The organism is Rhizobacter sp. (assembly GCF_032229685.1).
GTDB lineage: Bacteria > Pseudomonadota > Gammaproteobacteria > Burkholderiales > Burkholderiaceae_C > LMDS01.
This window is the reverse complement of record NZ_JAVTWP010000040.1, coordinates 329,970-385,951: the sequence shown is the minus strand read 5'-3', so window position 1 is coordinate 385,951 and position 55,982 is coordinate 329,970. Positions and strand designations below refer to the sequence as shown.

Genomic DNA, 55,982 nt, shown 5'->3' with positions numbered 1-55,982 from the left:
TCGGTGAACAGCATATCGACCTGGTCGAACGGCGCCAGCTCCACCATCGCCGGGCGGTTGAACTTGCTGTGGTCGGCGGCGACCCAGACCTCGCGCGAATGTTCGATGATGGCGCGCGCCACCTTCACCTCGCGGTAGTCGTAGTCGCGCAGCGTGCCGTCGGCCTCGATGCCCGAAATGCCGATCAGGCCGATGTCGACCTTGAACTGCTTGATGAAGTCGACGGTTACTTCGCCCACGATGCCGCGGTCGCGCGCGCGCACGATGCCACCGGCCACGATCACTTCGCAGTCGGGGTTGTCGGACAGGATCGCCGCCACGTTCAGGTTGTTGGTGATCACACGCAAGCCCTTGTGGTGCAGCAGCTCGCGCGCGATCGCTTCGGTGGTGGTGCCGATGTTGATGATCAGCGAGCAGCCCGCCGGCACGGCCGCCGCCACGGTGCGTGCGATGCGCTGCTTGGCCTGCTCGTTGAGCATCTGGCGCTGCAGGTACTCGATGTTCTCTGTCGTCGAGCTCGGCACGCGAACACCGCCATGAAAACGTGCCAGCAGGCCGGCGTCGGACAGCAGCTTCACGTCGCGGCGCACCGTCTGCAAGGTGACGGCGAACTGTTCGGCGAGCGCTTCGACCGACACCGAACCACGGCTGCGCACTTCGTCGAGCAGCAGGGCCTGGCGGGGGTTCGGGGTCATGGCGGGCGGTGGCGAACGATGCGGTGCGCGTGAGCGTAGCGGGGCGCTGCCACGCTTCCATTGCGGAAATCGTGCTTGCGCTTCGTGAAGTGTTGAGGTAACAATAGAAAGCAGAACAACACAAACGAACTGAAACGAACATTCATCCCGGCGTCATTCGACGCGGTTGCAATGTCGGGCCGTTCGACACCCAGGAGACTCGTTGAGCCCTTCGCAATCCAGCCCGCCCTCGCGGCCGGCAGGCGACCCGAACGTCGCGCCTTTGCAGGCGTGCGACGTGCTCGTGGTCGGCGGTGGCATCAACGGCGCCGGCATCGCACGCGACCTCGCTGGGCGCGGTTTGTCGGTGCTGCTGTGCGAGAAAGACGATCTGGCGGCGCACACCTCGTCGTCGAGCACCAAGCTGATCCACGGCGGCCTGCGTTACCTCGAGTACTACGAGTTCTCGCTCGTTCGCAAGGCGCTCGCCGAACGCGAGGTGCTGCTCAAGAGCGCGCCGCACATCATGTGGCCGCTGCGTTTCGTGATGCCGCACGACCCCGGCATGCGGCCCGTGTGGATGATCCGCGCCGGCCTGTTTCTGTACGACCACCTCGCCAAGCGCGAAGTGCTGCCCGGCTCGCGCACCGTCGACCTGCGTGCGCACGCCGCCGGCAAACCGCTGAAGCCCATGTTCACCAAGGGCTTCGTGTATTCCGACGGCTGGGTCAACGATGCGCGGCTGGTGGTGCTGAACGCGATGGACGCGCGCGAACACGGCGCCGAAGTGCTGACGCGCTGGCGCTGCGTTGACGCGAAGCGCGAAGCGTCGGCATGGCGCGTGCGCCTGCAAAGCGACGCCGGTGAGCAACGCGAGCTGACGGCACGCGCGCTCGTCAACGCCGCGGGCCCATGGGCCGCGCAGTTCCTGGGCGAGCACGCGCACGTGCCCCGCGCCAAGTCATTGCGGCTCGTGAAGGGCAGCCACATCGTGGTGCCCATGATGTTCGAGCACGACCACGCCTACATCTTCCAGAACCCCGACAAGCGCATCATCTTCGCGATTCCCTACGAAGATCATTTCACGCTGATCGGCACCACCGACGTGGAGCACCACGGCGCGGTGGGCGAGGCCCGCATCGACGCGAGCGAGACCGCCTATCTGTGCGAGCAGGCGAGCCGCTATTTCGCCAAAGCGGTGACACCGAAAGACGTGGTCTGGAGCTACGCCGGCGTGCGCCCGCTGCTCGACGACGAATCGGGCGATCCGTCTGCCGTGACGCGCGACTACCTGCTTGAACTCGACACGTCACGGGCGCCGCTGCTCACCGTGTGGGGCGGCAAGATCACCACCTTCCGCAAGCTCGCCGAAGAAGCTGCCGACATGCTGATGGCGCCGCTCGGCAGCGCCGCCAAACGCGGCGCGTGGACGCACGGCGCGTCGTTGCCCGGCGGCGACCTGAGCGCGTGGATCGGCAAGGCGCAGCGCCCCGACACCGACTTCACCCGCTTCGCCCAGGCGGCCGCGTTGCGTTACCCGCAACTGCCCGGCGCATTGATCCATCGCCTGGCGCGGGCTTACGGCGCGCGTATCGACACCGTGCTGGCGAACGGCCTCGGCGCCGAAGTGGTGCCCGGCCTGTTCGAAGCCGAACTCGACTATTTGCACGACCACGAATGGGCCCGCAGCGCCGACGACGTGCTGTGGCGCCGCAGCAAGCTCGGCCTGCACTTGAGCGCAGCGCAACGCGCGACCGTGGCCGCCTGGTGCGCTGCGCGCTGGCCCGGCCCCGCCACCTCGGCCCCCGCCTCACGTTCCTCGGAGCCGGCATGGAGCTGAAGCTCGAACGCATCGAACAGCGGGTGGGGGCGCAGGTTCATCTGTACCCGCTCGACCTGACGCTCGTGCCGCTGGCGGTGACCGTGCTGCTCGGCGCCACACAAGCCGGCAAGACCACGCTGATGCGCGTGATGGCGGGCCTGGACGCACCCGCCAAGGGCCGCGTGCTCGCCGACGGCGCCGACGTGACCGGCAAGCCGGTGCGCGAGCGCAACGTGGCGATGGTGTACCAGCAGTTCATCAACTACCCGTCGATGACCGTCGCCGACAACATCGCCTCGCCGCTGAAGCTGCGCAAGGAAAAGAACATCGACGCGCGGGTCAACGAGTTGGCCGCCAAGCTGCACATCGAGCCTTTCCTGAAGCGCCTGCCGGCCGAGCTCTCGGGCGGCCAGCAGCAGCGCGTGGCGCTGGCCCGCGCGCTGGCGAAGAACGCGCCGCTGATGCTGCTCGACGAACCGCTCGTGAACCTCGACTACAAACTGCGTGAAGAGCTGCGCGACGAACTCTCGCAGCTCTTCGCCAGCGGCCAGTCGACCGTGGTCTACGCCACCACCGAGCCGACCGAAGCGCTGCTGCTCGGCGGCTACACCGCGGTGATGGACGCCGGCGAGCTGCTGCAGTACGGGCCGACGGCCGAAGTCTTCCACCGCCCGAAGTCGATCCGCGTGGCGCGGGCTTTCAGCGACCCGCCGATGAACCTGGTCGCCGGCAGCGCAACCGTGAGCGGCGTGGCCTTGCCGGGCGGTGTGGCCCTGCCGATCGCCCTGCCGGCCGGCCGCTCCGAAGCGCTGACGCTCGGCGTGCGCGCCGGCGCGCTGCGCGTGCACGCACGCGACGGCGATCTGGCGCTGCCCGGCAAGGTCGAGCTCGCCGAAATCTCCGGCTCCGACACCTTCGTGCACGTGCACACGCCCATCGGCGAGCTGGTGGCGCAACTCACCGGCGTGCACGTGTTCGGCCTGGGCGAAGCGGTCACGCTCTACCTGAACCCGGCGCAGGCCTACGTGTTCGGCGCCGACGGCAACCTGCTCGTCGCGCCAGAGAAAGCCTGACCCATGGCCCGCATCGAACTCGACCTGGCGCACGCCTACAAGCCGAACCCGCAGCGCGACGAAGACTACGCGCTGCTGCCGCTGAAGATGACCTTCGACGACGGTGGCGCCTACGCGCTGCTCGGCCCGTCGGGCTGCGGCAAGACCACGCTGCTGAACATCGTCTCGGGCCTCGTGAAACCCTCGCACGGCAGCGTCAAGTTCGACGGCGTGGAAGTCACGGCCCGCACGCCGCAGCAGCGCAACATCGCGCAGGTGTTCCAGTTCCCGGTCATCTACGACACGATGACGGTGGCCGAGAACCTCGCGTTCCCGCTGCGCAACCGCGGGGTGGCGGCCGACAAGATCACCCAGCGCGTCGGCAAGATCGCCGAGATGCTCGAGATGAGCGGCCAGCTGAACACGCGCGCCGCCGGCCTCACGGCCGACGCCAAGCAGAAGATCTCGCTCGGCCGCGGCCTGGTGCGCGAAGACGTGTCGGCGGTGCTGTTCGACGAGCCGCTCACCGTGATCGACCCGCACCTCAAGTGGCAGCTGCGGCGCAAGCTCAAGCAGATCCACCACGAGCTGAAGCTCACGCTGATCTACGTCACGCACGACCAGGTCGAAGCGCTGACCTTCGCCGACCAGGTGGTGGTGATGACCCGCGGCCGCGCGGTGCAGATCGGCAGCGCTTCCGACCTGTTCGAGCGGCCGCAGCACACCTTCGTCGGCCACTTCATCGGCTCGCCGGGCATGAACTTCCTGCCCGCCAGCTCAGACGCTTCAGGCGTGAACGTGGCCGGACGGCGCGTGATGCCGGCCAGTGAGGCCCTGGCCGGAAGCGGCGACACGCTCAAGCTCGGTGTGCGGCCCGAATACGTGACGCTGGCCGCCTCGGGAACGCCGGGGGCGCTGCCCGCGGTGGTGACTCAGGCGCAAGACATCGGCACGTACTGGCTGATCAGTGCGCGCATCGGCAATGGTGCAAACGAAGCGCTGATCCGCGCACGCCTGAGCCCGGAGCAGAGCATTCCGAAAGCCGGTGACGCGGTGTGGCTCGGTGTCGTCGGCACCCACACCTGCTTCTACCGCGACGAGAAGTTGGTCACCGGGGTCCACCCATGAAACCCGTCAACCAGAAAGCCTGGCTGCTCATCCTGCCCGTGGTGCTGTGCGTGGCCTTCTCGGCCATCCTGCCGCTGATGACGGTCGTGAACTACTCGGTGCAAGACATCATCTCGCCCGAGCGCCGCATTTTCGTCGGCACCGAGTGGTTCAAGTCGGTGATGCGCGACGACGACCTGCAGGGCGCCTTGCTGCGCCAGATCTCGTTCTCGCTGGCGGTGCTGCTGGTCGAGATCCCCCTTGGCATCGCGCTCGCGCTGGCGATGCCGGCCAAGGGCTGGAAGTCGTCTGCCGTGCTGGTGCTGGTGGCGATCTCGCTGCTCATTCCGTGGAACGTGGTCGGCACCATCTGGCAGATCTACGGCCGCGCCGACATCGGCCTGATGGGCGCCGCACTCGCCGGCCTCGGCATCAACTACAGCTACACCGGCAACGCGACACACGCGTGGCTCACCGTCCTGCTGATGGACGTGTGGCACTGGACACCGCTCGTCGCGCTGCTGTGCTTCGCCGGCCTGCGCGCGATACCCGACGCCTACTACCAGGCGGCAAGCATCGACGGCGCGAGCAAGCTCGCCGTGTTCCGCTACATCCAGCTGCCCAAGCTGCGTGGCGTGTTGATGATCGCGGTGCTGCTGCGTTTCATGGACAGCTTCATGATCTACACCGAGCCTTTCGTCCTCACAGGCGGCGGGCCGGGCAACGCCACCACCTTCCTCAGCCAGTACCTGACGCAGAAAGCCGTCGGCCAGTTCGACCTGGGCCCGGCGGCGGCGTTCTCGCTGATCTACTTCCTGATCATCCTGCTGCTGTGTTTCATTCTCTACAACTGGATGCAGCGCGTCGGCACGGCCGACAAGACGGAGGCCGGCCATGGATGAGCGCCGTTTCAAGAAGCGGGTGATCTTTCTCGCGCTCTACCTCGTGTTCGCCATCCTGCCGGTGTACTGGATGGTCAACATGTCGTTCAAGACGAACGAGGAGATCCTGTCGACCTTCAGCCTGTGGCCGCAGCACTTCACCTTCGAGCACTACAAGACCATCTTCACCGATGTGTCGTGGTACTCGGGTTACATCAACTCGATGATCTACGTGGCGATCAACACCGTGATCTCGCTCGTGGTGGCGCTGCCCGCCGCCTATGCGTTCAGCCGCTACAGCTTCCTCGGCGACAAGCACGTGTTCTTCTGGTTGCTGACCAACCGCATGACGCCGCCGGCCGTGTTCCTGCTGCCCTTCTTCCAGCTCTACACCACGCTCGGGCTGATGGACACGCACATCGCGGTGGCGCTGGCCCACCTGCTGTTCAACGTGCCGCTGGCGGTGTGGATCCTCGAAGGCTTCATGAGCGGCATCCCGCGCGAGATCGACGAGACCGCGTACATCGACGGGTATTCGTTCCCGCGCTTCTTCCTCACGATCTACATTCCGCTCATCAAGGCCGGTGTGGGCGTGGCGGCGTTCTTCTGTTTCATGTTCAGCTGGGTCGAGCTGCTGATGGCGCGCACCCTCACCAGCGTGAACGCCAAGCCGATCGTCGCGGTGATGACCCGCACCGTCAGCGCCTCGGGAATGGACTGGGGCGTGCTCGCCGCCGCCGGCGTGCTGACCATCGTGCCGGGCGCGATCGTGATCTGGTTCGTGCGCCACTACATCGCGAAGGGTTTCGCGATGGGCCGCGTCTGACGCCCGAGGAGAGAACAAGATGTTCGACTGGATGGCCTGGACCTTGCCCGTGGCGGTGTTCTTCAGCTGCATCGTGCTGATGCTGGCCGGCATGACCGTGTGGGAACTGAAGTCGCCCACGGTCGAGCGCAAGGGGTTCCTGCCGATCACCACCACGCGCGGCGACCGGCTGTTCATCGGGCTGCTCACGGCGGCCTGGGTCAACCTGGCCTTCGTGGCCGTGAGTGAAAAGATGGTCGCGTGGTTCGGCCTGGCAAGCGAACCGTCGATCTGGATCAGTTTCGTGGTGTCGATGCTCTTGCTCGGGCTGATCCTGCGCAAGGGCTGACAAGCAGTCAAAGAGTTCTCTACCCACGGCAGCCGGCCAACCTTCCCAATCGGCATGCCCCATAACCAACGGGAAGTTTCTGAGGAGACACACGCAATGAAACGTTCGACATCGATGTACACATTGAGCGCTGTGGGAGCCGCCGTCGTCCTGACGCTGGCCGCCTGCGGCAAGAAGGAAGAAGCGCCGAAGGCCGCGGCACCCGCTGCAGCCCCGGCGTCGGTCGCGGCGGCACCGGCACCGAGCGGCGCCGAAGCCACCGCGAAGAAGTGGATCGACAGCGAGTTCACGCCGTCGACCTTGTCCAAGGACCAGCAGGCCGCCGAGATGAAGTGGTTCATCGACGCCGCCGCCAAGCTCAAGGCCAAGGGCGTGACCGAGATCTCGGTGGTTTCCGAGACGATCACGACGCACGAGTACGAGAGCAAGACGATGGCGAAAGCCTTCAGCGAGATCACCGGGATCACCGTCAAGCACGACCTGATCCAGGAAGGCGACGTGGTCGAGAAGCTGCAGACCTCGATGCAGTCGGGCAAGTCGATCTACGACGGCTGGATTTCCGATTCCGACCTGATCGGCACGCACTACCGCTACGGCAAGATCCTGTCGCTCACCGACTACATGGAAGGTGCCGGCAAGGAGTTCACCAACCCGGGCCTGGACATCAAGGACTTCATCGGCACGAGCTTCACGACCGCGCCCGACAAGAAGATGTACCAGCTGCCCGACCAGCAGTTCGCCAACCTGTACTGGTTCCGCGCCGACCTGTTCGCCAAGCCCGAGCTGAAAGAGCAGTTCAAGAAGAAGTACGGCTATGAACTCGGCGTGCCGCTCAACTGGAGCGCGTACGAAGACATCGCCGCGTTCTTCACGAATGACGTGAAGCAGATCGACGGCAAGCCGATCTACGGCCACATGGACTACGGCAAGAAAGACCCGTCGCTCGGCTGGCGCTTCACCGATGCGTGGCTGTCGATGGCCGGCACCGCCGACGTGGGCATCCCGAACGGCCTGCCGGTCGACGAGTGGGGCATTCGTGTGGCCGATGACAAGTGCACGCCGGTGGGCGCATCGGTCGCGCGCGGTGGCGCCACCAACTCGCCGGCGGCCGTGTACGCGCTGACGAAGTACATCGACTGGATGAAGAAGTTCTCGCCGAAAGAAGCCATCGGCATGACCTTCGGCGAAGCCGGCCCGGTGCCCGCACAAGGCCAGATCGCGCAGCAGATCTTCTGGTACACCGCCTTCACCGCCGACATGATCAAGCCGGGCCTGCCGGTCGTGAATGCCGACGGCACGCCGAAGTGGCGCATGGCCCCCGGCCCGAACGGCCCGTACTGGAAGCAGGGCATGCAGAACGGCTACCAGGACGTGGGCTCGTGGACCTTCTTCAAGGACCACGACGCCAACAAGACGGCCGCCGCCTGGCTCTACGCGCAGTTCGTCACCGCCAAGAGCACGAGCCTGAAGAAGACCATCGTCGGCCTGACGCCGATTCGTGAGTCCGACATCCAGTCGCAGGCGATGACCGACATGGCGCCGAAGCTCGGTGGCTTGGTCGAGTTCTACCGCAGCCCGGCCCGCGTGGCCTGGACGCCCACTGGTACCAACGTGCCCGACTACCCGAAGCTGGCGCAGCTCTGGTGGAAGAACGTGGCCGTGGCCGTCACGGGTGAGAAGACCCCGCAGGCCGCGATGGACAACCTGGCCAACGAGATGGACGACGTGATGGGCCGCCTGGAACGTGCCGGCATGGCCAACTGCCCGCCCAAGCTCAACCCCAAGGGTGACCCGAACAAGTACCTGAGCGACAAGGGTGCGCCGTGGAAGAAGCTGGCCAACGAAAAGCCGAAGGGTGAAACCATCGACTACGACGCGCTGCTCGGCGCCTGGAAAGCCGGCAAGGTGCGCTGAAGGCTCTGCCTGATTGAAGCGACGGCTGCGACGCAGCTGTTTCAGGCCCGCGACGCGAAAGCGCCGCGGGCCTTTTTCATGGCTGCGGCCGGGCCGGTGCTATGGTCTGGCCTGCCCACTCCCGAGGCCGGCCACGGCGGAGCGCCCCGATGCAGATCTTCATCTCGTATTCCTCGAAGTACGCCGAAATCTGCGAGCGCCTCGAACTCGCGCTCGAAGCCGACGGCCGGCACAAGGTGTTTCGCGACCGCTCCGAGCTCGTGCCGGGCCAGCCCTTCGACGAGAAGATCCGCGAGGGCGTGCTCGGCTGCGATCTGCTGTTGTTCCTGCTCAGCCCCGAGTCCGTGGCGCCGGGCAGTTATGCCCTGGCCGAACTCGACATCGCCAAGACACGCTGGGAACACCCCGGTGGCCATGTGCTGCCGGTCAAGGTGGCGCCGATGGCCAAGGGCGACATTCCGCCTTACCTGCGCGCAGTGACCATCCTCGAACCGAAGGGCGACCTGGTCGCCGAGACCGTGGCCGCGGTCGAAAACGTGAAACCGCCTTCGCGCCGCCAGCTCTGGTGGGCGCTCGCGGCCGGTGGCGTCGTTCTCGCGGCCGCACTCGGAACCGCGGGCACGCTGAGCTGGAAAAAACAACGCCACGAACAGGCCCGCGCCGCCGCCGCGGCGAGTGCGGCTGCCGCTTCGCGGGCCACCGCGCTCGCTGCCGCCATTCAGCTCTGCGACTCGGGCAACCACGCGCTCGCGTGGCAACGATTCACCGAGATCGGCAAGGAACGGCCCGAGCCGCCCGCGGTGCGCCAGGCGCACGAAGACTGCGGGATGCGCTGGCTGCGCGAGATCCGCGTGCAGGGCGACAAAGAAACCTTCACCAGCATCGTCGAACGTGTCTTGCCGGTGCTGGCCGAAGGTGCTGCTGCAGCGAGCGGGCAGCGCGCCGCCGACCTGGAAGCGCACATGGGCTGGGCCGACCACCTGCGCCAACGCGAAGGCGCGGGCGGGCTCGACCCGCAAGCGCACTACCGCAAGGCGCTCGCGCTCGACGCGAACAACGTCTACGCGCACACGATGGCCGGCCACCTCGTGATGGTGCAGCGCGGGCCGATCGACACCGCGCTGGTCCACTTCAAGGAGGCGCTCGCCGGCGGGCGCGAACACGCCTGGGTGCGCACCATGCAGTTCTCGGCGCTGCTGTACTACACACCCGGCACGGGCCAGATCGAAGCGGCACGCGCTGCGAACGACATGCGCCAGCGTGGCGAGAACGTCGACAGCGCTCCGAGCGACCGCCTCTGGACCTACGTCTACTACGACGCCCTGCTGTCGCGCGAGCGGCGCGAGGGTTTCGTCGCGGCCATTCACGACGCCGACGCCGTGGCCACCTTCCGCTGGCTGTTCCCCGAAGCCGGCGTGCGCGAAGACCGGCGCGCGCTCTGGCGCTACCTGCTCGCTTCGCTGGAAGAGGCCGCCGGCGAACGCGCCAGTGCGCGAGCGCGCTTCGAGGCCTTGCGCGACGAGCTCAAACGCGAGGGCTCGTCGGGCCGCATCGTCGACATGACCCTCGCCGCGCTCAAGCGCCTGCAGGCGCCATGACCGTCAGAACTGGACGATGCTCTTGAAGCCGCCGTAGATCAGGCGCTTGGGGTCGAACGGGCAGTTCTTGCCGCTCATCATCGACTCGAGCCGCGGGTCGGCCATCACCTTCGCGTTGATGCGGTCGCGCGCCTTGCGCGAGGTGAAGACGATCCACGAGAACACGACGGTCTCGTCGTCCTGCAGGATCACGCTCTGCGGGAACGAAGTGACCTGGCCCGGCTTCACGTCGTCGGCCACGCACTCCATGTAGCTCAGCGCACCGTGCTCCATCCACACCTTGCCGGCCTTGCGCGCGATGCGGCGGTAGGCGGCCACGTTCTTCTTCGGCACCGGGATGACGAATCCATCAACGTACTGGCTCATGCAGAGTCTCCTGTCGGTTGGGTTGTGCGGGCGCTGAAGTGCGCATGAAAACGGCGCCGATCAAGGCGGCGAGCGCGGCGAAGGCGGCACCGACCTGCAGCGCGATCTGGTAACCCGCGTTGTCGGCCGCCGCAGGCGCGAGACCTGACGCGAGCGCAGCGCCGGTGCGCGCTGCGGCCAGGCTGGCGAGCACGGCCAGGCCGAGCGCGCCGCCCATCATGAACGCGGTGTTGACCACGCCCGAGGCCAGGCCGGAATCACGCTCGCTCACGTCGCTCATCGCCGCGAGCAGCATCGGGTTCAGGGCCACGCCGGCGCCCAGGCCGAGCAAGAGCATGCCGGGCAGGATGTCGACCATGAACACGCCGTTCACCGGCGCGCGCGCGAACAGCGCCAGGCCCGCGGCGGCCAGCAGCAGGCCGAAGGCCATCGGCCCGCGCAGGCCGAAGCGCGTGACGATCTTCGCCGAGAGGCCGAGCGAAAGCAGCGCCATCACGATGTTGGCGGGCAGGAAACCCAGCCCCACCTGCAGCGGCGTGTAGCCGAGCACACGCTGCATGTAGAGCGCGCTGATGAAGAACCAGGCGAACATCGCGGCCGCCCACAGCACGCCGGCCACGTTCGCGACCGCCACGTTGCGCAGGCGGAACAGGCCGAGCGGCATCAGCGGCGCGGCGACACGCGCTTCGATCGTGATGAAGGCGATGAACAAGGCGGCGGCACTGCCGAGCAGCACCAACGTCTGCGTCGACGCCCAGCCGGCCACGTTGCCGTCGACGACCGCGTAGACCGCGAGCATCAACGAGCTCGTGATCGTGGCTGCGCCCGCCAGGTCGAGCCGGCCGCCGCCAGCGGTGCCGCGGTCGTCGGCGATCAGGGCCACGCACAGCAGGTGCACGGCCACGCCGATCGGCAGGTTGACGAGAAAGATCCAGTGCCAGCCGAGCGTGCCGGTGAGCAGCCCGCCGAGCAGCACGCCGATGCTGCCGCCGCTGGCGCAGACGAAGCCGTACACGCCCATCGCCTTGGCGCGTTCGCCGGGTTCGGAAAACAGATTCATGATCAGCGACAAGGCCACCGCCGAGACGACCGCGCCACCCAGGCCCTGCACCGCGCGCGCAGTCACCAGCAGGCCCTGCGTGTTCGCCAGGCCACAGGCGAGCGACGCGACCGTGAAGAGCGCGATGCCGGCCAGGAACAGGCGGCGCTGGCCGTACAGGTCACCGAGCCGCCCGCCCAGCAACAGGAAGCCACCGAAGGTCAGCATGTAGGCGTTGACGACCCAGACCAGCGAGGTTTCGCTGAAGCCCAGGTCGGCGCGGATCGAAGGCAAGGCGACGTTCACGATCGTCGTGTCGAGCACGATCATGAGCACACCCAGGCACAGCACCAGCAGCGCCATCCAGCGCTGCCGTGCGTCGAGCGGGCGCGGCGGCGCGGTGCCGCCCATCAGGCCGCGTTGACGCCGACCATCCAGCCGACGCCGAAGCGGTCGGTCACCATGCCGAACCACGGTGACCAGAAGGTCTTGCCGGCCGGCATCGTCACGCTGCCACCTTCGGCGAGCGCGTTGAACAGGCGGTCGACAGCGGCCGCATCGGGCGCGTCGATCGAGAGCGAAAAGCCCTTGAAGTTGGTTTCACCGACGGCCATGCCGTCGGACGCCATCATCACCGCGCCGCCGATGCGCACCGAGGCGTGCATCACCTTGTTCTCGAAGCCGGGCGCGAGCATGCCCGGGGGCATCGGGTCGGGGTTGTCCTTGAAGCGCATCATCATCTCCACCTCGGCGCCGAGCGCGTGGCGGTAGAACTCGATCGCTTCTTCGCAGCGGCCGTTGAAGAACAGGTAGGGCTGGATCTGCATGTTGAAGTCTCCGTGACGCAAAGGGTTGGAGGTGGGCCTCAACCATACGACGAACGGTGACCGGCGGGTTCGACAACCCCGCTGCAGATTCTTGTAACCGGTGGGCTCGCGGCGCTAGGCGGCCGTGGCGGCGCGCTTGCGTGCAACGCGCGCCGGCGCGGCCGGCCACGAGCGCATCGCCATCTCGACGCTGAGCAACAGGCTCTCGCGCGGTGCCCCGTCTTTTGCTTGCATCGACATGCCCTGGTACACGGTGGCATAGAAGGTGGCGAGCGCGCTGGCCGAGGTGTCGGGAGGCAGTTCGCCGTCGTCGATGCCCTGCTGGATGCGCTCGCGCATCTGGTCGACCCCGAGCGCCCGGCGCTTGGCGAGTGCGTTCTGCACGTGCTCGGCAGCGACAGAGCAGTTGGTGGTGGCCATCACCATCATGCAACCGAGCGGGTGGCAGGCTTGCGTCAGTTCCGCGGCGGCCTCTTCGAGCAGGCGCTGTACCGCGCCGCGCGCCGTGGGCTCTTCTTCGAGCGCGCGCCGGCCGAAGCCGCCCGGGCCTTTGCCGTAACGCTCGATCGCCTCGAGGAAAAGGCGCTCCTTGTCACCGAACGCGGTGTAGAGACTGGGCGGCGTGATGCCCATCGCGGCGGTCAGGTCGCTGATGGAGGCAGCCTCGTAACCGCGCTCCCAGAACACGTGCATCGCCCGGTCGAGCGCGGCGTCGCGGTCGAACGAGAGGGGTCGGCCACGGGGTTTGGCCGGCGTGCTGTTCGGCGCCACGGGCGGTGCCGTTGTCTCTTTCGTCTTTTTCATAGCGATCGCTAATAAATCTCTTGACGAGCCCTTCCGCGATGGCTACATTGTGCCACATGCCGTAGCGTTCACTACGAATTAATCGACACCGGCCCCAGGGCTCCTCACCCACCGAGTTTTCCTGCCGAAACCACCGCCGGCAGGTGTGGGCGGAGCCTTGCCAGGCCATCGAGAAACGACTGCATTCCCGAAGGAAACACCATGACGAAGCACATCACGCCCCCGACCCGCCGCCGCCTCTGGGTTGCCGGCACGGCCCTCACCGCCCTCACCGCCGTGGCGACCGCCGCGTTCACCTTGCGCACCACGAGCGCCGAAGCCTCGCCTTCCACCGAGGCGCCGGCCACGCCGGTCTCGGTGGCCACCGTCGTGCGCAGCGAAGTCGCGACCTGGGCCGAGTTCTCGGGCCGGCTCGAAGCGGTCGAGCGGGTCGACATCCGTCCGCGTGTCGCCGGCACGGTGCAGGCCGTGCACTTTCGCGAAGGTGCGCTCGTGAGCAAGGGCGACCTGCTGCTCACGATCGACCCGGCGCCCTACGCCGCCGAAGTCGAACGTGCAGAAGCCCAGGTGGCCGCGGCGCAGGCACGCGTGTCGTACGCCGGCAGTGAGTTCGAGCGCGCCCAGCGCCTGCTCGACGAGCGTGCGATCGCGCAGCGCGAGTTCGACGAGCGCAGCAACGCCCAGCGCGAAGCCGGCGCCAACCTGCGCGCCGCGCAGGCCGCGTTGCAGAGCGCGCGCCTGAGCCTGGGGTACACGCAAGTGCGCGCGCCGGTGGCCGGGCGCACTGGGCGGCTCGAGATCACGGTCGGCAACCTCGTCGCCGCCGGCCCGGGCGCGCCGGTCTTGACCACGCTGGTCTCGGTGAGCCCGATCTACGCCAGCTTCGACGCGGACGAGCAGGTCGTGAGCCGCGCGCTGCGCGACGTGCAGGGCACGGGCAGTGCGCGCGGCCAGGTCGAGCGCATCCCGGTGCAGATGGGCACGGCGGCGAATGCCGACACGCCCTTCAACGGCCACCTGCAACTCGTCGACAACCAGGTCGACGCGAAGAGCGGCACGGTGCGCGTGCGCGCCATCTTCGCCAACGCCGACGGCCGCCTGATGCCGGGCCAGTTCGCGAAGCTGCGCCTCGGCCAGGTGAAGAACGACGCCGCGCTCCTGATCACCGAGCGCGCCGTCGGCACCGACCAGAACAAGAAGTTCGTGATGGTCGTGGGCAACGACAACAAGGCCGCCTACCGCGAAGTGACGCTGGGCGCGAACGTGAACGGCTTGCGCATCGTGACCTCGGGCCTGCAACCGCAGGAACGTGTGATCGTCAACGGCCTGCAACGCGTGCGGCCGGGCGCGCTGGTAGCACCACAACCGGTGGCGATGGAATTGAAAGCCGAGACGCAGCGCGACACGGCACCGCGTTCATAAGAAGAAGAAAGCCCGCTCATGAATCTCTCGAAATTTTTCATCGACCGGCCGATCTTCGCCGGCGTGCTCTCGCTGTTGATCTTTCTCGGCGGCCTGATCGCGGTGCGTGGTTTGCCGATCTCCGAATACCCCGAGGTCGTGCCGCCTTCGATCGTGGTGCGCGCCAACTACCCCGGCGCCAACCCGAAGGTCATCGCCGAAACGGTGGCCACACCAATCGAAGAGCAGATCAACGGCGTCGAAGGCATGCTCTACATGGCCAGCCAGGCCACGACCGACGGACTGATGACGCTCACCGTCACCTTCAAGCTCGGCACCGACCCCGACAAGGCCCAACAGCTGGTGCAGAACCGCGTCGCGCGTGCCGAGGCGCGGTTGCCCGAAGAAGTTCGGCGGCTCGGCATCACGACCGTGAAGAGCAGCGTCGACCTGACGATGGTGGTTCACCTGCTCTCGCCGAACGGCCGCTACGACATGACCTACCTGCGCAACTACGCGGTGCTCAACGTGAAAGACCGGCTCGCGCGGGTCGAAGGCGTGGGCGACGTGCAGTTGTTCGGCTCGGGCGACTACTCGATGCGCGTCTGGCTCGACCCGCAGAAAGTGGCGCAGCGCGGCCTGTCGGCGAGCGACGTCGTGAACGCGATCCGCGGCCAGAACGTCCAGGCCGCGGCCGGTGTGATCGGCGCGTCGCCCGGGCTGCAGGGCATCGACGTGCAGCTTTCGGTCAACGCCCAGGGCCGGCTGCAGAACGAAGAAGAATTTGGCGACATCATCGTCAAGACAAGTACCGATGGTGCGGTCACGCGCCTGCGTGACATCGCCCGCATCGAACTGGGCGCAGCCGACTACTCGCTGCGCTCGCTGCTCGACAACAAAGACGCGGTGGCGGTGCCGATCTTCGCCGCGCCCGGCTCGAACGCGATCGCGATCAGCAACGGCGTGCGCGCGACGATGGAAGACGTGAAAAAGGCGATGCCCGAAGGCGTGGCCTACGAGATCGTCTACGACCCGACGCAGTTCGTGCGCGCGTCGATCAAATCGGTGGTGCACACGCTGCTCGAAGCCATCGCGCTGGTCGTGCTGGTGGTGATCCTGTTCCTGCAGACCTGGCGCGCCTCGATCATCCCGCTGCTGGCGGTGCCGGTCGCGGTGGTCGGCACCTTCGCGGTGATGAAGGTGTTCGGCTTCTCGATCAACGCGCTGAGCCTGTTCGGGCTGGTGCTGGCGATCGGCATCGTGGTCGACGACGCGATCGTCGTGGTCGAGAACGTCGAACGCAACATCGAAGCGGGCCTGACGCCGCGCGAAGCCACCTACCGCGCGATGCGCGAAGTCTCGGGGCCGATCATCGCGATCGCGCTGGTGCTGGTCGCCGTGTTCGTGCCGCTGGCCTTCATCAGCGGGCTGACGGGGCAGTTCTACCGCCAGTTCGCGCTCACGATCGCGATCTCGACGGTGATCTCAGCGATCAACTCGCTGACGCTGTCGCCCGCGCTCGCGGCCCTGCTGCTGAAGAGCCACGACGCGCCGAAAGACGCGCTCACGCGCGGCATGGACAAGTGGCTGGGCCCGTTCTTCCGTGGCTTCAACAGCTTGTTCCGCCGCGGCGCGGCGGCCTACAGCGGTGGCGTGAAGACCGCGATCTCGCGCAAGGCCGTGATGCTCGGCCTGTACGCGGTGCTCGCCGTCGCCACCGTCGGCATGTTCAAGCTCGTGCCGCACGGTTTCGTGCCGGCGCAGGACAAGCAGTACCTGATCGGCTTCGCACAACTGCCCGACGGCGCCACGCTCGACCGCACCGAAGACGTGGTGCGGCGCATGAATGCGATCGTGATGAAACAGCCCGGTGTGGAACACGCCATCGCGTTCCCGGGCCTGTCGATCAACGGCTTCACGAACAGCTCGAACTCGGGCATCGTGTTCGTGTCGCTGAAAGACTTCGAGCTGCGCCAAGGCAAGGCCTTGAGCGCCGGCGCGATCGCACAGCAGCTGAACGGCCAGTTCGGCCAGATCCAGGACGCGTTCATCGCGATCTTTCCGCCGCCACCGGTGCAGGGCCTGGGCACGACCGGCGGCTTCAAGCTGCAGCTCGAAGACCGGGCTTCGCTCGGCTTCGACGCGCTCGACGCGGCGCAGAAAGCCTTCATGGCCAAGGCTTATCAGACACCCGAGCTCGCCGGCCTGTTCTCGAGCTGGCAGGTCAACGTGCCGCAGCTTTACGCCGACATCGACCGCACCAAGGCGCGCCAGCTCGGCGTGCCGATCACCGACGTGTTCGACACGATGCAGATCTACCTCGGCAGCCTGTACGCGAACGACTTCAACAAGTTCGGCCGCACATACTCGGTGCGGGTGCAGGCCGACGCGGCCTACCGCGCGCGGGCCGAAGACATCGGCGCGCTGAAGGTGCGCGCTGCGAGCGGCGAGATGGTGCCGCTCTCGGCCCTGATGAAGATCACACCGACCTTCGGGCCGGAACGGGCGATGCGCTACAACGGCTTTCTCACGGCCGACATCAACGGCGGCCCCGCGCCGGGCTATTCGTCGGGGCAGGCGCAAGACGCGATCCAGCGCATCGCCGCCGAGACGCTGCCACCCGGCATCGGCTACGAGTGGACCGACCTGACGTACCAGGAGATCCTGGCCGGCAACTCGGCGGCGCTGATCTTCCCGATCGCGATCCTGCTCGTGTTCCTGGTGCTCGCCGCGCAGTACGAAAGCCTGACGCTGCCGCTGGCCATCCTGCTGATCGTGCCGATGGGCCTGCTCGCGGCGATGACCGGCGTGTGGTTGTCCGACGGCGACAACAATGTGTTCACGCAGATCGGCTTGATGGTGCTCGTGGGGCTCTCGGCGAAGAACGCGATCCTGATCGTCGAGTTCGCGCGGGAGCTCGAGTTCGCCGGCCGCACGCCGATGCAGGCCGCGATTGAAGCGAGCCGGCTGCGCCTGCGCCCGATCCTGATGACCTCGATGGCTTTCGTGATGGGCGTGCTGCCGCTGGTGCTCGCCACTGGCGCCGGCGCCGAGATGCGCCACGCGATGGGCGTGGCCGTGTTCGCCGGAATGATCGGCGTGACGGCGTTCGGCATCTTCCTCACGCCGGTGTTCTACGTGCTGCTGCGCCAGCTCACCGGCAACCGGCCGCTCAAGCTTCACGGCGACGTGCCGCACGTCGCGCCTGTGGGTGGCGGTGGCGGCGGTGCTTCGCACACGCTGTCGCCTCGACCGGCCGCGCCGTTGCGCATGCCCGAATGAGCGCCACGACCCACAGACTCAAGGACTTCACATGAACAAGTTCCGTTTTACTTCGGGTACACGCTGGGCGCTGGCCCCGCTGCTCGCCGCGCTCGTGCTCGCCGGCTGCGCGACGACACCGGCTTTCGAGCCGCTGCCGGCGCCCACCGCGCCGAGCAGGTACAAGGAGCTCGACGGCCGCTGGCTCGCCAGCGCGCCGGCCGAAGCGCAAGCCCGCGGCGCGTGGTGGAAGGCGTTCGCCGACCCCGAGCTCGACGCGATGATCCATCGCGCCGACCAATACAACACCAGCATCCAGCTTGCTGGCGCGCGCCTGGCGCAAGCGCGAGCCTTGCTGCGTTCGACCGACGCCGACCGGCTGCCGCAGTTCGGCCTGGGCGCCGGTGCCACGCGCCAGACCGCCAACCCGGCCTCTGGCACCACAGCGCCCGGCACGCTGCTGAATGCAGGCGCGAGCGTCTCCTGGGAGCCCGACCTGTTCGGCCGGCTCGCGAAAGCGAGCGATGCCGCGGCACTCGACGCCGCATCGCGCGAAGCGCTGTTGCAGAGCACCCGTTTGCTGGTGCAGTCCGACGTGGCGCAGACCTACTTCGCGCTGCGCGCGCTCGATGCCGAGCGCGCATTGGTGCGCCAGACCGTCGCCGCGTACCGCGACACCTTGCGCCTGACCGAAAGGCGCTATCAGGCCGGCGACGTGGCAGAGCTCGACCTGGCACGCGTGCGCACCGAAGTCGCGTCCACCGAATCGCAGGCACTCGCGCTCGACCGGCGCCGCGCCGAAGTCGAACACGCGCTCGCGCTGCTGGCCGGCGAACTGCCGAGCAACCTGGCGGTGAACGAGGTCGAATGGGCGGGCACGCCGCCGCAGGTGCCGCCCGGCGTGCCCGGCACGGTGCTGACGCGCCGGCCCGACGTGGCCGCCGCGCAGCGCGCCATGCAGGCGGCGCAACTGCGTGTCGGCGTGGCGCGCGCCGCCTGGTTCCCCGACGTGGCCTTGACCGCTTCGGGCGGTTTTGCGTCCACCGACATCGGCGACCTGTTCAAGTGGTCGGCACGCGCCTGGGGCATTGGCGCCCTGCTGTCGCTGCCGGTCTTCGACGGCGGGCGCCGTGAAGCCGGTGTGCAGAACGCCAACGCGCTGTGGGACGCCGCCGCAGCCGCCTACCGCGAGCAGGTGCTGGTGGCTTTCCAGGAAGTCGAGAACCAGCTGTCGGCCTTGCGCCTGCTCGCCGACCAGGCCGGCGCACAGGCACAGGCCGTCGATTCGGCGAGCCGTGCGACCGTGCTCTCGACCTCGCGCTACCGCAACGGTTACGTCAGCCAGCTCGAACTGCTGGACGCACGCCGCAGCGAGTTGAGCAACCGCCGCCAGGCGCTGCAGGTGCGCGCGGCGCAGTACCAGGCGACTGTCGGGCTGATCCGCGCGCTCGGTGGCGGCTGGGGCGACACGCCCGGCTGAAGAGAAGAAGGGCGCGTGACATGAGCGACACTCCCGCGCTCATGTTCACCGCACCGCTGTTCACCGGAGTTCTTTTCGCGCTCGCCGCCGGCCTGATGTGGGGGCTGGTGTTCGTCGGCCCGCTGCTGCTGCCGGAGTACCCGGCCACGCTGCAGTCGTTCGGGCGTTATCTGGCCTTCGGGCTGATCGCCTTGCCACTCGCGTGGTTCGACCGCGACAAGTTGCGCCAGCTCGCGCGCGCCGACTGGCTCGAAGCATTGAAGCTCGCGCTCGTCGGCAACATCGTCTACTACCTGTTCCTGGCCAGCGCGATCCAGCGTGCCGGCGGGCCGCTGCCGACGATGATCATCGGCACGTTGCCGGTCGTGATCGCCATCACCTCGAAGCTGCGCCGCGCGGCGCCCGGTGCGCGTGTCGAAGCGCCCTTGCAATGGCGGCGGCTGCTGCCCTCGCTGGTGTTGATCGGCCTGGGCATCGCGCTCGTCAACCACGTCGAACTCGATGCGCTGAAGCGCGACCCGCAGGCCGACCTGGCGCGCTACGCGCTCGGTGGCCTGCTCGCCGCCGGCGCCGTGGTGTGCTGGACCTGGTACCCGATCCGCAACGCCGAGTGGCTGCGCGCCCACCCCGACCGCAGCCCGCGCGGCTGGGCCACGGCGCAGGGCCTGATGACGCTGCCGCTGGCGCTGATCGGCTATGCGCTCACGTGGGGTTGGAGCGTGGCCAGCGGCGATGCGTTTGCCATGCCTTTCGGCCCGCGCGTCGCCGATTTCCTGATGCTGATGTTCGCGATCGGCCTGCTCGCGTCGTGGCTCGGCACGCTGTGCTGGAACGAAGCGAGCCAGCGCCTGCCGCCGTCGCTCTCGGGCCAGCTGATCGTGTTCGAAACCCTGGCCGCGCTGAGCTACGCCTTCGTGTTGCGCAAGAGCCTGCCGCAGGTCGAGACGCTCGTCGGCGTGGCGCTGCTGATCGCGGGCGTGGTGTGGGCGGTGCGCACGCAGCCCACTGGGGCGAGCGCCGACGCGCACCCGAACTGAAGGCGGTAGATTCCGCTCATGCCGTCGCTGATCGCATCACTCCTTCCCCGCCTCTGCTTCGCCGCCCTGCTCGCCGCCGCGCTGCCGGTTGGCGCGGCAGACGAAGCGGCCTTCCCGAACGCCGAGCAGCGTGCGGCCGAGTTCGCCCACTTCTGCCAGTTCGTCGAAGGGGAGTACGCGTACTTCGACAGCCGCCAGACCGAGTGGCCGAAAGCCTGCGCGTTTTACGCCGCACAGACCGCCGAGGCGACCGACCGCAACGCCTACGTGAGCCTGCTCGAGCGCGCCCTCGGCGAGCTCTACGACGCGCACGCGCACCTGGGCACGAACACACCGCAGTCGCCGCGCCTGGTGCCGACGCAGAGCAGCGTGTTCGGCGAATGGCGCGCCGGCAAGGCGCTCGTCGTCGCGGTCAAGCCCGGGTCGGCGGCCGAACAGGCCGGGCTGCGGCCGGGTGCCGAAGTGTTGGCCGTCGATGGCGAGCCGGTCGAAGCGGCGCTCAAACGCCTCGAGCCGAAGTTCCTCTCGCAGCCCGACCCGGCCGCTCGCGCCTGGGCCTTGCAGATCGTGCTGGCCGGTCACCGCGACCGCCCGGCCACGCGCCTGGACGCGCGCGTCGACGGGGCGGCGCGGGTGTTCGAGTACGAAGCGCCAGCCCCGCAGCCCGGCACGCTGCTGTCGCACCGCCGCGTGGGCCGGGTCGGCCACGTGCGCATCCACAACTCGCTCGGCGACCCGGCCCTGGTGCAGGCCTTCGATGCCGCGCTCGCGGCCATGCCCGACGTGCGCGCGCTCGTGCTCGACCTGCGCGACACGCCGAGCGGCGGCACCTCGTCGGTGGCGCGCGGACTCATGGGCCGCTTCGTGCGCCGGCCCATGCCCTACCAGCGCCACGAACTGGTCTCGGAGTTTCGCAGCAGCGGCGCGCGCCGCCTCTGGGTCGAATACGTGGCGCCGCGCGGCACGCCGTTCCTGCCGCCGGTGGTCGTGCTCGTCGGCCGCTGGACCGGCAGCATGGGCGAAGGCATCGCGATCGGTCTGAACTCGGCGCGCGGCGCGCGGGTGCTGGGCCAACCGATGGCGCACCTGCTCGGCGCTTTAGGCGAAACGGTGCTGCCGCACTCGAAGATCCCGGTGCGCGTGCCCACCGAAAAGCTCTTTCACGTCGACGGCCGGCCGCGCGAAGCCTTCGTGCCGCGTGCGATCGCGGTCAGCACGAGCGCCGGCAGCGCCGACCCCGAGCTCGATGCCGCGATCACCGAGGCACTGGAAGCCAACTCGCGCTGAGCGCGCCGCGCGCGGCTCAGCGCAGATCGGGCGTGTCGGGCAGTTCGTTCGGGTTGGCTTCGCCCGGCGCGAGCGCGAAGTGCTCGCGCAACAAGGTGTCGACCGCATCGACGGCCTGGTTCAGGCCGGCCTCGAACTCGCCGCGCTGGAATGCGGCTTTCATCGTGGCCGTGATGCCTTGCCACGCCGCCGCGTCGACGCGCCGCGCCACGCCGCGGTCGGCCACGATCTCGATCGCGTGTTCGGCGATCAGCAGGTAGATCAGCACGCCGTTGTTGTGTTCGGTGTCCCACACCCGCAGCTTGCCGAACAGGGCGACGGCACGCTCGCGCGGCGAGGCGCCACGGCGCAGGTAACTCCAGGGCAGGCCGGCTTCGACGCAGACGCGGATCTCGCCGCTGTGCCCGGCCTCGCTGGCCGCCACGCGCGCCTGCACACGTTGCAGCGCGCCGGCGCCGAGCAGGCGCTGCGCGTCGCGCTCGTCGAAACGGCGGTGCTTCAGAAGGCGTGTCACCCAATGGCTCATCTCACCAGTCCCCCGAGGCGCCACCGCCCCCGAAGTCGCCACCGCCACCGGAGCTGAAACCGCCACCTCCGCCGCCACCGCCCCCAAAACCACCGCCGAATCCACCGCCCCCGCCGCCCCAGATGATCGGCCCGCCCGAGCGCCCACCGCGGCTGCCCAGGCCCATCACGCCGACGAGAAAGAGCGCGATCAGGCCGGCACCGCCGGCCACCAGCAGGCTGGCCGTGAGCCACCAGCCGATGCCCCCCACGGCCGCGCCGGTGGCGAGCGAGCCGAGCTTGCGGCCGAAGATGCCGGTCAACACCGCGCCGGCGATCGGCACGCCGACGAACAGGAAGATCGCCAGGTCTTGCAGGTCGAAGCCGCCGAGGCCACGGTTTGCGCCGCCGCTTTTCGGCGTGGGCTCGGGCAAGGCTTCGCCCGCGATGCGCGCGCCGAGCTTGTCGACCGCCGCGTTCAGGCCACCGGCGTAGTCGTCGGCGCGGAACGCCGGCTTGATCTGCTCGTTGATGATGCGGCCGGCGATCACGTCGGGAATGGCACCTTCGAGCGCTTTCGCCACTTCGATGTTGATGCGCCGGTCGTTCTTGGCGACCACGATCACGACGCCGTCGCCGACGTCGCGCCGGCCCACCTTCCAGGTGTCGGCCACGCGCTGGCCGAAGCTGGCGATGTCTTCGGGTTGCGTGGTCGGAACGATCAGCACGACGACCTGCGCGCCGCGCTGGGTCTCGATCGCTTCAAGCTTGGCCGACAGCGCCTGCGCCTGCGCCGGCGTGAGCGTGCCGGTCTGGTCGATCACGCGGCCGCTGAGTGGCGGCACCGGCACGTCCTGCGCGTGCGCTGGCGCGCCGACACAGAGCGACGCCGCAGCCAGCAGCGCAGCGAACAGGCGCAGGGGCAGGCGCACTAGAAAGCCTGCAATGCGGCGATCACTTCGACGCCGGCTTGTCGAAGCTCACCGCGGGCGGCTTCGAGATCTCGGCTTCGTTCTGCACCGTGAAGCTGGGCTTGACCTTGTAGCCGAAGATCATCGCCGTCAGGTTGCTCGGGAAGCTGCGCGCCAGCACGTTGTAGTCGGCCACGGTCTTGATGTAGCGGTTGCGCGCCACGGTGATGCGGTTCTCGGTGCCTTCGAGCTGCACGCGCAAGTCTTGAAACGCCGCGTTCGCCTTCAGGTTCGGGTACTGCTCGGCCACGACCATCAGGCGGCTCAACGCGCCGGTGAGCTGGCCTTGCGCGGCCTGGAATTTTTCGAACGCGGCCGGGTCGTTGACCAGTTCCGGCGTGGCCTGGATGCTGGTGGCACGCGAGCGTGCCTCGATCACCTTGGTCAGCGTTTCCTGTTCGAAGTTGGCTTCGCCCTTGACGGTGGACACGATGTTCGGGATCAGGTCGGCGCGGCGCTGGTACTGGTTCAGCACCTCGGCCCAACCGGCCTTGACCTGCTCGTCCAGCGTCTGGAAGTTGTTGTAGCCGCAGCCGCTCAGGCCGACCGCGGCCAGCAGCGCCAAAGCCGCCATGCCCAGGCGTTGGCTGAAAGTGTGGGCCGCGAGGTACGGAAGGGTCAGGGTGCGAGACATGCAGGTTCCTCCAGAAGAGTGCGGGGCGATGCTACCGCGCGCGCCGAAGCTGGGGCCGATACGGCGGCGTTTCAAGGACATCGAAGGGCGCCGTGTCCGGAAACTGCCGGCAGCGGCGTGAGACGAGCAATAGACCACCCGTCGGTGGAACAAGGGTGACACGATGACATCCAGAACCAGGATCTTCCACGCGACGACGGCCCTGCTGTTCGGTGCCGCCTCGATGCTGCCGCGGCCCGCGCAGCCGGCCAGCGACACACCCACCTCCGCCGCGTCGCTGATCGGCGCGTGCCAGGCCTGCCACGGCCACGACGGGCTCGGCGACAGCGCCGACGTGCCCAACCTCGCCGGGCAGAAGCTGAACTACCTGGTGCGCCAGCTCGAAGCCTTTCGCAGCGGCGAACGCAAGAACGCACTGATGGCGGCGATGGCGGCGCAGCTCACCGATGCCGACATCCGCGCGCTGGCCACGCACTGGAGCCAGTTGCCCGGGGCACGGCCGGCGGACTCGCCGGCGCCGGCTGCGGCCGCCATCCGCTCGCGCATGGCCTTCCCCGCCGGCTTTCCCGAAGGCTTCACGGTCTACGAAACCACCACCGCCGCGCCCGACGGCAGCTTCGTCAAACGTTACGCGAACGAAGTGGCGTTGCGTTCGCTGCGCGAAGGCGGTGCACTGGCTCAGGGATCAGCAATCGTCGTCGCCAACCACGGCAGCATGCGTGGGGTCACGTCCTACGCCGCGATGGAATCACGCGCCGGCTGGGGCGCCGAGCTGCCGCTGCTGCTGCGCAACGGCGACTGGGACTACGCTCTCTTCGGCGCCGACCGCGCGCGCCGTGACATGCTGAACCAGGCGCCTTGCCTGGCCTGCCACAAGCCGCTGGCGGCCGACAGCTTCGTCTTCACGATGAAGGCGCTGCGCGAGCGCGCCTTGCAGCGCGCTCCCTGACCCCGCAGCTTCAGAACCGGTACTTCAAGCCGACGTTGAAATACCGCCCGACCGCGCCGCTGTAGTCGAGCGGGTTGTAGCCGTTGGCGCCGTAGGTGGTCGGGTCGAGCGGTGGCGTGCGGTCGAACAGGTTCTGCACCGAACCGAAGACTTCGATCTTGTCGCTCGCTTTCCAGCGCGCCGTCAGGTCGACTGTCGTGAACGACGCGATTCGGCAGCCGCCCGGCGCGTCGGAGCCGTCGGCGAAGATCGTGGCGCAGCCGTTCGGGTCGTCCTTGAAGAGCTTGTTCGACAGCGGCCCGCGGTAGTTGGCAATCGCCGCCACGCGCCAGGCGCCCAGCTCCCAGGTGGCGCCCAGGTTCACGCGGTCGGCCGGCGTGCCGATGCAGTTGGTCACGTTGCAATTGCCGTGCGTGCCAGCGAACTCGAAGCTCGTGCCGTCCTGCTCGCGGCGCAACCACTTGAAGAGGTGCGTCCACTTCGCATCGAAGGTGAGCTTGCCGAAGTCGGGGCCGAGCGCGAAGCCCTGGCGCAGGTCCAGGTCGACACCACGCACCGTGGTCTGCGCCGAGTTCACGTACTTGGCCAGCACCGCGATGATGGCGCCCGGGTCGCCGGGGATGTTGGTCGCCGTCGACGGGTCGCGTGCCACGTGCCCGGCCGCGATGGCAGCGTCGGTCTGCTCCTGGTTGATCTCGTTGCGGCGCTCGATCTGCCACAAGTCGATCGACAGGCTGGTCGCCGGCGCAGGGTCCCACACCAGGCCGAGCGTGAAGCTCTTCGACTTCTCGGGCCGCAGGTCGCGGTTCGGCGACGTGATGATCGACACCCCCGCGGCGCTGCAGGTGCCCGGCACGCCGAGAGCGCAGCGCACCGGGTCGATCGCGGTGGTGAACGCTGCCAGCCCGCCGTCGCCGTTCTCGGCCGAACTCGGCGCGCGAAAGCCTTCGGCGTAGGTGCCACGCAGGGCGAGCTGGCTGACCGGCGTCCACTTGAGGCCGAGCTTGGGCGTGAGCGAGTTGCCGACGTCGGAGTAGTGGTCGACGCGCAAGGCCGACGACAGTTCGAGCGTGGGCAACACCGGCGCCACCACTTCGGCGTAGGCGGCCGTCACATCGCGCACGCCGCTGTAGGCCGAGTAGCCAAGCCCGATGATGTTGCCGCGCTCGGTGCCTTGTGTCGGCGAAAGGCGGACCGACTCGCGCCGCAACTCGGCCCCGAGCGCCACGCCGAACGGCCCGCCGGGCAGTTGCCCGAATTCGCGCGAGGCCTTGAAGTCGATCTGCCCGGTCTTGCTGAGCGCGTCGTTCGAGATCGTCGGCGACAGCGCCGCGTACAGCGCCGCCGAATTGAGCCGGGCGTTCTCGGCGATGCGCCACACCGTGCCGGGCGGCAAGGCCGCATAGGCCGGGCTGTTCGCCAAGGCCGAAGCGACCGCGGCGGCGTCGCCCGGGTTCAACAGCGCAAAAGCCACGTCGCGCTGCAGCGTGCCGGTCTGGGTGTTCGAGACCTTGTTCTGCGAGTAGAGCACGGCGGTGTCGAAGTTCCACGCGTCGAGCGAGCCCTTCAGGCCAGCGACGACGCGCATGAAGGTCGAGTCGACACGGCTCTCACGCGGGCCCACGTCGGCGGCCAGGTAGCGCAGGCGCGCGGCCGTGCCGAAGTACGGGTTGTCGGGGTGGTCGGCGCCGAGCGCCACGCCGGCATTGCTGACCGGCCCGCCCGGGTAACCCACCGAGGCGTTCACACCCGAAGGCGTGGTCGCGGATTCTGTCTTGCTGTCGTAGAGGTTGAGTTCTGCATAGGCGAGCATGTCGCCGGTCAGCGCCAGCGTGCCGCGGCCGAAGAAGTTCAGGCTCTTCTGCGAAGGCTGCACCTGCCCGTATTGCTGTGGCGCATCGGTCAGGCAGCCACCGCCCGGGTCGCCCTGAGGGTGGCTGGTGAAGTTGGAACATGCGGCGTCGGCAAAGCTGCGCGTGAAGCCGACGCCGGCCAGGTTGCCGCGGTTGTAGTAGTCGAGCGTGTTCGGGTTGCGCACGTTGCCGTTCACGGCACTGCCCGCCAGGTTGTTGCCGACGATCGCGCCGGTGCCGCCCAGGCCCGCGGTCGCGGCATCGAAGCCGAAGTCACGCAGGTCGGCGCGGCCGACCGCGCCGCGGCCCGCGCGGTCGCGGTTCCAGATCTCGTTCTTCTTCGCCGCCTCGAGGTTCAGCAGCACGTTGTAGCGGTCGGTGTCGAGGTTGCCGAACCCGGCGGTGAGCGCCGCGCGCGTGTCGGCCCCGTCGCCGTAGCGCGACTGGCCGTGGCTCGCCTTGGCGACGACCCCCTTGAAGTCGCGCCGCAGGATCACGTTGACCACGCCGGCGATCGCATCCGACCCGTAGATGGCCGACGCGCCGTCTTTCAATATCTCGACCCGGTCGACCGCTTCGAGCGGGATCATGTTCAGGTCGGCGAACACCTTCTGCCCGTCGTCGGCCAGGCCATAGGGCGCGATGCGGCGGCCGTTCACGAGCACCAGGGTCGAAGCGGCGCCGAGCCCGCGCAGCGACACGCCGGAAGCGCCAGCGGCGAAACCGGCGCCGAAGTTCACCGGCACCGAGCCCTGGTTGTCGACGGCCAGCGTCTGCAGCAATTCGGCGACCGTGGACTTGCCGGACTTTTCGATGTCATCGCGCGTCACGGTCTGCACCGGCGAGGCGGTCTCTGCCTGCGCGCGCCGGATGTTGGAGCCGGTCACCTCCACCCGTTCGAGTTGCAGTGGTGACGGCGACGGTGACGGTGGCGGTGGCTCTTGTGCGCCGGCGAGCACGGCGCTGCCGCCGAACACCACCGACAGGCTTCGGGCCAGCAGGCTTGTCTTGAACATCAAAGGCTCCTGTTGAAACGTGGGTCGCATGTCAGGCCGGCACCCACGTGCCGACCCTTGCCCCGTGTTCCACGCAGCGGCGCCGCCGATGCGGACAGCGCTGCTCGCGCGTCAGCCGGCCTGCAGCGCTGCCTGCCAGCGCCGCTCTGAAGAAGTCATGGCCACGATGCGGCCGATGCGGCCCAGCATGTCGAGAAAGATCGACAGGAAAAGCGGCAGCGACGGCGTCACGAACACCGAGAACAGCAGCGCCGGCACGCGCCACAGGCACTGGATGGTTTCGGTGCGGATGCACGCGTCGCCGATGCCGCTGTTGCCGCGCAGGTACTTCAGGATCGGGCGCAGGTGGTACACCGGCAGCATCACCGCCGCCAGAAGATAGGCGCTCCACAACAGCGATTGAAAGTCGCTGAACTGCGCCAGGTGTCGGTCGAAGAAAAAAACGCTGGTCATGTGCAAGGGTTCCGTGGGATCGCCGGGGGCGCCGGCAGAGTGGGTGGGTCTCCAGTTCCACGTCTGCTCCGGCGCATTCCGGACAGCGATCTGCTTCGCACCTTTGGGGGTGCCGCCTGCTGCGGCGAGGGCGCTGCGATCAGCCGGCGAGCAAGTGCTGCAAGGCCGGCAGCCTGGAGGCGCGCAGCATGGTCTCGGCTTGCTCACGATGCACACGCGCGTCGTTCGTCTTGCCAGACATCGCTTGCGCGCGCGCCAGCCAATGCAGCGCTTCGCCATGCCACTCGCTGTTCGGGTTCACGCCTTCCCAGGCGCTCGCCAGCGGCAGCAACAAGGCCTCGGCTTCGCCAGAACGGCCGTTGCGCAGATGCACGCGGGCCAGGCCGATCAACACATCGGCCTGGCCCACACCGGGCTCGACCTGGGCCTTCGTGAACAACGCATGCGCAGCCCGCAGCGATTCTTCAGCGCGCGCGAAGTCGCCGAGCTCGAGCCAGGCGCTGCCGGCTTCGGTGTGCGCCCTGGCCTGCACGTGGAGCGGAACCTCGTTCAGCTTCGGCTCGGCCAGCGCTTGCTTCGCGAGCGCCAAGGCCTCGCTCGGCCGCTGTTGCAATCGCGCATTGAGCGCGGCGACGACCCGCGCGCCGGCGCGCTGGCCCAGGTGTTGTTCACCCGCGAGATCGGCCGCCGCCGCGGCACGGCGCGCAGCCGCTTCGCTGTCGCCGCCGAGCGCCAGCAAGTGCGCCTGTCCGAGCTCGTTGTCGATGCGGCGGTTCAAGGGCACGTCGATCGACGGCAGCGGTAGCGCGGCGATGCGGCGCTCCAGCGCTGCAGCTTCGTCAACCCGGCGCGCCAGCGTCAGCGCCTCGACAAGGATGCCGCCGAATTCGGCGAACTCCAACTTGTCGGCCGAGCTCAGCCGCGCCTGCAATGCGAGCGCTTCGCGCGACACCGACACGGCCTCGACGGCCCGGCCCGATGCCCGCAAGGCCACGGCCAACGCGTACATCGCCCATGCGACCCGCGCGGTCTCGCCGCCGTCGAGCGCACGCTGATCCTTCAGGGCGCGCTGCAGCACCGGCACGGCATCACCGGGCCTCTGGTTCGCGGCGAGCGCGTTGCCATAGGCGCGCTCGACCTGGTTCAGCGTGGCGTCGGGCGTCTTGTCGCCGAACGAAGCGCGCGCACGCGAGAGCGCGTCGGTCGCCGTGTCGAGTTGGCGGGCGTTGTCGCCCAGCCAGCCGAAGATGGCCGAGCGCACCCGCAGCGTGCGGATCGTCTCGCGGTGCAGCTTGCCCAGATACGACTCGCCGATCTGAATGGCCTGCTGCGACGCGGCGTAGGACTCGTCGGCCCGGTTGCGCAAGGCCAGCACCCACGACTGGCTGCGCAACGCGAACACGGCGCTCTCGGCCGTGCCCGGCAGGCCGGCAAGCGCGTCGGGCACCACCTCGGCGACGATCTTCTCTGCCGCCGCCAGGTCGGCGTAGTCGAGTGCTTCGACCAACAGGGCCTTGCCCTGCAGCGTGATCGGGTGGCGGCGCCCGAATTCCTTTTCGGCACGCCCGATCGCGGCGCGCAGCGCGGCCTCACCCTGGCGCGCTTCACCGAGCGAAAAGAAGCCCTGGCCGACGATCACCCCGAGTTCGGCCGCGGCACGCGGGTTGCCGGCCAGTTCTTTTTCGATGCGTTGCGACGCGGCCAGCAACAGGTCGCGCGCGGTCACCACGCCACCTTCGCGCGGCGTGGCCTGCTTCAGCACCGAGGCCATGAACTCCTTCACTTGCTCGGCGCGGGCCGCTTCGTGCCGCGCCTGCTGTGCCTGCCACAAGGCCACCGCGAACCCGAGCACGACCGAGGCGGCCACGGCCGCCACGCTGGCGCTGACGAGCCGGTTCCTGCGCATGAACTTGTAGAGGCGGTAGCGCCGGCTCGGCGGCCGGGCCTGAATCGGCTCGCCGTCGAGGTGGCGCCGCAGGTCGGCGGCGAACGACTCGACGCTGGCATAGCGCCGCGCCGGGTCCTTGTGCAGCGCCTTGACGATGATGTTGTCGATGTCGCCGCGCAGGGCGCGCGCCAGGCCCTTGTCGGCAGCGACGCGGGTGCTGGCCAGCGGCACGTCGGCGGCCAGGATGGCCTCTTCGAGCGCCGCCATGCTCTGGCGGCCGAGCCGGTAGGGGCGCTGCCCGGTCATCAACTCGTACAGCACGACACCGAGCGAGTACACGTCGGTGGCCACGCCCACCGGCCGGCCGGCCACCTGCTCGGGCGAGGCGTAGTCGGGCGTGACGGCGCGGCCCATCAACTGCGTGAGCGCGGGCGAGCGCGCTGTGTCGTCTTCGAGCATCTTGGCCACGCCGAAGTCGAGCAGCCGCACCTCGCCTTCGGGCGTGACGAGGATGTTGCTGGGCTTCAGGTCGCGATGCACGATCAGCCGGGCATGGGCGTGCGCGATCGCTTCGGCCACCTGAAGGAACAGCCGCAGGCGCTGCGGCACACCGAGCGCGCCGTCGCGGCAGTGTTCGTCGATCGGCCTGCCGCAGACCCATTCCATCGCCATCCACGGCCGGCCGGCCGTGGTGACGCCGGCGTCGTAGAGCCGTGCGATGTGCGGGTGTTCGAGCGCGCCGAGGATGTCGCGTTCGCGCGCCATGCGCTGCGCCAAGCCGAGCGCCCAGCCGGCGCGGGGCAGCTTCAGCGCCACCTGGCGCTGCAACACACCGTCGGCACGCTCGGCGAGCCACACGTTGGCCATGCCGCCGGCGCCGATCTCCTGGATCAGCCGGTACGGTCCGACCTGGTCGCCCGGTGCGTCGGGCGGCATGTCGAACGGTTCGAGGGCGTCGAGCGAGAGCCCGATCGGGCGCTGCAGGAAAGTGTCGGTCTCGACTTCGGCGCGGGCCAGCAGGGCGCCCAGTATCGGGAGGTCGCCCTGCTGAGCCGGCGGCAAGGCGCGCAACCACGCGCCACGCTCGTCTTCGGGCAAGGCGAGTGCGGCCGCCAGCAGCGTGTTGATGCGCTGCAGTCGGTCGGTGTCGATGCCGGGGCTGTTCATCGTGCTGGGAGGGCGAACCGGTGGCATGCGTTGTACAACGCAAACGGCCGCCGCGGGCGGACAAAGCCGATCAGCGGCCCAGCATGTCGGCCAGCAGCAGCCGGGCGCGTTCCCAGTCGCGCCGCACCGTGCGGTCGGTGACACCGAGCGCGGCGCCGATCTCGATGTCGGTCAGCCCCGCGAAGTAGCGCATCTCGACCACGCGCACCAGCCGCGCGTCGACCTTCTCGAGCGTTTCGAGTGCGTGGTGCACCGACAGGATCTCGTCGTCGGACGCGCCCATCACACCGCCGGCCATGGTGTCGAGCGTGACGTGTTCTGCGCCGCCACCGCGGCGGTCGGCGCTGCGCCGGCGCACGAAGTCGATGACGATCGAGCGCATGGTCGTGGCGGCATAGGCCATGAAGTGCTCGCGGTCCTTGAGCTCGACGCCACCATCACGCTGCATGCGCAGGAAGGCCTCGTGCACCAGCGCTGCGGTGTCGAGCATGGTGTGGCGGCCGCCGCCGGCCAGGCGCGAGCGCGCGAGCCGGCGCAGCTCGTTGTAGAGCGCCGGAAAGAGCTGCTGCACGCTCTCGGGGACCGGTGGGGCGGGGGTTTCTCCAGCTCGCATCCCGTCGAGCATAACCATCGTCGTGATCGTCACCACCCCCCATGAACAACAGCCCGCATCGCGGCAGGGTTGCCTCGACGCGTGGCGGGTTTCACAACATCAGCGGCGCGAGCGCCGCACCGATGCGCTGCGCCTGCGCGTCGTCGAGCATCGAACCGAGCAGGCCGCTGAAGTGCGGGTGGCGCACGCCCGAGGCGATGTACTGCCAGCGGTAGGCGCCGAGCAAGGTTTGCCCGACCCGTTCGGCCTCGGGCCCGTGAGGCGCGCGGCCGCAAGCCTGCAGGAAGTAGCCGGTGTCGGCAGCCGCCTGCGCCTGCAGGATGCCGTCGACCGCGCCCACCAGGCCGATCAGGTCGTCGACCGCCACGTCGCGCTGCGCCGGCGTGAGTTGCGCGTCTTCACATTTCCATTCGAGCTCGTCGACGATGGCGTGCTGCGACTCTTCGAGCCAGTGGAACAGGAACACGTCCTTGTAGAGTGGCGAGAGTTCGCTGTCGGGCTCCAGGCTCTGGCGGTAGTGCACCTGCGTGAAGAGTTCGATGTGGCAGGTGAGCGCGAGCACGGCCCAGGTCGACGCCGACATCACGGCCTGCGCCACCGCGTTCGGCTCGGGCACGAACCGGTAGCCCTCGGGCATGCTTTCGGCAGCGAGCTCTTCGACGCGCCGGAACAGCGCCTGGTGCTTCAACTCTTCGTCGGCAAAACGCACCAGCGCTTCGAGCGCGACTTGGTCGCCGAACCAGTGCGCGCGGCTGATCTCGAGCATCTTCGCGCCGATGAAACGCTCGACCAGACCGAACATGCTGGCGTAGGTGCGGCCCTGGATCTGGCTCAGCAGCCGGCGTTCGTCGGGCCACAGGAATTCGAGCCCGGCGATGCGCGCCAGGCCTTCGGGCAGGAACCGCTGGCTGAAGTCGAAACGGCGGCCGCGGATCACGTCACGTTCGATCTCCCAGCGGATGCGTTTCGAAGCATCGATGCAGCGCGCGTAGCGCTTCGTGTCGGTCGGTGGCGTGCTGTGGCTCAGTTCTGCAACGGTCATGGGTTCTCCGGGGTACTTCGGTTCTGGATGAAAAGCTTCTTGCGCCGTCATGCAGCGCTGCGTTGCGGCGTGCGGTCGAGCAACGCCACGATCTCGGGCAGGCGCACTTCGGCAGCGCGGCGGCCGGCCTCGAACAGGTAAGGCATGGCCTCGGTGTCCCACAGGCCGACGCGCCGGTTCAACACCAGGTCGATGTGGATCACCCGCTGCCCTGCGGCCCGCGCGGCCTCGGTGCGGGCCTGCATCAGGTTGTTGATGAGCGCGGTGCTGGTCTGCGCCACGAGTCTCGAAGCGCGGTCGACGCGGCGTGGCATGGCCCCTTGAAAACCGAGTGCGATCACGGCCTGCGCGTCGCTCGCGGCGCCGAGTGGCAAGGGGTCGGAGATGACACCGTCGACCAGACGCCGGCCCCCGATCTCGACACTCGGGAAGATGAACGGCACCGCCATGCTGGCGCGCAAGGCGTCGACCAGCGGCCCGCGCGTGAGCAGCACCGGCTGCCCGCTGGCCGCGCAGGTGGTGGCCACGCGCAGCGGCGTGGGCAATTCTTCGAGCCGCAGCTCGCCGAAGGCGCGTGTGATGCGCTCGGCGATCAGCCGGTCGTCGCGCAACGCGAAGCCGGCCCCGAAGCCGGCCAGCCGCGGTGCGATGAGTTGGGCGTAGGCGAGCCAGCGCCGCTGTTTGGTGAGCTCGGCCGACCAGAGCTGGGTGGCGCTGCGCAAGGCGGCGTCGCTGCCCATGCCGGCGGCGATGGTGGCGCCGAACAGTGCCCCGGAACTGCAGCCGACGATGAAGTCTGGCGCGATGCCTTCGCGCGCCAGCCGGTCGGCGATGCCGACCGCGGCGATGCTGCGCACGCCGCCGCTGCCGAGCACGAAGGCCAGCCGCGGTGCGGCGCCGGGGCGAGCATCTTCGAACTTCGTCTTCATGAGGGTGTCTTTCAGAAAGAGTGCGAATGAACCTGGCGCGGCAACGACCAGCGCCACCGGCTGGGTGCGGCGGGCGGCGTGCGCAACAGCGCCGGCTCGCGATCGAGTTGCAGCTCGATGCCGACGAGCCCTGCGTCGCGGCGGTTCGGCGTGCAGAGAAAACCGCAGCGCTGAACCAGTGCCAGCATCGGCGCGTTGTCGGCCAGCACCGAGCCATGCAGCCAGCGCAGGCCGGCGTCGGCCGCGGCGTCGCGCAGCGCCAGCGTGGCCCGCGCACCGAGGCTGAGGCGACGCCACGCCGGCGCCACCATCAGGCCGAACTCGGCCGCTTCGCCGCTCGCGTCGAAAGCGCAACGCGCGTCGGCGATCAGCGCGTCGCGGCCTGGGCCGTGCGCCACGACCACGAGCGCGATCTGCTGCGCCGGTGCGGGCGTGACCATGGTGCGCAGGCGCTCTGGCGCGAGGGCGTTCACGGCGCCGTGAAAACGCCAGCGCCGGTCGCGCGGCGCCAGGCTTCTGATCAAGGCGTCGAGGCGGTCGTGGTCTTCCGCGCGCGCCGGCCGCAGCGTCAGCGCCGTGCCGTGAGGCCCTTCCCAGTGTTGAACGAGTGGCATGCGCAATCTCCCTGTCTGCTGTTCCACGCAGGGCCCACGTCGATCCGGACACCCTCTTGTGGGGGCCCTCCGGCTTGTCCGCCAACGCCTGCCCGGCGCGTGGAACCGGACACCTCTCTTTCAAGCACAAGGAACCTCCGTGTCGAACCCCTTTCATCGAAGAGCGCTCGCGTGAGCGGGCGCCAGGTTGTCATCACCGGCATCGGGCTGGTCACGCCGCTGGGCACCTCGTTCACCGAGTTCAGCCGCGCGTTGTACGAACCGGGCGCGCGTTTCGGGGCCGTGCTGTCGCGCCACGCACCAGCGCTGCCGGGCGCGCGCGTGCAGATGGCACTCGATGCCGAACTCGACCGCAGCGAACAGCTGCTGTCGGACCGCGCCACGCGGCTCGCGCTGCTCGCGTCGTCGCGCGCCCTGCACGATGCCGGCTGGTCGGCCGGCGCCGCGGCGCTGCAAGACTGCGGTGTGTTCGTGGGCTGCGCCTCGGGGCCGACGGAATCGGTCAGCGCCTCGTACACCACGCTGTTCGAGAAGGGCCGCTTGCCGGCGCTCACGCTGCTGCGTTGCATGCCGAGCGCGGCCGCTGCGAGCATCGCGATACGCCACGGCCTGCGCGGCCCGAACCAGACGTATGCGAGCGCCTGCGCCTCGTCGACGCTGGCGATCGGCGAAGCGATGCGCGCGATCCGCCACGGCTACCTCGACGTGGCGCTGGCCGGTGGCACGGAAGCGCCTTTCGGCGACGGCACATTGAAGGCCTGGGAAGCGCTGCGCATGCTCGCGCCACTGGGTGAGACGCCTTGCGACGACGACACCCGCACCGCCGCGCTGGCCGACGCCGCCTGCCGGCCCTTCGACCGCGATCGCAGCGGCATCGTGCTCGGCGAAGGCGCGGTGTTCTTCGTGCTCGAAGCGGCAGAGCACGCTGCTGCGCGCGGCGCACCCGCCTTGGCGCGGCTTGCCGGCTTTGCCGCCACCGGCGACGGCCACCACTGGACCGAGCCCTGCTCGGCCGGGCAGGTGCGGGCGATGCAAAACGCCATGCGCGACGCTGAAGTCTCGGCACATCAGATCGGCTACGTCAACGCTTACGGGCCTGGCACGCCGATCGGCGACCGTGTCGAGGCCGGCTCGATCGCCAGCGTCTTCGGCTCGGGCCCGAAGGCGCCCTGGGTCAGCTCGACCAAGGCGACCCACGGTCACCTGTTGGGCGCTTCGGGCGCGATCGAACTGGCGGCCTCGGTCGCCACGCTCGCGAGCGGCAAGGTGCCCGCGACACGCAACCTGCGCGAGCCCGACACGGCCATCGTCGCGAACCTGGTGCGCGAAGACCCGGTGCCCTTGCCCGCCGGCAGCGCGGTGCTGTCGAACTCCTTCGCGTTCGGGGGCAGCAACGCCTGCCTGGTGGTTGCGGCAGCCTGAGCTGAAGTCGCGCGCCGATTCGCTAGAGTCGAGCCATGAGTCTGGTTCAGGAAGCACTGCGCGGCGGCCACGCGCGCCCGCCGGCCGCGCCGAAGCGGCCTTCCGCCCTGGTGGTCGGTGGCGCCGGCACGCTGGGCGCCGCCGTGCTCGAGCGGCTGCTCGCCGGGCGCCAGTTCTCGCACGTGCGGGTGCTGGTCACCCAGAATTTTCATGCGGCCATGCACGGCCTCGAGCCGCTCGTGGTCGCACCGTCGGACATCGATCAACCGCCCACCGCGCCACTCGGCGCCGACACCGCGCTCGTGGTCTTCGACCGCACCCGCCGCGCCAACGGCCGTGAAGACGCGTTCGTGAAGCCGCAGCCCGACGCGCTCGCGGCCCTGGCCCGCTGGCTGTTCGCCGGCGGCGTGCGCCGGCTGGTCGTGGTCTTGCCACACAGCATGGCGAGCCTGCCGCAGGCGTTGAAATCGGGCCTGGCCGGGCTCGACGAACACGCCGTCACCACGCTCGGCTTCGAGCACGTGGTCTTCGTGCGGCCGGCGCAAACGCCGAACGACGCCCCCGCGGCGAGCGGCCTGCAGCGGCTGGCCGACGGTGTGATCGCCCAGCTGCGTTTCATGGTGCCGCAGGCCGAGCAGCCGGTGCGCGTGCAGAAGGTCGCCGCCTTCGTGACCGAACTCGTGGCGCGCCTGCCGGCCAGCACACCGGGCACGCGCGTGGCACCGCCCGAACTGGTGTGGCTCGCGGCCCAGGCGCGCCTGCCCGGCGACCTGGTGCAAGCCTGGCTCGACGGGCGCGAGCTGCCACCGGTCAGCGCGCCGCGAATGCGTTTGTAGCGGGCGGCGCCCAGTCGGCGAGCTGCTCCTGCAAGGCCTCGCGGCGGGCCTGCGCCATCGGGCGCATGGCGTCGATGACGTCGCCGACACGCGCCTTGTCGATGCTGCCGCTCGCGGCGGCGCGCGCGAGTTCGGCTTGCGGGTTGCGCAACAGGCTGGCGAGCCAGGCCGCTTCGATCGGCGTCAATGCCGACGCGCGCTTGCCCAGCAACTGCAACGATGCCGCCTGGGCACCGCAGTGCCCGCCGCCCCAGGGCGCGACTGTGAGGTAGAGCTGCAGCACACGCGCCTTGCCGAGCACCCGGTCCATCTCGACCGCGTAGAGCGCTTCGCGCAGCTTGCGCACGGCGCTGCGTTCGTCGCCGGTGTAGAGCAGCTTGGCGAGTTGCTGCGACAGCGTGCTGGCGCCGCGCGGTCGCAGGTTCGCCTCGGCGCCCGAGCGCCAGGCCGCGCGCATCTCGGCCAGGTCGAGGCCCGCGTGTTCGTGAAAGCGCTGGTCTTCGGCCGCGACCACGGCGCGTGGCAGCCACACGCCGAACGGCGCAGCGGCGTCGGCACGGCGCGTCGGCCGCGCACAGTCGAGCACGGGCGTGGCACCGATCAGCGCTTCGGTGCCGAGGCCGTCGACGCTGAAACCTTCGATGCGTGGTTGCACCCGCCACACGCGCGAGGGCAGCGCGAGGCTCAATTCGGCGCCGGCGCGGCCTTCGATGCGGGCGCGCGCCAGCTCGGGAATCGCCGCGCCGACAACGGCATAGAAGTCGGCGATAGGCGCATCGGGCACCTGCACGCGCAAGTCGACACCGCGTCGGTCGATCTGCAGCTTCCAGCTGGCCCGCACCGCGCCGGCGACGATCTCGCCGTGCAGGTGGTTCTGGCCGACGCGCGTGAGGCTCAGCTCGGTGCGCTGCAGCCGCAACGGCGCCTTGCCGAGCACGGCCGCGTGCGGCGTGCAGGGGTCGCACACGACGCGGATCGAGTTTTCGTCGGCGCCCTGCTGAAAGTGCAGTCTGCCGTGCGCTGTCTGCATCGTGCGGCCGGCCAGGGCGCGCAAGCCGAGCGGGTGTGTCGCCAGCCGCAGCACCGCGGGCACGCTCAATTCCACACGCCACGGGCCGACGGGCACGGCCTGCGACCACTCGCCCGGCACGGCGCGCAGGCTCGCGAACAACATGGCCGCGCTGGCGGCCACGGTGCACAGCACAGCGAGCACGATGATGCCGAACGCGACCAGCGTGCGCTTCACCCAGAGCGGCCACGCGCGCTTCACAGCGGCCTCGCTGTCGTGATCGCGAGCCACGGCCCGCTCGAACGACCGAGCTGCGCGGCCCAGTACCAGCTCGAGGTGTCGGTGAACGACGCGCCGTTGGCATCGACGATGCGCTCGCAGACGCGGGTCTTCACGCCGCCACGTTCGGCAACGAAGCAGCGCCACAGCAGCGCTTCGGCATCGCGCTCCAGGCGTGCTTGTTCGATGCGATAGCCCAGGCCGCGGTAACAGTCGGCGGCCGGGTGCAGCATGCGCGTGGGCGCGCTCACGTCGCGCAGCACCAGCCCTTGTTCACCGTCGGTCAGGCGCGTGATGCGGCCAGGGAATTGCGAGGCAAAGCGCTGTTCGACCGCGCTCAGCGCGAGCGGCCGCAGCGCGCGCCCCTGCCAGACCCGAGGCGTTTCAGCAAAGGCGGCCGACGTGCCCGACGAAGCCTGCACAGCGCCCGGCCGAAGCAGCGGCAGCAGTGCACACGCCACCAACACCCCGAGCAGAGCGGCCTTCCACACCACGACGCCAGCGCGCTCGTTCACGCCATCAGCGATGCGCATGGCGGCCCCCCTGCACGACCCGCGCGACCGCTGCGCAAACGAGCGCCAGCACCACCAGGCCGATGGCTTCGTGCCAGACAGCAGGCACGTTCGCCTGGCGCGCTTCGAGCACGACGAGCAGGCTGTTGCGCAGCACGTTGCCGGCCAGCACGATGGCGCCGACGAAGGCCAGGCGTTTTGCGAAACGGCGGTTGTCGAGCCCGCACCACCAGGCCACGGTGCAGGCACAGAAGTAGGCCATCCACACCATCTGCACGCCCGAGCAGGGTGCGTCGACGATCACGAGCCGGCCTTCGACCAGCATCGCGGTGCCGCTGCGTTCGGCCACCATCCCCAGCGCCTGCAAACCCCAGGTGCTCAGCTGGGCCGTGACGACCCGCAGCGGAAAGCCCGCATAGAACTGCAAGGACGAGACCACCGGCAGCGCCAGCACCGCGAGCCCGGCCAGCGGCAGCAAGGGTGTGCCGTTCGGTGCGAAGGCACACAGGCCGGCCACGAGCGCGAGCACCGCGACACACGCGGCCAGCAAAGGCGGCGCGAACATCGCCGCCAGCGTGGCGAGCAGCGTGCCGATCATGGCCAGAACCAGCCACGTCCGCGATGGCGCGCTGCGCAAACCGGGCGCGAGCCGCCACAGCGCGAGGCCGAGCACGGCGATTGCCACCAGACCGAGCGGGTCGTCAGACCCGTCGGCGAGCCGCGCCGCGGCCCAGCGCCAGTGCGGCCACAAGGCCACCGCCTGCAGGCCGAGCCACGCGATCGGCGGCACGCGGTCGCACGCGGCCAACCAGCGCCCGGGGGCGCTCGTTGGCAACGCAGCGTGTTGCATCGAGATGTTCACGCTGCACCTTTCAACGATTGCGGTTGCGGCGGCGGTTCGAGACCACCGTGGCACCGACGATGCCGAGCACCACCAGCAGCGCGAACCACGCGCCCGGCTCGGGCGTGCTCGGCACTTCGGCACCGACCGCGAGTTCGCTCACGCCTTGTGGCAGCGGCGAAGGCTGGAGCGCGGTGGGCGCCAGCGCCGGGTTCGGGTTGCGCACGACGTGGTCGACGGCGATGAAGCTCGTGTACTGCGTGAGCAGGCTGTACTTCAGGCCGAGGTCGGTGATCGCGCCTTTCTGCGCGCTGCCGCCTTCGAGCGCTTCCTGATCCGAGAGCGCGGCGATGCGCTGGCGCGCCCACAGGTGGCGCAGCGCCGACGACGTGCGGTCTTCGCGGCCGGTGGCGTTCACTTCGGCGCTGAACGGGCCTTCGGCGCTGCGGCCTTCGACGAGCATGCGGGCGTTGCCAGCCGCCTCACCGCGCCACTTGCCGAACACCACGACCGGGCGGCCACCGAGCACGTCGGGCAACTGCTGCGGCTCCACGTCGTAGACGTCCAGGCCCTGGAAGCGCGCGGTCACGTTCGTCAGCACCGGCGCTTCAATGATCTTGCGCAGGCGCTCGGCTTGCGCTGCCGCTTCGGCCGGCTTCGTGACGACGAAGGCTTCGCCCTGGCCGGCGCGCGCGATGCCTTCGATCAGGTGCCGGTTTACGCTGCTGCCGATGCCGAACGCGAACACGTTCTGCTGGTTCAGGTGTTTGCGGATCAGCTGAAACACCTCGGCCTCGACGCTCACGTAGCCGTCGGTGACGACGATCACGCTGCGCGACACGTCGGGCGTCTTGGGCAAGGCGGCGATGCGCTTGAGCGCCGGCACGATCTCGGTGCTGCCGCTGCCGCCCATCTCGCGGATCGTCTGCAGCGCACGTTCGATGTTGGCGCGCGTGGCCGGCACCGAAGTGGGCGAGAGCATCCGGTTGCTGCCCGAGAACAGCATCACGTTGAAGGTGTCGCTCGGGCGCAGGCCGCTGATCAGGTTGGCCAGCAGCACTTTCGAGGTCTCGAGCGGGTAACCGTGCATCGAGCCCGAGATGTCGACGACGAAGACGTAGTCGCGCGGGTTGATCTGCCGCACCGGCACGGCCTGGGGCGGCTCGACCATCGCGAGAAAGAAGTTCTCGCTCTCGCCGCGGAACAGCATCAGGCCGCTTTCGATGCGGTCACCGGCCAGGCGGTAGTGCAGGATGAAGTCGCGGTCGTTGCCCGCCGTGCTGGCGGCCTTCAGCGCCACGCTGGCGTGGGCCGTGCCGTCACCGGTCACTTCGATCGCGTGCGACGACGAGGCGATCTCGCGCAGAGCCAGCGGCGTGTCGAGCGTGACCTTGATGTCGAAGCTGGCATTCGATGCCTCACCGCTGCGCAGGTAAGGCGTGGCGATCCACTTCTCGCCCACGGCGGCGCCTTGCGGCGAGTTGTAGCGCGGGCCCACGACCGTGGGGAACACGAAGCCGTAGCGCGCGTCGGTGGGCGTGAGCAGCTCGGTGTAGTGCAGTTCGACCGCCACCTCGTCACCGGGCAGGATGTTGGCCACGTTCATCTCGAACACGTTCGGGCGGTGCTGCTCCAGCAACGCGCTGGTCTTGCCTTCTTTCTTCGCGGTTTCGTACTCGACGCGCGCCTGCTGCTTTTCGCGAATGCGCGCGGTGAGCAGCCGGTCGCCCAGCCGCACGTTCATCGCGTGCACGGCCGATTGCGTGGAGCCGGGGAACACGTAACGCGCTTCGATGGCGCGCTGGCCTTCGTTGCGGTAGGTCTGGGTGACGGTCACGTCGGCGATCACGCCGGCGATGCGCACGTCCACGCGCGTGGCCTTCAGCGGCAGCCGGTCGGTGCCGGGCTCGCTGCTGTTGACGGCGAAGTACGGGCTCTCGGCCCGGCGCGCTTCGGAGTCGTCGGCATGGGCCGGGGGCGACCAGGCCACCAGCAGCAGCGCAGCGAAAACCGACACCGCGACACACAAGAGCACACGCCCGCTGCGTGTGAGCGGGCGCACCGGGCAAAAGAACAGGGGCATGGGGTTTCTCCTTGGGGCAGTGGCCACCGGAGCGGTGGCCATGCGGCAAGGATCGGCGGGGCCTGCGAAGCCAGTTCGAAGCCGGCGGCGCCCTGAGTGAAGGGATTGTGAAGTCGGCGCGAAGTGGGGAAGATGGCGGCGCCACTTTCAGGAGACTGCCATGCCCCGTTCACTGCCCCGTCTTTCCGTCGCCGCCACGTTGATTGCGCTCGCAACCGCAGCGGTGTTCATTCCTGCCGCACGCTCGCAGATGCAGGTCACGCCCAGCCTGCTGCCGATCGGCGTGGCGTCCAGCGGCAACGGCAGCATGGTGTGGTTCCACGAACCGGCCAGCGGCAAGGTGGTCGCCTGCCAGGCGAGCGGCGGCGCGGCCATGAGCGGTGTGCAATGCGCCGTCGGCAAGCTGCCCTGAGCACGCGGCGGGCCGCCGTAAGATGAGCGCTTGCCCGACCGGAAAACACCCTCATGAGCATCGAGCTGAACAAGGACGCCCGCCAACAGGCGGTGCAGTCGATCGAGCGCTACTTTCTCGACAACATGGACGAGAAGATCGGCAACATCCAGGCCGCCGCGCTGCTCAACTTCTTCGTCGAAGAGATCGGGCCCAGCATCTACAACCAGGCCGTGCTCGAAGTGCAGGAACGGCTGCAGACGCGCATCATGGAGCTCGACATCGAAGTCCACGAAGACGAGTTCGGCTACTGGAAGAAGCATGACAAGAAGCGCCGTTGAGGTTCACGGCCCGGCCGTGCCGCGCATGCCGCTGGTGCTCGACTCGCCGCATTCGGGTTTCATCTTTCCGCCCGACATGCAGGCCACTGTCAGCGAGTTCGACCTGCGCGACGGCGAAGACTGTTTCATCGACGAGCTCTACCTGCCCGCCACCGAGCGCGGCGTGGCGCTGATCGCAGCACAGTTCCCGCGAACCTACATCGACCCGAACCGGCACGCCGGCGACATCGACCTGGCCCTGCTCGAAGGTGGCCATTGGCCGCACGAGCACGTGCCCAGCGGCAAGGCCGAGCTCGGCAAGGCGCTGATCTGGCGCACGCTCGACGACGGCCGCGCGATCTACGCGCGCCGCATGTCGGTGGCCGAGACCGAAGCGCGCATCGCGCACTACCACGCGCCCTACCAACGCACGCTGCAGCAGTGGGTCACTGCCACGCACGAACGTTTCGGGGTGAGCTATCACATCAACTGCCATTCGATGAACGCGGTGGCCGGCACGCAGGGCGAAGGTGGCGCCGGCAGCGAGCGTGCGGACTTCGTGCTCGGTGACCGCGACGGCACGACCTGTGCGCCCGCCTTCACCCACTTCGTGCGCGAGGCGCTCACCGGCATGGGTTACCACGTGAAGGTCAACGACCCGTACAAGGGCGTCGAGCTGGTGCGGGCGTATTCGAACCCGGCTTCGGGTCGGCACAGCCTGCAGCTCGAAATCAACAAGCGCCTGTACATGAACGAGGCCACTCGCTCGAAACACGACGGGTTCGTGCCGCTGCAGAAGAACCTGCTGACGCTGGTCGATGCCGTGCTGGCATATGCTGCGCGCGAGGTGCGGCGTGGCTGACGGCGCCGACGCAGCACGCCGCCACTTCGCCGCGCGTGGCAAGACGGTGCTGACCTTCCTCGGTTATTCGGGCTCGGGCTACGAAGACGAGGCGGTGATGATCGCCCACGCCGTGCTCGTGCTGAACGAGATGGACCCGGCCACCACGATCGTCAACATCGGCGGCACACCCGACGGCATCGGCGCGGTCTACCCGCTGGCGCAACGGCTGGGCTTCGAGACCACCGGCATCGTCTCGACCCAGGCGCGCGCGAACGGCGTGCAGATGTCGGCTTTCGTCGACACGGTGTTCGAGGTGCACGACGACAGCTGGGGCGGCTTCGTCCGGGGCACGACCCGGCTCTCGCCGACTTCGCAGGCAATGGTCGACTGCAGCGACCAGCTGGTCGCGATCGGTGGCGGCGAGGTGGCACGCGACGAGTTGCTGGTGGCCCAGCAACTCGGCAAGCCCACCCGGTTCATCGTGGCCGACATGAACCACGCGGCGGCACGCGCGAAGGCGGTGAAGGCCGGCCTGCCGATGCCAACCGACTTCAGCGGCCCGGCCGCAGCGGCCCTGCGCTGAGCTTCATTCACACGCCCGGTGCGGCGCGCGGCAGCGACAGCGTGGCCACCGCACCGCCGCCTTCGGGCGCGTTCTTCAGCGTCACACGCCCGTGGTGCAGCTCGGCGATCTCTTTCACGAACGGCAGCCCGAGGCCGGTGCTCTTCTTGCGTGAATGGGGCCGCGCCAGCGAATAGAACTTCTCGAACACTTTGTCTTCGGCGTAGTCGGGAATGCCGGGGCCGTGGTCGCGCACGCTCAGGTCGACGCTGCGCGCGTCGACACGCAGCGTCAGGTCGATCTTGCCGTTGGCCGGCGAAAAATCGAGCGCGTTGTCGATCAGGTTGGCCAGGGCGCGGCGCAGCAGAAAGGCGTCGCCTTCGACGTTCGCGTCGTCACCCGCGAGCAGCTCCACGGCCACGCCGCGCGCTGCGCCCGTGGCCCGCGCGCTGATCGCCAGTTCTTCGAGCAGGGGCCGCAACGCGATCACGGCCGTTTCGTCGAGGCTGCGGCGCGACTCGAGCGCGGTGAGCTCCATCATGCGGTCGACCAGTTCCTGGATGCGCTGCGTCTCGCGCACGATGTTGGCGCTGAAGCGCGCGCGGTCGGCGTCGGCCATCGCCGGCTCCTGCAGCAGCTCGGCCGCGCCGCGGATCGCCGAGAGCGGGCTCTTCACTTCGTGCGTCAGCGTCTGCACGTAGTCGGCCACGTAGTTGCGGCCGGCCAGCGCGTCGCGCATCTCGTCGTAGGCCGCGCCGATCGCGCCGAGCGCGCGCCGGCCCAGGCGCGGCAGGCTGAACGAGCGCTGTGCGCGCACGTAGCGCACGTAGTCGGCGATCACGCCGAACGGGCGCACCAGCCACACCGACAGGATGACCGCGAGCAGCAACACCGCCACCACCGACGTCGCGCCGACCAGGAGCGTCTTGCGCCGCGCCGCTTCGACGAACTGGCCGAAGCTCTGCACCGGCTTGCCGACGCTCACCGCACCGATGATGCGGTCGCCGCCGCTGGCCATGTCGCGCACGGGCGCGGCCACGAACATCACCGAGGTCTTGGGGTCGCCGTCGACATCGCGGCTGGTGCGGGCGCCGTACTCGCCCTGCAGCGCGAGGTGGATGTCGTGCCACTGCGAGTGGTCGGCGCCGACATGCCGGTTCATCGAATCGAACACGACGCGGCCGCTCCGGTCGACGACCGTGAGGCGCAGTTCGACGCGGGTCTTCTCGAAGCCGAAGATGTCGGCGGTGAAGCGGCGGGCGTAGAGCGACTGGAACAGCGGGCCGAGGTTGTCGGTCTGCAAGGCGCCGTCGTGCGACGCGCCTTCGACCAGCACCGCGAGCAGTTGCGCGGTCTCGACGAGCGACTCTTCGGCCGACTCGCGGTAGCGCGGGTCGATGTCGCCGAGCTGGCGGTACATCAGCGCGCCCACGCCGAGCGCGTAGGCAAGCAAAATGCCGATGAAGATGCGGGTGCGCTTGCTCAAGCGGGCGAAGGCAGAGTTCCGGGCAGATCTTCAGCCAGCGCATAGCCGCTGCCACGGTGCGTGCGGATCGGTTCCAGCGCCGGCGCGACGAGCTTCATCTTGGCGCGCAAGGTCTTCACGTGCGCGTCGACCGTGCGGTCGAGGCTTTCGGTGGCGTCGCCCCACACCCGGTCGAGCAGCGCATCGCGCGAGAACACGTGGCCGGGCCGCGAGGCCAGCGTCTGAAGCAGGCCGAATTCGTAGCGCGAGAGTTCGAGCGCGCGGCCGTAGAAGCGGATCTGGCGCCGGCCTTCGTCGACGTGGACCGGCGGCGCGGCGGCCGCCACAGGGGCCGCGGCGGCAGGCGCCGGCTTGTTGGCGCGCCGCAGGATGCCGCGCACGCGCGCCACCAGTTCGCGCGGCGAAAACGGCTTGGCGATGTAGTCGTCGGCGCCCAGTTCGAGGCCGACCACACGGTCGATCTCGTCGCTGCGCGCAGTGAGAAACACCACCGGCACGTCGCTGCTCGCGCGCAAGCGCTTGAACACCTCGAAGCCGCTGGTGTCGGGCAGGCCGACGTCGAGGATCACCAGCGCCGGCGGCTGTGCGCGGGCCGCGGCCAGCGCTTCTTCGCCAGTGGCACAGCACAGCGGCTCGAAACCTTCGGTGCGCAACGCGTATTGCAGCGTGTCGGCGATGCCCGGCTCGTCTTCGACGATCAGGATCCGCGGCTTCATGACAGCCCCTCGTTCGGCGCGTACGCCGCCCGATCCCCCGAGGGGATCTCGCCCGCCTTGGGGCGGCCCGGCGCCGGGCTCGTCGCGTCTGCCAAGTCGTCTCTCACTCGGTGGGCAGGAAACCTTCGATCGAAAGATAGCGTTCGCCGGTGTCGTAGTTGAACCCGAGCACCGTGGCGCCCTTCTCCAGATCGGGCAGCTTCTGCGCGATGGCGGCCAACGTGGCACCCGAAGAAATGCCGACGAGGATGCCTTCTTCTCGCGCACAACGCCGCGCCATCTCGCGCGCCGCTTCGGCTTCGACCTGGATCACGCCGTCGAGCAGTTCGGTGCGCAGGTTCTTCGGAATGAAGCCGGCGCCGATGCCCTGAATCGGGTGCGGGCTGGGCGCGCCGCCGCTGATCACCGGCGAGGCGGTGGGCTCGACGGCGAACACCTTGAGCTTCGGCCACATCGCCTTCAAGACCTGTGCGCAGCCGCTCAGGTGGCCGCCGGTGCCCACGCCGGTGATCAGGGCGTCGATGCCGCTCGGGAAGTCGGCCGCGATCTCCTGCGCGGTGGTGCGCACGTGCACGTCGATGTTGGCCTGGTTCTCGAACTGCTGCGGCATCCACGAGTTCGGCGTTTCGGCGACGAGCTCCATCGCCCGGGCGATCGAGCCTTTCATGCCTTTTTCGCGCGGGGTGAGCACGAAGCTTGCGCCGTAGGCGAGCATCAGGCGGCGCCGCTCCACGCTCATGCTGTCGGGCATCACGAGCACGAGCTTGTAGCCCTTCACGGCGGCCACCATCGCCAGGCCCACGCCGGTGTTGCCCGAAGTCGGCTCGATGATCGTGCCGCCCGGCTTCAAGGCGCCCGACACTTCGGCCGCTTCAATCATCGACAGCGCGATCCGGTCCTTGATCGAACCACCCGGGTTCGATCGCTCGCTCTTCACGTACACGCTGTGGCTGTTGCCGAACAGGCGGTTGATGCGAACGTGCGGCGTGTTGCCGATGGTGGCGAGGATGTCTTGAGCGAGCATGGTGGCCTCCTTGGTGGAGCGCCGATTATCGGCGCCGGCATGGGGGAAGCGCTGAAGCGGTGACCCCACCGCCTTTGCGACAATGCCGCATGTACGCACCGCTCCAGAACGACAGCTTCCTGCGCGCCTGTCTGCGCCAACCCACCGCTCACACCCCCGTCTGGCTGATGCGCCAGGCCGGGCGCTACCTGCCCGAGTACCGCGCCACGCGCGCGAAGGCCGGCAGTTTCATGGGGCTGGCGACCAACACCGACTACGCCACCGAGGTGACGCTGCAGCCGCTCGAGCGTTACGCGCTCGACGCCGCCATTCTGTTCAGCGACATCCTGACCGTGCCCGACGCGATGGGCCTGGGCCTCTCGTTCGCGCTCGGCGAAGGCCCGAAGTTCGCGCACCCCGTGCGCGACGAAGCCGCGGTCGCGAAACTCGAAGTGCCCGACATGGACAAGCTGCGCTACGTGTTCGATGCCGTCACGTCGATCCGCCGCGCGCTGAACGGCCGCGTGCCGCTGATCGGTTTTTCGGGCAGCCCCTGGACGCTTTCCTGCTACATGGTCGAAGGCGCGGGTTCCGACGACTACCGGCTCGTCAAGACCATGCTCTACAGCCGGCCCGACCTGATGCACCGCATGCTCGCAGTCAACGCCGACGCGGTGGCGCTGTACCTGAACACGCAGATCGAAGCCGGCGCGCAGGCCGTGATGATCTTCGACAGCTGGGGCGGCGTGCTGGCCGACGGCGCATTCCAGGAATTCAGCCTGGCCTACACGAAGCGGGTGCTGCATCAGCTCAAGCGCGAGCAAGATGGCCAGCGCATTCCGCACATCGTGTTCACCAAGGGCGGCGGGCTGTGGCTCGATGAAATCGCCGACCTGAACCCCGACGTGGTGGGCCTGGACTGGACCATGAACCTCGGCAAGGCGCGCGCGATGGTCGGGAACCGCGTGGCGCTGCAAGGCAACATCGACCCCAACGTGCTGTTCGCCGGGCCGGAGCAGATTCGCGCCGAAGTGACCCGCACGCTCGAGAGCTTCGGCGCGCCAGTGAATGCCGACGGCAGCGTCGCCGGCCACGTGTTCAACCTCGGGCACGGCATCAGCCAGCACACACCGCCCGAAAACGTGTCGGTGCTCGTCGACACGGTGCACGAGGTCTCGCGACGGCTGCGCCGCAGTGCTTGAGACGCGTCACCCCCGCCGGAATTCGACAACCTGCCAACATCGTTATTTCGCAGGTAAGTGAGCGCTCAGGGCTTGACTTATCCCCAAAATCTGACCTCGCGGCTCGCGTGGTGACGGCTGTTGCGATGCAGCATGCGGTTTTCACCAAGCAGCGCCAAGTTGTTGATTTCATTGAGGGTCGGCGGGTGCCCCGAAAGCGGGCAATCTTTTGGGATCCCAAGCGCAGCAAGCGTTTGCGGCCATTCAGGTCGAGTTACGCACAAAGTTATCCACAGAATGGGTGGAGAGTTTCAAAAGCCTTTCAAAATCATCGACTTACGGGCTGTCTTTGCAGGAACTTTTAGCTTTGAGCCATAACTGTTCTTTCCCGCGCAATGGCTGAACTCATTCGGCTGCGGGTGGCGGTCGATGCGCCGCAGCACACCGGCCTGATCGGGCCGCTTGACTACACCAGTGAGCACACGCTCTCACCGGGAACATTGGTGAGCGTGCCCTTCGGTCGGCGAGAGGTGCCGGGCTTGGTGTGGTCTGGGGTGCCCGGCGACACCGCCGTCGACGAATTGAAGGCGATTTCACACGCGCTGCCAGCGTTACCGCCGCTCAACGCAACCTGGCTGGAGCTGGTCGAATTTGCGTCCGCTTATTACCAGCGCAGCGTGGGCGAAGTGGCGTTGTCCGTGCTGCCGCCAGAGCTGCGCAAGCTCGACGACGCGCAGCTCGCCAACCGTGTCAAGAAGTTGAACAAAGCGCTCGCGGCACGCCCGGCCGGCCCCGCCGCGACCGAAGCACCGGCGCTGAACGAAGCACAGGCCGAGGCGCTCGCATGGATCGCCGCGGCTGACGGCGCCAACACCGTGCTGCTGCACGGGGTGACCGGCAGCGGCAAGACCGAGGTCTATCTCGGTGCGGCAGCGCGTGCATTGGCCGCCGGCCGCCAGGCGCTGGTGCTGGTGCCCGAGATCAACCTCACGCCGCAGCTTGAAGCGCGCTTCACCGAACGATTTGCCGGCCGCCACATCGTCTCTCTGCACAGCGGCCTGACGCCGGCGCAGCGCCTGCGCAGCTGGCTCGCGGCGCACCTTGGACTGGCCGATCTGGTGCTGGGCACGCGGCTGGCCGTGTTCGCTTCGATGCCACGGCTCGGCCTGATCGTGGTCGACGAAGAACACGACCCCTCGTACAAGCAGCAGGAAGGTGCGCGCTATTCGGCACGTGATCTGGCGGTGTACCGGGGCAAGCTCGAATCGGCCACCGTGCTGCTCGGTTCGGCCACCCCGTCGCTCGAAACCTGGCAGCGTGCGAACGAAGGCCGCTACCAGCGCCTGGCCCTGCCGGCGCGCATTGGCGGTGGCAGCTTCCCGGCCGTGCGGCTGGTCGACATGAACCAGTTGCCCAAGACCAAGGGCGTGACCACGGCCTTGTCAGCGCCGCTGCTGGCCGCGCTGCAGCAACGCATCGACCGCGGCGAACAGAGCCTCGTGTTCCTGAACCGGCGTGGTTATGCACCGGTGTTGCACTGCGCCGATTGCGGCTGGAAGAGCGGCTGCCCGCATTGCAGTGCCTGGCGCGTGTTCCACAAGCTCGACCGCACGCTGCGCTGCCACCATTGCGGCCTCACCGAGCGGGTGCCGCGCGCCTGCCCCGAGTGCGGCAACCTCGACATCGCGCCGCTTGGCCGTGGCACCGAGCGGCTCGAAGAACAGCTGGCGCAGACGCTGCTCGGCAGTGACGGCCAACCGGCGCGCATCGCCCGCATCGACGCAGACAGCACCCGGCTCAAGGGCGCGCTCGAAGCACAGCTCGGCGCCGTGCATGCGGGCGACGTGGACGTGCTGGTCGGCACGCAGATGGTGACCAAGGGCCACGACTTCCGGCGCATCACGCTCGTGGCTGCGGTGAACCCCGACGGCGCGCTGTTCAGCAGCGACTTTCGCGCGCCAGAGCGTTTGTTTGCGCTGCTGATGCAGGCGGCCGGCCGGGCCGGGCGCGATGCGGAACAAGCCGCGCGCAGCGAGATGTGGGTGCAGACCTGGCACCCGCAGCATGCGCTCTACGCGGCCTTGCGCCGACACGACTTCGAGGCCTTCGCAGCGAGCCAGCTGAAGGAACGCGAGATGGCCGGCCTGCCGCCTTACGCGCATCTCGCGATCCTGCGCGCCGATGCCCGCACGCCCGAAGCGGCACGCGCATTCCTGCAGGCGGCCGCCGAGCTGGCGGTGTCAATACCCGGGCATGAGGCGGTGATGATGTACCCGCCGGTGCCGCTCGGCGTGGCACGCGTGGCCAACGTCGAACGCATGCAGATGCTGGTGGAATCGGCCTCGCGTGTCGCTCTGCAGCGTTTCCTGGCGTTGTGGCTGGCGGCGCTGCACGACACGCGGCAGGCGCGCACCGCCAAGGTCTTGCGCTGGGCTGTGGACGTGGACCCGCTCTCGATCTGAGAGGTCGGGCCGGTTCAGCGACGACGTGGCGGCGGCGAGCGCCGCGGCCGGCCCGCATCGCCTTGCGGGCCAGGCAGAGGACGCGAGATGTCGGCCAGCAGCAGCGTCGCCTGCACCAGCCCTTCGACCGCTTCGCTCAGGTCGGCCGGCGGCTCCAGAGAGTCGATCTCGGCGAGCAACTCTTCGGCGTCTTCCAGGTCGTCGGGCGCGAGGTGGCGGTACAGCAGCGCGAGTGGTTCGGTGAGCGCCTTGGCGTCGCCCGCCATCAAACCCGGAAAGTGCTCCAGGGCAGACGCGAAACCGGCGACCCACGGGTAGACCGCGTCGGTGTCGCCGGGGGCAGCGTCGTCGAAGCCATCATCACGAGCGTCGTCATCGGAGTCGCGCCCTTCTTCGTCGAGCTCGAACACCCACGGGTCGAACCACTGGCGGCGGTCGATCGCGTCGTTCAACTCGGCGTGGCGGCGCAGCACCAGTGGGTGCAGGCGGCTCGTGTCGAAACGCGGCGGCAGGGCGCGGCCATCCACGTCGGTGACGAAAGGCAGCCAGCGCGACACTGGCACCCGGTCGGGCTGCAGGAGCACGCCGCACAGGAACCCGTCGAGCATGCTCACGTCGAGCGCCTCCAGCGGCGCCGGCACGCGGTCGAGCAAGGCCTGCAGTTCTTCGAGCTCGGCTTCCGTGATTGGCTGTACCGGTGCAGCCGGCCCGCCGGGGCCGCGCGCTGGCGGGCGATGGGGCGGGCGATTCGGCGGGCGGCGTGGGGGTGCGGGCATGCCGGCATTGTGGCGCCATGGCACAACCCGCACCGAGCTTGAATCAATGGTGAATCTTTGTGACCCGCACGCCCGCTTCCTTCAAAGTGGGGATGGTGCGCACGGCGGCGCGCCCATAGAGTCACGTCATTGCTGTCACACGCGGCCGCGCAAGCGGTCACGAACGCAAGGTCTTCAACGCTCGGCGAAGAACATCACCCCGAACAGAGCGCAGACCGCACCAGTCCCAACGACGTCCTTTCGAGGACTTGCAAAGCCCACCTGCTCAGGCCGGTGGGCTTTTTTTTGCGAGTTGGTCAAGCGCGGGTCGCCCTGTCGCAGGGCGGGCATCTACAAGGATCCGATCAGTCGGAAGCGCGCGGGCTGTTCCAGTTCATCTTGCTGATGCCGTTGCCCACCGACACGGAACGCTTCTCGGCCACGCCCTTGAAACTGGCCTCGACCGTGTAGTTGCCCGGTGGCAGCTTGAACATCATCAGCGGGCCGGCGTCGGGCACCGAGATCAGCTCGCGGCCCGCGTTGAGCACGGTGACCTTTTCGGCCACTGCGTACTCGCCACCACGGCCGCTGAAGGTGATCTGCAGCGGGAACTCGTTGCCACGCGCTTTCATGTAGTCGACCCCTTCGGTGCCGGCGCCACCGTTCATGTAGTCGATGCCGTTGGCGCTCTGCAGCTTGGGCAGAACCGATGCGGCGACGGTGTCGAGTGGCGTCTTCGACATATCCGGCTCGGCCGCACCCACGGTGCTTGCGGCGGCCAAGGCGAGCGTGATGGCAAGGAATGTCTTCATGGCTGATCCCCATCTGTTTTCGATGAGGACAGCTTAGGCAAACGACTTGAGACGGTCTGTCGGCCGTTGCGGCCGCACGCTGTAGGACACGGCCGGCCGACAGCTGCGGCCGGTGCCGCGACGTGGCTTCAGCTGCCGACCACCCCGCCGTCCGTGCGCCGGATCACCACCGTCGCCGAGCGCGGCCGCCCGCCCGTGGGCCACCTCGAGAACTTGCCGGGCTCGTTCGGGTCGCTGCGGTCGCTCGGTGTTTCACCGGGGTGCTGCACGTTGATGAACATGGTGCTGCCGTCGGGCGTGAGCGTGGCGCCGGTGATCTCGCAATTCACCGGCCCGGTGAGAAAGCGCCGGATCTCGCCGCTGCCGCGGTCGCAGGCCAGCATCTGGTTGTTGCCGATGCGCACGAGTTCGCCCTGGCGCATCTGCGTCGCGTGCATGTCGGTCTGGATCCACAGCACGCCGCGCGCATCGAGCATCAGGCCGTCGGGGCAGGCGAAGACGTCGCCCTTGATGTTGCCCTTGGCTTCGGGGCGTGCATTCGCCGGGTCGCCGGCCAGCACCAGGTGGCTCCAGCGCATCGTGGTCGCGTCGAAGTCGCTCTCTTCCTTCCAGCGGATGATCTGGCCCATCACGTTGTTGGCACGCGGGTTGGCCGCATCCACACCGGGCATGTCTTTCGCGCCGCGTGAGCTGTTGTTGGTCAGCGTGCAGAAGACCTCGCCGCTCTGCTGGTCGATGGCCAGCCACTCGGGCCGGTCCATCTTGGTGGCACCGAGCGCGTCGCTCGCCTGGCGCGCCTTGATCACCACCTCGCCCTGATCGGCGAACCCGTTCGCCGCCGTGAGCGGCCCCTGGCCGTGAACCAGCGGCAACCAGCGGCCGCTGCCGTCGGCGTCGAACCGGGCCACGTAGAGCGTGCCGTGGTCGAGCAGTTCGCGGTTCGCCTGCGCCTGCGTGAGGCCGTTGCCGGCCGGCGCGATGCGGTCGCGGCTGACGAACTTGTAGATGTATTCGAAACGTGCGTCTTCACCCGAATAGACCACCGCGCGCCCGTCTTTCGTGACCGCGACCCAGGCCCCTTCGTGCGCGGCGCGGCCGAGCGCGGTGCGTTTGACGGGTGTGCTCTTCGGATCCATCGGGTCGATCTCGACGACCCAGCCGAAGCGGTTGAACTCGTTCGGGTGCCTCGCCGCGTCGAAACGTTCGTCGTGTTCGTTCCAGCGGAAGAACGCGGTCTTGCGCAGGCCCCAGCGCTTCTGGTGCGCGTCGGGCTCGGCTTCGCCCAGGCCGAAGTAGAAGACGAAGTTCTCTTCACCCGACAGGTAGGTGCCCCAGGGTGTCTTGCCGCTGGCGCAGTTGTTGAAGGTGCCGAGCACCGTGCGGCCAGCCGGGTCGGCGGCGGTCTTCATCATGGCGTGGCCGGCGGCCGGCCCGCCGAGCGCGAACGGCGTGCTGGCGGTGAAGCGCCGCGCATAGGCCGACGGCCGCACCATCGCCCACGCTTCGCCTTGGCGCTCGATCTCGATCACGGCCACGCCGTGCGCGGCCTGCGCCTTCTTCACCTTCTCGGCTGTCCACGGCGTCAGCCCCCCGGCATGCAGCAGGCCGTCGTCGACGTACTCGTGGTTCATGGCGAGCAGGCCGCGCGTGCTGCTGCCGGCCAGCGCGTAGTAGTGGATGCCGTCGTGGTGCATGCCCATCTGCACCGCCTGATCGGCGGCGCTGGCCGATGCGTCTTCGCGCCAGGCGGGCATGTTGCCGGCCACGCCGATCGGTTCGCCCCACGCGGCGATGGTGGTGGCCACATAGCCTTCAGGCACGACGATGGTGTCGGCAGTGCTGGCCGGAATCGGCTTGAAGCCAAGCAGCGGGCCGGCGCCGGCAGTGGTCGTCGCACAGCCAGCGAACAGCGGCGCCAGCGCAGTGCCAGCCAGCGCCGCGAGGCCGCCCTGCAGCCAGACGCGGCGGCGTGGGTCGGAGACACTGTGGATGTCGGGGTTGGAAGAGCGGTTGCTGTCTTCCATGGCGTCGAAGTCCTTGGCCATCGCGCTTGCCTCCGTCAGAGTTTTTCGGTTTCGCCCGCCTGTGGTTGCCACTTCATCAGGCGTTTTTCGATGCGACCCACGGCCCAGTCGAGCATCAACGCGAACACCGTCAGCACCAGAATGCCGGCCATCACGGTGTTGATGTCGAAAGCGCCCTCGGCCTGCAGGATCAGGTAGCCCACGCCGCGCGACGAGCCCAGGTATTCACCGACCACCGCGCCCACGAAAGCGAGGCCCACGCTCGTGTGCAGCGAGCTGAAGACCCAGCTGGTGGCGCTCGGCAGGTACACGTGGCGCAGCAGCTGTTTCTGCGACGCGCCGAGCATGCGCGCGTTGGCGAGCACCACCGGGCTCACTTCCTTCACGCCCTGGTAGACGTTGAAAAAAACGATGAAGAACACGAGCGTGACGCCGAGCGCCACCTTGCTGGCGATACCGAGCCCGAACCACACCGCGAAGATCGGCGCCAGAATCACGCGTGGCATGCTGTTCAGCGCCTTGATGTAAGGGTCGGCGATGGCCGCGGCCATCGGGCTCAATGCCAGCCAAAGGCCGCAACCCAGGCCGAGCACGGTGCCGATGCCGAAGGCGAGCACCGTTTCGAGCAGCGTGACCCACAGGTGCTGGTAGATGTCGGCGTTGCCGAAGAACCAGGCCCAGATGCGCGAGAAGATCTTCAGCGGCTCGCCGAAGAAGAACGCCGCCTGCTGGTCGTTCTCGAACACGAAGGGCGGGATCAGGCCCGGCTTCGTGACCACGTGCCAGAGCAGGAAGATCACGACCAGCAGGCCGACCTGCCAGACGCGCAGGTTGGCGTGGCTGGGTTTGATGAGTTTCCACATGGTCGTCACTCGCCTCAAGCCGCCAGCTGCTGCTGGTAGCCCTTGAGCACTTCTTCGCGCAGCACCGACCAGATCGCCTGGTGCAGCTCGACGAAGCGCGGCGTGACACGCACCTCGGCCACGTCGCGCGGGCGTTTCAGGTCGATCGCAAAGTCGCCGATGGGGTGCGAGGCCGGGCCGGCCGACAGGCACACCACGCGGTCGCTCATCGCGATCGCTTCGTCGAGGTCGTGGGTGATGAAAAGCACCGCCTTCTTCTTCGCGGCCCAGAGCGCGAGCACTTCGTTCTCCATCAGCTGCCGGGTCTGGATGTCGAGTGCAGAGAACGGCTCGTCCATCAGGATGATGTCGGGGTCGAGCACCAGCGTCTGCGCCAGGCTCACGCGCTTGCGCATGCCGCCCGAGAGCTGGTGCGGGTAGCGGTCACCGAAGCCGCCGAGGCCGACCCGCTTCAACCACTCTTCGGCTTGCGCGCGGGCGTCGGCGATGCCGCGAAACTCGAGCCCGGCCATCACGTTCTGCGCCGCGGTGCGCCACGGCATCAGGCTTTCGCTCTGGAACATGTAACCGGCGCGTGCGTTGATGCCCGTGAGCGGCGCACCGAACACCTTCACGTGGCCGGTGCTCGGCGCGAGCAGGCCGGCGGCCACGTTGAGCAGCGTGCTCTTGCCACAACCCGTGGGCCCGACAACCGAGACGAACTCGCCGGCAGCGACCGTGAGGTTCACGTCGCGCACGGCGGTGTAACGCTGGCTCGGGTCGTTCTTGTCGACGAAAGTGCAGCTGACGTCGCTCAGTTCGAGCGCATGCGCGGTGGCCATCGGCGTGTCAGCCCTTCGGGTACTTGGCGTTGGCCTTCTTCACGAACTCGTTGGTGTAGATCGCCGCCAGGTCGATCTTGGCCGCAGCGATCTCGGGGTCGATGCTCGCGAGCGCACGGCGCGCGGTTTCGGCGCCGGCTTCGGGGAAGCTGCCGTCGATCGACAACGCGCCCTTGGCCGCGAGAAAGGCGTCGACATACACCGCCCGGTCGCCGAGCAGGTAGTTTTCGGGCACGGCCTTGATGATGTCGCCGGCACCGGCCGCCTGGATCCACTTGTCGGCGCGCACGATCGCGTTCGCCAGCGCCTGCGCGGTGGCCGGGTTCTTGTCGAGGAAAGTTTGCGGCGCATACAGGCAGCCGGCCGGCATCGGGCCGCCGAAGACCTTGTCGGCCTCGGCCACCACGCGCGTGTCGGAAACGA

Annotated in this window: 50 protein-coding genes (2 of these 50 cut by a window edge); 22 read left to right on the top strand and 28 right to left on the bottom strand. The window is 68.6% G+C overall.

The genetic code is table 11. From position 1 onward, the window contains the following. Positions 1–695, bottom strand: the 5' portion of a protein-coding gene (locus AC30PD_RS19910) for a DeoR/GlpR family DNA-binding transcription regulator (RefSeq protein WP_489537423.1). The gene continues 85 nt to the left of window position 1, outside the view; 695 of the gene's 780 nt are visible here — the first part of the coding sequence; its start codon is at positions 693–695; the stop codon falls past the left edge of the window. 202 nt (positions 696–897) lie between these two features. On the opposite strand from AC30PD_RS19910, the gene glpD reads away from it, so the two are divergent. From glpD to AC30PD_RS19870, 8 genes are all read left to right on the top strand, one after another. Further along, positions 898–2,514: a glycerol-3-phosphate dehydrogenase gene (gene glpD / locus AC30PD_RS19905; protein ID WP_489537422.1), complete on the top strand. Its 1,617-nt coding sequence runs from the start codon at positions 898–900 to the stop codon at positions 2,512–2,514. Beyond that, positions 2,505–3,569, top strand: coding sequence for an ABC transporter ATP-binding protein (locus AC30PD_RS19900; protein ID WP_489537421.1), 1,065 nt, complete (start codon positions 2,505–2,507; stop codon positions 3,567–3,569). Before glpD ends, AC30PD_RS19900 begins: the two co-directional genes overlap by 10 nt. Positions 3,570–3,572: 3 nt before the next feature. Further along, positions 3,573–4,676, top strand: a complete 1,104-nt coding sequence (locus AC30PD_RS19895) for an ABC transporter ATP-binding protein (protein ID WP_489537420.1) — start codon at positions 3,573–3,575, stop codon at positions 4,674–4,676. Then, positions 4,673–5,557 carry a carbohydrate ABC transporter permease gene (locus AC30PD_RS19890; RefSeq protein WP_489537419.1) on the top strand — a complete coding sequence of 295 codons (885 nt, stop codon included), beginning with the start codon at positions 4,673–4,675 and terminating at the stop codon, positions 5,555–5,557. The genes AC30PD_RS19895 and AC30PD_RS19890 overlap by 4 nt, the downstream gene beginning before the upstream one ends. Beyond that, positions 5,550–6,362 (top strand): carbohydrate ABC transporter permease, encoded by an 813-nt coding sequence (locus AC30PD_RS19885; RefSeq protein WP_489537418.1) that lies wholly within the window; start codon positions 5,550–5,552, stop codon positions 6,360–6,362. The genes AC30PD_RS19890 and AC30PD_RS19885 overlap by 8 nt, the downstream gene beginning before the upstream one ends. 19 nt (positions 6,363–6,381) lie before the next feature. Then, positions 6,382–6,690 carry a DUF2160 domain-containing protein gene (locus tag AC30PD_RS19880; protein WP_489537417.1) on the top strand — a complete coding sequence of 103 codons (309 nt, stop codon included), beginning with the start codon at positions 6,382–6,384 and terminating at the stop codon, positions 6,688–6,690. A gap of 96 nt (positions 6,691–6,786) precedes the next feature. Next, positions 6,787–8,604 (top strand): ABC transporter substrate-binding protein, encoded by a 1,818-nt coding sequence (locus tag AC30PD_RS19875; RefSeq protein WP_489537416.1) that lies wholly within the window; start codon positions 6,787–6,789, stop codon positions 8,602–8,604. A gap of 149 nt (positions 8,605–8,753) precedes the next feature. Continuing rightward, positions 8,754–10,202 (top strand): TIR domain-containing protein, encoded by a 1,449-nt coding sequence (locus tag AC30PD_RS19870; RefSeq protein WP_489537415.1) that lies wholly within the window; start codon positions 8,754–8,756, stop codon positions 10,200–10,202. A 3-nt stretch (positions 10,203–10,205) separates the two neighbouring features. Here the strand turns inward: AC30PD_RS19870 and AC30PD_RS19865 are convergent, their stop codons facing one another. The 4 genes from AC30PD_RS19865 to AC30PD_RS19850 all read right to left on the bottom strand — a co-directional run bounded on the left by AC30PD_RS19865 (position 10,206) and on the right by AC30PD_RS19850 (position 13,238). Beyond that, positions 10,206–10,568, bottom strand: coding sequence for a DUF1428 domain-containing protein (locus AC30PD_RS19865; protein WP_489537414.1), 363 nt, complete (start codon positions 10,566–10,568; stop codon positions 10,206–10,208). Further along, entirely contained in the window at positions 10,552–12,018 is a 1,467-nt protein-coding gene (locus tag AC30PD_RS19860; RefSeq protein ID WP_489537413.1) for a DHA2 family efflux MFS transporter permease subunit, read from the bottom strand. Before AC30PD_RS19860 ends, AC30PD_RS19865 begins: the two co-directional genes overlap by 17 nt. Next, positions 12,018–12,434 carry a VOC family protein gene (locus AC30PD_RS19855; protein ID WP_489537412.1) on the bottom strand — a complete coding sequence of 139 codons (417 nt, stop codon included), beginning with the start codon at positions 12,432–12,434 and terminating at the stop codon, positions 12,018–12,020. Before AC30PD_RS19855 ends, AC30PD_RS19860 begins: the two co-directional genes overlap by 1 nt. A gap of 114 nt (positions 12,435–12,548) precedes the next feature. Then, entirely contained in the window at positions 12,549–13,238 is a 690-nt protein-coding gene (locus AC30PD_RS19850; RefSeq protein ID WP_489537411.1) for a TetR/AcrR family transcriptional regulator, read from the bottom strand. A 201-nt stretch (positions 13,239–13,439) separates the two neighbouring features. On the opposite strand from AC30PD_RS19850, the gene AC30PD_RS19845 reads away from it, so the two are divergent. The 5 genes from AC30PD_RS19845 to AC30PD_RS19825 are packed head-to-tail and all read left to right on the top strand — an operon-like array spanning position 13,440 to position 21,704. Next, on the top strand, positions 13,440–14,660 hold the full coding sequence (locus AC30PD_RS19845) for an efflux RND transporter periplasmic adaptor subunit (RefSeq protein WP_489537410.1): 1,221 nt from the start codon (positions 13,440–13,442) through the stop codon (positions 14,658–14,660). Between the two features lie 18 nt (positions 14,661–14,678). Further along, the gene (locus tag AC30PD_RS19840) at positions 14,679–17,921 is read left to right on the top strand and encodes an efflux RND transporter permease subunit (RefSeq protein ID WP_489537409.1); all 3,243 of its coding nucleotides are present in this window, start codon (positions 14,679–14,681) and stop codon (positions 17,919–17,921) included. A 31-nt stretch (positions 17,922–17,952) separates the two neighbouring features. Next, a complete protein-coding gene (locus AC30PD_RS19835) occupies positions 17,953–19,380 on the top strand; it encodes an efflux transporter outer membrane subunit (RefSeq protein ID WP_489537408.1) in 1,428 nt (475 codons plus the stop codon). Positions 19,381–19,400: 20 nt separating this feature from the next. Further along, positions 19,401–20,417, top strand: a complete 1,017-nt coding sequence (locus AC30PD_RS19830; RefSeq protein ID WP_489537407.1) for a DMT family transporter — start codon at positions 19,401–19,403, stop codon at positions 20,415–20,417. Positions 20,418–20,435: 18 nt separating this feature from the next. Further along, on the top strand, positions 20,436–21,704 hold the full coding sequence (locus AC30PD_RS19825; RefSeq protein WP_489537406.1) for a S41 family peptidase: 1,269 nt from the start codon (positions 20,436–20,438) through the stop codon (positions 21,702–21,704). Between the two features lie 16 nt (positions 21,705–21,720). On the opposite strand, the gene AC30PD_RS19820 is transcribed toward AC30PD_RS19825, so the two are convergent. From AC30PD_RS19820 to AC30PD_RS19810, 3 genes are read right to left on the bottom strand one after another with little or no spacing between them, the layout of a single operon-like run. Next, positions 21,721–22,230 carry a TPM domain-containing protein gene (locus AC30PD_RS19820; protein ID WP_489537405.1) on the bottom strand — a complete coding sequence of 170 codons (510 nt, stop codon included), beginning with the start codon at positions 22,228–22,230 and terminating at the stop codon, positions 21,721–21,723. Position 22,231: 1 nt separating this feature from the next. Beyond that, positions 22,232–23,134, bottom strand: a complete 903-nt coding sequence (locus AC30PD_RS19815) for a TPM domain-containing protein (RefSeq protein ID WP_489537559.1) — start codon at positions 23,132–23,134, stop codon at positions 22,232–22,234. 28 nt (positions 23,135–23,162) lie between these two features. Beyond that, on the bottom strand, positions 23,163–23,753 hold the full coding sequence (locus AC30PD_RS19810; protein ID WP_489537558.1) for a LemA family protein: 591 nt from the start codon (positions 23,751–23,753) through the stop codon (positions 23,163–23,165). A 223-nt stretch (positions 23,754–23,976) separates the two neighbouring features. Between AC30PD_RS19810 and AC30PD_RS19805 the strand changes: the two genes are divergently transcribed. Next, the gene (locus tag AC30PD_RS19805; RefSeq protein ID WP_489537404.1) at positions 23,977–24,762 is read left to right on the top strand and encodes a cytochrome P460 family protein; all 786 of its coding nucleotides are present in this window, start codon (positions 23,977–23,979) and stop codon (positions 24,760–24,762) included. A gap of 10 nt (positions 24,763–24,772) precedes the next feature. On the opposite strand, the gene AC30PD_RS19800 is transcribed toward AC30PD_RS19805, so the two are convergent. From AC30PD_RS19800 to AC30PD_RS19770, 7 genes are all read right to left on the bottom strand, one after another. Then, a complete protein-coding gene (locus AC30PD_RS19800; RefSeq protein ID WP_489537403.1) occupies positions 24,773–27,631 on the bottom strand; it encodes a TonB-dependent receptor in 2,859 nt (952 codons plus the stop codon). A 111-nt stretch (positions 27,632–27,742) separates the two neighbouring features. After that, positions 27,743–28,084: a hypothetical protein gene (locus AC30PD_RS19795; RefSeq protein ID WP_489537402.1), complete on the bottom strand. Its 342-nt coding sequence runs from the start codon at positions 28,082–28,084 to the stop codon at positions 27,743–27,745. A gap of 139 nt (positions 28,085–28,223) precedes the next feature. After that, complete coding sequence (locus AC30PD_RS19790; protein WP_489537401.1) at positions 28,224–31,139, bottom strand: protein kinase domain-containing protein; 2,916 nt, start codon at positions 31,137–31,139, stop codon at positions 28,224–28,226. Positions 31,140–31,209: 70 nt separating this feature from the next. Further along, positions 31,210–31,752 (bottom strand): ECF-type sigma factor, encoded by a 543-nt coding sequence (locus tag AC30PD_RS19785; protein ID WP_489537400.1) that lies wholly within the window; start codon positions 31,750–31,752, stop codon positions 31,210–31,212. Positions 31,753–31,843: 91 nt separating this feature from the next. Then, complete coding sequence (locus AC30PD_RS19780; protein ID WP_489537399.1) at positions 31,844–32,794, bottom strand: hypothetical protein; 951 nt, start codon at positions 32,792–32,794, stop codon at positions 31,844–31,846. Between the two features lie 47 nt (positions 32,795–32,841). Next, positions 32,842–33,723, bottom strand: coding sequence for a patatin-like phospholipase family protein (locus AC30PD_RS19775; RefSeq protein ID WP_489537398.1), 882 nt, complete (start codon positions 33,721–33,723; stop codon positions 32,842–32,844). An 11-nt stretch (positions 33,724–33,734) separates the two neighbouring features. Then, positions 33,735–34,337 carry a GNAT family N-acetyltransferase gene (locus tag AC30PD_RS19770; RefSeq protein WP_489537397.1) on the bottom strand — a complete coding sequence of 201 codons (603 nt, stop codon included), beginning with the start codon at positions 34,335–34,337 and terminating at the stop codon, positions 33,735–33,737. Positions 34,338–34,508: 171 nt separating this feature from the next. Here AC30PD_RS19770 and AC30PD_RS19765 point away from each other — a divergent pair, with 171 nt between their 5' ends. Next, positions 34,509–35,759 carry a beta-ketoacyl-[acyl-carrier-protein] synthase family protein gene (locus AC30PD_RS19765; protein WP_489537396.1) on the top strand — a complete coding sequence of 417 codons (1,251 nt, stop codon included), beginning with the start codon at positions 34,509–34,511 and terminating at the stop codon, positions 35,757–35,759. Positions 35,760–35,794: 35 nt separating this feature from the next. Continuing rightward, positions 35,795–36,595: a Rossmann-fold NAD(P)-binding domain-containing protein gene (locus tag AC30PD_RS19760; RefSeq protein WP_489537395.1), complete on the top strand. Its 801-nt coding sequence runs from the start codon at positions 35,795–35,797 to the stop codon at positions 36,593–36,595. Here the strand turns inward: AC30PD_RS19760 and AC30PD_RS19755 are convergent. Genes AC30PD_RS19755 through AC30PD_RS19740 form a run of 4 tightly spaced genes read right to left on the bottom strand, consistent with a single transcriptional unit; the run spans position 36,570 to position 41,319 of the window. After that, entirely contained in the window at positions 36,570–37,895 is a 1,326-nt protein-coding gene (locus AC30PD_RS19755; protein WP_489537394.1) for a biosynthetic peptidoglycan transglycosylase, read from the bottom strand. The genes AC30PD_RS19760 and AC30PD_RS19755 overlap by 26 nt on opposite strands. Next, positions 37,862–38,416 carry a hypothetical protein gene (locus tag AC30PD_RS19750; protein ID WP_489537393.1) on the bottom strand — a complete coding sequence of 185 codons (555 nt, stop codon included), beginning with the start codon at positions 38,414–38,416 and terminating at the stop codon, positions 37,862–37,864. The genes AC30PD_RS19755 and AC30PD_RS19750 overlap by 34 nt, the downstream gene beginning before the upstream one ends. Beyond that, a complete protein-coding gene (gene xrtQ, locus AC30PD_RS19745) occupies positions 38,403–39,257 on the bottom strand; it encodes an exosortase Q (RefSeq protein WP_489537392.1) in 855 nt (284 codons plus the stop codon). Before xrtQ ends, AC30PD_RS19750 begins: the two co-directional genes overlap by 14 nt. 10 nt (positions 39,258–39,267) lie before the next feature. Further along, positions 39,268–41,319, bottom strand: coding sequence for a VIT and vWA domain-containing protein (locus AC30PD_RS19740; protein ID WP_489537391.1), 2,052 nt, complete (start codon positions 41,317–41,319; stop codon positions 39,268–39,270). Positions 41,320–41,479: 160 nt separating this feature from the next. On the opposite strand from AC30PD_RS19740, the gene AC30PD_RS19735 reads away from it, so the two are divergent. From AC30PD_RS19735 to AC30PD_RS19720, 4 genes are read left to right on the top strand one after another with little or no spacing between them, the layout of a single operon-like run. Then, positions 41,480–41,731 carry a hypothetical protein gene (locus AC30PD_RS19735; protein WP_489537390.1) on the top strand — a complete coding sequence of 84 codons (252 nt, stop codon included), beginning with the start codon at positions 41,480–41,482 and terminating at the stop codon, positions 41,729–41,731. Positions 41,732–41,784: 53 nt separating this feature from the next. Further along, entirely contained in the window at positions 41,785–42,051 is a 267-nt protein-coding gene (locus AC30PD_RS19730) for a DUF2164 domain-containing protein (RefSeq protein ID WP_489537389.1), read from the top strand. Then, positions 42,032–42,892 (top strand): N-formylglutamate amidohydrolase, encoded by an 861-nt coding sequence (locus AC30PD_RS19725; protein ID WP_489537388.1) that lies wholly within the window; start codon positions 42,032–42,034, stop codon positions 42,890–42,892. Before AC30PD_RS19730 ends, AC30PD_RS19725 begins: the two co-directional genes overlap by 20 nt. Beyond that, positions 42,885–43,457 (top strand): hypothetical protein, encoded by a 573-nt coding sequence (locus AC30PD_RS19720; RefSeq protein ID WP_489537387.1) that lies wholly within the window; start codon positions 42,885–42,887, stop codon positions 43,455–43,457. Before AC30PD_RS19725 ends, AC30PD_RS19720 begins: the two co-directional genes overlap by 8 nt. A 7-nt stretch (positions 43,458–43,464) precedes the next feature. On the opposite strand, the gene creC is transcribed toward AC30PD_RS19720, so the two are convergent. The 3 genes from creC to cysK all read right to left on the bottom strand — a co-directional run bounded on the left by creC (position 43,465) and on the right by cysK (position 46,662). Beyond that, positions 43,465–44,922, bottom strand: coding sequence for a two-component system sensor histidine kinase CreC (gene creC, locus AC30PD_RS19715; RefSeq protein WP_489537386.1), 1,458 nt, complete (start codon positions 44,920–44,922; stop codon positions 43,465–43,467). Next, entirely contained in the window at positions 44,919–45,638 is a 720-nt protein-coding gene (creB, locus tag AC30PD_RS19710) for a two-component system response regulator CreB (protein ID WP_489537385.1), read from the bottom strand. Before creB ends, creC begins: the two co-directional genes overlap by 4 nt. 103 nt (positions 45,639–45,741) lie before the next feature. Next, a complete protein-coding gene (gene cysK / locus AC30PD_RS19705; RefSeq protein WP_489537384.1) occupies positions 45,742–46,662 on the bottom strand; it encodes a cysteine synthase A in 921 nt (306 codons plus the stop codon). An 89-nt stretch (positions 46,663–46,751) separates the two neighbouring features. Here cysK and hemE point away from each other — a divergent pair, with 89 nt between their 5' ends. Together hemE and AC30PD_RS19695 are read left to right on the top strand one after the other, a co-directional pair. Further along, positions 46,752–47,843, top strand: coding sequence for a uroporphyrinogen decarboxylase (gene hemE, locus AC30PD_RS19700; RefSeq protein WP_489537383.1), 1,092 nt, complete (start codon positions 46,752–46,754; stop codon positions 47,841–47,843). Positions 47,844–48,217: 374 nt separating this feature from the next. Next, on the top strand, positions 48,218–50,284 hold the full coding sequence (locus AC30PD_RS19695; RefSeq protein ID WP_489537382.1) for a primosomal protein N': 2,067 nt from the start codon (positions 48,218–48,220) through the stop codon (positions 50,282–50,284). 14 nt (positions 50,285–50,298) lie between these two features. Here AC30PD_RS19695 and AC30PD_RS19690 read toward each other — a convergent pair whose 3' ends face one another. The 6 genes from AC30PD_RS19690 to AC30PD_RS19665 all read right to left on the bottom strand — a co-directional run. After that, the gene (locus tag AC30PD_RS19690; protein ID WP_489537381.1) at positions 50,299–51,060 is read right to left on the bottom strand and encodes a YecA/YgfB family protein; all 762 of its coding nucleotides are present in this window, start codon (positions 51,058–51,060) and stop codon (positions 50,299–50,301) included. Between the two features lie 344 nt (positions 51,061–51,404). Continuing rightward, on the bottom strand, positions 51,405–51,851 hold the full coding sequence (locus AC30PD_RS19685) for a hypothetical protein (protein WP_489537380.1): 447 nt from the start codon (positions 51,849–51,851) through the stop codon (positions 51,405–51,407). 128 nt (positions 51,852–51,979) lie between these two features. Continuing rightward, positions 51,980–53,896, bottom strand: coding sequence for a PhoX family protein (locus AC30PD_RS19680; protein ID WP_489537379.1), 1,917 nt, complete (start codon positions 53,894–53,896; stop codon positions 51,980–51,982). 14 nt (positions 53,897–53,910) lie between these two features. Further along, the gene (locus AC30PD_RS19675; protein ID WP_489537378.1) at positions 53,911–54,738 is read right to left on the bottom strand and encodes an ABC transporter permease; all 828 of its coding nucleotides are present in this window, start codon (positions 54,736–54,738) and stop codon (positions 53,911–53,913) included. A 14-nt stretch (positions 54,739–54,752) separates the two neighbouring features. Further along, positions 54,753–55,559, bottom strand: a complete 807-nt coding sequence (locus AC30PD_RS19670; protein WP_489537377.1) for an ABC transporter ATP-binding protein — start codon at positions 55,557–55,559, stop codon at positions 54,753–54,755. Positions 55,560–55,566: 7 nt separating this feature from the next. Then, positions 55,567–55,982, bottom strand: the final stretch of a protein-coding gene (locus AC30PD_RS19665) for an ABC transporter substrate-binding protein (protein ID WP_489537557.1). Its footprint extends 565 nt past the window's final position; 416 of the gene's 981 nt are visible here — the last part of the coding sequence; its start codon lies off the right edge, out of view; the stop codon is at positions 55,567–55,569.

Excerpts from the sequence above, each read along its gene's own strand:
- AC30PD_RS19900 (WP_489537421.1), top strand. The coding sequence starts at position 2,505 with ATGGAGCTGAAGCTCGAACGCATCGAACAGCGGGTGGGGGCGCAGGTT.
- AC30PD_RS19895 (WP_489537420.1), top strand. The coding sequence starts at position 3,573 with ATGGCCCGCATCGAACTCGACCTGGCGCACGCCTACAAGCCGAACCCG.
- AC30PD_RS19890 (WP_489537419.1), top strand. The coding sequence starts at position 4,673 with ATGAAACCCGTCAACCAGAAAGCCTGGCTGCTCATCCTGCCCGTGGTG.
- AC30PD_RS19885 (WP_489537418.1), top strand. The coding sequence starts at position 5,550 with ATGGATGAGCGCCGTTTCAAGAAGCGGGTGATCTTTCTCGCGCTCTAC.
- AC30PD_RS19880 (WP_489537417.1), top strand. The coding sequence starts at position 6,382 with ATGTTCGACTGGATGGCCTGGACCTTGCCCGTGGCGGTGTTCTTCAGC.
- AC30PD_RS19875 (WP_489537416.1), top strand. The coding sequence starts at position 6,787 with ATGAAACGTTCGACATCGATGTACACATTGAGCGCTGTGGGAGCCGCC.
- AC30PD_RS19870 (WP_489537415.1), top strand. The coding sequence starts at position 8,754 with ATGCAGATCTTCATCTCGTATTCCTCGAAGTACGCCGAAATCTGCGAG.
- AC30PD_RS19865 (WP_489537414.1), bottom strand. The coding sequence starts at position 10,568 with ATGAGCCAGTACGTTGATGGATTCGTCATCCCGGTGCCGAAGAAGAAC.
- AC30PD_RS19860 (WP_489537413.1), bottom strand. The coding sequence starts at position 12,018 with ATGGGCGGCACCGCGCCGCCGCGCCCGCTCGACGCACGGCAGCGCTGG.
- AC30PD_RS19855 (WP_489537412.1), bottom strand. The coding sequence starts at position 12,434 with ATGCAGATCCAGCCCTACCTGTTCTTCAACGGCCGCTGCGAAGAAGCG.
- AC30PD_RS19850 (WP_489537411.1), bottom strand. The coding sequence starts at position 13,238 with ATGAAAAAGACGAAAGAGACAACGGCACCGCCCGTGGCGCCGAACAGC.
- AC30PD_RS19845 (WP_489537410.1), top strand. The coding sequence starts at position 13,440 with ATGACGAAGCACATCACGCCCCCGACCCGCCGCCGCCTCTGGGTTGCC.
- AC30PD_RS19840 (WP_489537409.1), top strand. The coding sequence starts at position 14,679 with ATGAATCTCTCGAAATTTTTCATCGACCGGCCGATCTTCGCCGGCGTG.
- AC30PD_RS19835 (WP_489537408.1), top strand. The coding sequence starts at position 17,953 with ATGAACAAGTTCCGTTTTACTTCGGGTACACGCTGGGCGCTGGCCCCG.
- AC30PD_RS19830 (WP_489537407.1), top strand. The coding sequence starts at position 19,401 with ATGAGCGACACTCCCGCGCTCATGTTCACCGCACCGCTGTTCACCGGA.
- AC30PD_RS19825 (WP_489537406.1), top strand. The coding sequence starts at position 20,436 with ATGCCGTCGCTGATCGCATCACTCCTTCCCCGCCTCTGCTTCGCCGCC.
- AC30PD_RS19820 (WP_489537405.1), bottom strand. The coding sequence starts at position 22,230 with ATGAGCCATTGGGTGACACGCCTTCTGAAGCACCGCCGTTTCGACGAG.
- AC30PD_RS19810 (WP_489537558.1), bottom strand. The coding sequence starts at position 23,753 with ATGGCGGCTTTGGCGCTGCTGGCCGCGGTCGGCCTGAGCGGCTGCGGC.
- AC30PD_RS19805 (WP_489537404.1), top strand. The coding sequence starts at position 23,977 with ATGACATCCAGAACCAGGATCTTCCACGCGACGACGGCCCTGCTGTTC.
- AC30PD_RS19800 (WP_489537403.1), bottom strand. The coding sequence starts at position 27,631 with ATGTTCAAGACAAGCCTGCTGGCCCGAAGCCTGTCGGTGGTGTTCGGC.
- AC30PD_RS19795 (WP_489537402.1), bottom strand. The coding sequence starts at position 28,084 with ATGACCAGCGTTTTTTTCTTCGACCGACACCTGGCGCAGTTCAGCGAC.
- AC30PD_RS19790 (WP_489537401.1), bottom strand. The coding sequence starts at position 31,139 with ATGAACAGCCCCGGCATCGACACCGACCGACTGCAGCGCATCAACACG.
- AC30PD_RS19785 (WP_489537400.1), bottom strand. The coding sequence starts at position 31,752 with ATGCGAGCTGGAGAAACCCCCGCCCCACCGGTCCCCGAGAGCGTGCAG.
- AC30PD_RS19780 (WP_489537399.1), bottom strand. The coding sequence starts at position 32,794 with ATGACCGTTGCAGAACTGAGCCACAGCACGCCACCGACCGACACGAAG.
- AC30PD_RS19775 (WP_489537398.1), bottom strand. The coding sequence starts at position 33,723 with ATGAAGACGAAGTTCGAAGATGCTCGCCCCGGCGCCGCACCGCGGCTG.
- AC30PD_RS19770 (WP_489537397.1), bottom strand. The coding sequence starts at position 34,337 with ATGCCACTCGTTCAACACTGGGAAGGGCCTCACGGCACGGCGCTGACG.
- AC30PD_RS19760 (WP_489537395.1), top strand. The coding sequence starts at position 35,795 with ATGAGTCTGGTTCAGGAAGCACTGCGCGGCGGCCACGCGCGCCCGCCG.
- AC30PD_RS19750 (WP_489537393.1), bottom strand. The coding sequence starts at position 38,416 with ATGCGCATCGCTGATGGCGTGAACGAGCGCGCTGGCGTCGTGGTGTGG.
- AC30PD_RS19740 (WP_489537391.1), bottom strand. The coding sequence starts at position 41,319 with ATGCCCCTGTTCTTTTGCCCGGTGCGCCCGCTCACACGCAGCGGGCGT.
- AC30PD_RS19735 (WP_489537390.1), top strand. The coding sequence starts at position 41,480 with ATGCCCCGTTCACTGCCCCGTCTTTCCGTCGCCGCCACGTTGATTGCG.
- AC30PD_RS19730 (WP_489537389.1), top strand. The coding sequence starts at position 41,785 with ATGAGCATCGAGCTGAACAAGGACGCCCGCCAACAGGCGGTGCAGTCG.
- AC30PD_RS19725 (WP_489537388.1), top strand. The coding sequence starts at position 42,032 with ATGACAAGAAGCGCCGTTGAGGTTCACGGCCCGGCCGTGCCGCGCATG.
- creB (WP_489537385.1), bottom strand. The coding sequence starts at position 45,638 with ATGAAGCCGCGGATCCTGATCGTCGAAGACGAGCCGGGCATCGCCGAC.
- cysK (WP_489537384.1), bottom strand. The coding sequence starts at position 46,662 with ATGCTCGCTCAAGACATCCTCGCCACCATCGGCAACACGCCGCACGTT.
- hemE (WP_489537383.1), top strand. The coding sequence starts at position 46,752 with ATGTACGCACCGCTCCAGAACGACAGCTTCCTGCGCGCCTGTCTGCGC.
- AC30PD_RS19695 (WP_489537382.1), top strand. The coding sequence starts at position 48,218 with ATGGCTGAACTCATTCGGCTGCGGGTGGCGGTCGATGCGCCGCAGCAC.
- AC30PD_RS19690 (WP_489537381.1), bottom strand. The coding sequence starts at position 51,060 with ATGCCCGCACCCCCACGCCGCCCGCCGAATCGCCCGCCCCATCGCCCG.
- AC30PD_RS19685 (WP_489537380.1), bottom strand. The coding sequence starts at position 51,851 with ATGAAGACATTCCTTGCCATCACGCTCGCCTTGGCCGCCGCAAGCACC.
- AC30PD_RS19680 (WP_489537379.1), bottom strand. The coding sequence starts at position 53,896 with ATGGCCAAGGACTTCGACGCCATGGAAGACAGCAACCGCTCTTCCAAC.
- AC30PD_RS19675 (WP_489537378.1), bottom strand. The coding sequence starts at position 54,738 with ATGTGGAAACTCATCAAACCCAGCCACGCCAACCTGCGCGTCTGGCAG.
- AC30PD_RS19670 (WP_489537377.1), bottom strand. The coding sequence starts at position 55,559 with ATGGCCACCGCGCATGCGCTCGAACTGAGCGACGTCAGCTGCACTTTC.